The organism is Nocardia pseudovaccinii NBRC 100343 (genome assembly GCF_001613225.1).
Taxonomy (GTDB): Bacteria; Actinomycetota; Actinomycetes; order Mycobacteriales; family Mycobacteriaceae; genus Nocardia; species Nocardia pseudovaccinii.
Genome location: NZ_BDBY01000377.1, coordinates 1 through 41,334, shown reverse-complemented (window position 1 = coordinate 41,334; position 41,334 = coordinate 1). Strand labels below are relative to the sequence as shown.

35 protein-coding genes are annotated in these 41,334 nt (G+C 66.0%); 17 read left to right on the top strand and 18 right to left on the bottom strand.

The genetic code is table 11. The features are described from left to right. Positions 1-686 precede the first annotated feature (686 nt). Positions 687-4,139: a serine/threonine-protein kinase gene (locus NP3_RS41105; protein WP_063047103.1), complete on the bottom strand. Its 3,453-nt coding sequence runs from the start codon at positions 4,137-4,139 to the stop codon at positions 687-689. Positions 4,140-4,379: 240 nt separating this feature from the next. On the opposite strand from NP3_RS41105, the gene NP3_RS41100 reads away from it, so the two are divergent. Continuing rightward, entirely contained in the window at positions 4,380-5,753 is a 1,374-nt protein-coding gene (locus tag NP3_RS41100) for a type I glutamate--ammonia ligase (protein WP_084509604.1), read from the top strand. Position 5,754: 1 nt separating this feature from the next. After that, the gene (locus NP3_RS41095; RefSeq protein ID WP_063047102.1) at positions 5,755-6,810 is read left to right on the top strand and encodes an amidohydrolase family protein; all 1,056 of its coding nucleotides are present in this window, start codon (positions 5,755-5,757) and stop codon (positions 6,808-6,810) included. On the opposite strand, the gene NP3_RS41090 is transcribed toward NP3_RS41095, so the two are convergent. Further along, a complete protein-coding gene (locus NP3_RS41090) occupies positions 6,807-7,547 on the bottom strand; it encodes a DsbA family protein (protein WP_063047101.1) in 741 nt (246 codons plus the stop codon). The two genes, NP3_RS41095 and NP3_RS41090, sit on opposite strands and share 4 nt — an antisense overlap. A gap of 202 nt (positions 7,548-7,749) precedes the next feature. Between NP3_RS41090 and NP3_RS41085 the strand changes: the two genes are divergently transcribed. After that, a complete protein-coding gene (locus NP3_RS41085; RefSeq protein WP_063047100.1) occupies positions 7,750-8,973 on the top strand; it encodes an RtcB family protein in 1,224 nt (407 codons plus the stop codon). 201 nt (positions 8,974-9,174) lie between these two features. Here NP3_RS41085 and NP3_RS51705 read toward each other — a convergent pair whose 3' ends face one another. After that, complete coding sequence (locus tag NP3_RS51705; protein ID WP_157124890.1) at positions 9,175-9,831, bottom strand: LAGLIDADG family homing endonuclease; 657 nt, start codon at positions 9,829-9,831, stop codon at positions 9,175-9,177. Between the two features lie 193 nt (positions 9,832-10,024). Beyond that, positions 10,025-10,507, bottom strand: coding sequence for a hypothetical protein (locus NP3_RS41080; protein ID WP_063047099.1), 483 nt, complete (start codon positions 10,505-10,507; stop codon positions 10,025-10,027). 167 nt (positions 10,508-10,674) lie between these two features. On the opposite strand from NP3_RS41080, the gene NP3_RS41075 reads away from it, so the two are divergent. Further along, entirely contained in the window at positions 10,675-12,849 is a 2,175-nt protein-coding gene (locus NP3_RS41075; protein WP_373864822.1) for a RecQ family ATP-dependent DNA helicase, read from the top strand. Between the two features lie 206 nt (positions 12,850-13,055). Further along, positions 13,056-13,214 (top strand): hypothetical protein, encoded by a 159-nt coding sequence (locus NP3_RS48635; protein ID WP_157124889.1) that lies wholly within the window; start codon positions 13,056-13,058, stop codon positions 13,212-13,214. A gap of 29 nt (positions 13,215-13,243) precedes the next feature. Here the strand turns inward: NP3_RS48635 and NP3_RS41070 are convergent, their stop codons facing one another. From NP3_RS41070 to NP3_RS41055, 4 genes are all read right to left on the bottom strand, one after another. Next, on the bottom strand, positions 13,244-13,453 hold the full coding sequence (locus NP3_RS41070) for a hypothetical protein (RefSeq protein WP_063047098.1): 210 nt from the start codon (positions 13,451-13,453) through the stop codon (positions 13,244-13,246). Positions 13,454-13,516: 63 nt separating this feature from the next. Next, a complete protein-coding gene (locus NP3_RS41065; protein WP_063047097.1) occupies positions 13,517-14,098 on the bottom strand; it encodes a hydrolase in 582 nt (193 codons plus the stop codon). Between the two features lie 43 nt (positions 14,099-14,141). After that, positions 14,142-15,545, bottom strand: coding sequence for an MFS transporter (locus NP3_RS41060; RefSeq protein WP_063047096.1), 1,404 nt, complete (start codon positions 15,543-15,545; stop codon positions 14,142-14,144). Next, on the bottom strand, positions 15,542-15,982 hold the full coding sequence (locus NP3_RS41055) for a MarR family winged helix-turn-helix transcriptional regulator (protein WP_063047095.1): 441 nt from the start codon (positions 15,980-15,982) through the stop codon (positions 15,542-15,544). Before NP3_RS41055 ends, NP3_RS41060 begins: the two co-directional genes overlap by 4 nt. Positions 15,983-16,094: 112 nt before the next feature. Between NP3_RS41055 and ligD the strand changes: the two genes are divergently transcribed. From ligD to NP3_RS41020, 7 genes are all read left to right on the top strand, one after another. After that, positions 16,095-17,051: a non-homologous end-joining DNA ligase gene (gene ligD, locus NP3_RS41050; protein WP_063047094.1), complete on the top strand. Its 957-nt coding sequence runs from the start codon at positions 16,095-16,097 to the stop codon at positions 17,049-17,051. Between the two features lie 122 nt (positions 17,052-17,173). Next, complete coding sequence (locus tag NP3_RS41045) at positions 17,174-18,130, top strand: D-isomer specific 2-hydroxyacid dehydrogenase family protein (protein ID WP_063047109.1); 957 nt, start codon at positions 17,174-17,176, stop codon at positions 18,128-18,130. Positions 18,131-18,334: 204 nt separating this feature from the next. Then, positions 18,335-19,321, top strand: a complete 987-nt coding sequence (locus NP3_RS41040) for an alpha/beta hydrolase (RefSeq protein ID WP_063047093.1) — start codon at positions 18,335-18,337, stop codon at positions 19,319-19,321. A 1-nt stretch (position 19,322) separates the two neighbouring features. Next, the gene (locus NP3_RS41035) at positions 19,323-20,228 is read left to right on the top strand and encodes an SDR family NAD(P)-dependent oxidoreductase (RefSeq protein ID WP_063047092.1); all 906 of its coding nucleotides are present in this window, start codon (positions 19,323-19,325) and stop codon (positions 20,226-20,228) included. A 2-nt stretch (positions 20,229-20,230) separates the two neighbouring features. Then, positions 20,231-21,157, top strand: a complete 927-nt coding sequence (locus NP3_RS41030) for a ferritin-like domain-containing protein (protein ID WP_174566311.1) — start codon at positions 20,231-20,233, stop codon at positions 21,155-21,157. Positions 21,158-21,195: 38 nt separating this feature from the next. Then, positions 21,196-22,719, top strand: a complete 1,524-nt coding sequence (locus NP3_RS41025; RefSeq protein ID WP_063047107.1) for a flavin-containing monooxygenase — start codon at positions 21,196-21,198, stop codon at positions 22,717-22,719. A gap of 102 nt (positions 22,720-22,821) precedes the next feature. Next, complete coding sequence (locus NP3_RS41020) at positions 22,822-23,592, top strand: MerR family transcriptional regulator (RefSeq protein WP_063047106.1); 771 nt, start codon at positions 22,822-22,824, stop codon at positions 23,590-23,592. 300 nt (positions 23,593-23,892) lie between these two features. Here the strand turns inward: NP3_RS41020 and NP3_RS41015 are convergent, their stop codons facing one another. Together NP3_RS41015 and NP3_RS41010 are read right to left on the bottom strand one after the other, a co-directional pair. Continuing rightward, positions 23,893-26,634 carry an ATP-binding protein gene (locus NP3_RS41015; protein ID WP_063047091.1) on the bottom strand — a complete coding sequence of 914 codons (2,742 nt, stop codon included), beginning with the start codon at positions 26,632-26,634 and terminating at the stop codon, positions 23,893-23,895. A gap of 60 nt (positions 26,635-26,694) precedes the next feature. After that, on the bottom strand, positions 26,695-26,988 hold the full coding sequence (locus NP3_RS41010; protein ID WP_063047090.1) for a hypothetical protein: 294 nt from the start codon (positions 26,986-26,988) through the stop codon (positions 26,695-26,697). A gap of 150 nt (positions 26,989-27,138) precedes the next feature. Between NP3_RS41010 and NP3_RS48630 the strand changes: the two genes are divergently transcribed. Both NP3_RS48630 and NP3_RS41005 read left to right on the top strand, forming a co-directional pair. Beyond that, entirely contained in the window at positions 27,139-27,312 is a 174-nt protein-coding gene (locus tag NP3_RS48630; RefSeq protein ID WP_157124888.1) for a hypothetical protein, read from the top strand. Between the two features lie 77 nt (positions 27,313-27,389). Further along, positions 27,390-27,857 (top strand): hypothetical protein, encoded by a 468-nt coding sequence (locus NP3_RS41005; RefSeq protein ID WP_063047089.1) that lies wholly within the window; start codon positions 27,390-27,392, stop codon positions 27,855-27,857. A gap of 21 nt (positions 27,858-27,878) precedes the next feature. Here NP3_RS41005 and NP3_RS41000 read toward each other — a convergent pair whose 3' ends face one another. The 8 genes from NP3_RS41000 to NP3_RS40965 are packed head-to-tail and all read right to left on the bottom strand — an operon-like array spanning position 27,879 to position 38,973. Then, complete coding sequence (locus NP3_RS41000) at positions 27,879-28,817, bottom strand: UbiA prenyltransferase family protein (protein WP_063047088.1); 939 nt, start codon at positions 28,815-28,817, stop codon at positions 27,879-27,881. Next, positions 28,814-29,446, bottom strand: coding sequence for a nitroreductase family protein (locus NP3_RS40995; RefSeq protein ID WP_063047087.1), 633 nt, complete (start codon positions 29,444-29,446; stop codon positions 28,814-28,816). Before NP3_RS40995 ends, NP3_RS41000 begins: the two co-directional genes overlap by 4 nt. Then, positions 29,446-30,432 (bottom strand): ScbA/BarX family gamma-butyrolactone biosynthesis protein, encoded by a 987-nt coding sequence (locus tag NP3_RS40990; RefSeq protein WP_245721323.1) that lies wholly within the window; start codon positions 30,430-30,432, stop codon positions 29,446-29,448. The genes NP3_RS40995 and NP3_RS40990 overlap by 1 nt, the downstream gene beginning before the upstream one ends. Further along, positions 30,429-31,349, bottom strand: coding sequence for a nucleoside-diphosphate kinase (locus NP3_RS40985; RefSeq protein WP_063047085.1), 921 nt, complete (start codon positions 31,347-31,349; stop codon positions 30,429-30,431). Before NP3_RS40985 ends, NP3_RS40990 begins: the two co-directional genes overlap by 4 nt. Then, entirely contained in the window at positions 31,346-32,434 is a 1,089-nt protein-coding gene (locus NP3_RS40980) for an SDR family oxidoreductase (protein WP_063047084.1), read from the bottom strand. The genes NP3_RS40985 and NP3_RS40980 overlap by 4 nt, the downstream gene beginning before the upstream one ends. Next, positions 32,431-32,757: an acyl carrier protein gene (locus NP3_RS40975; protein ID WP_245721322.1), complete on the bottom strand. Its 327-nt coding sequence runs from the start codon at positions 32,755-32,757 to the stop codon at positions 32,431-32,433. Before NP3_RS40975 ends, NP3_RS40980 begins: the two co-directional genes overlap by 4 nt. Beyond that, the gene (locus tag NP3_RS40970) at positions 32,754-36,155 is read right to left on the bottom strand and encodes an AMP-binding protein (protein WP_063047083.1); all 3,402 of its coding nucleotides are present in this window, start codon (positions 36,153-36,155) and stop codon (positions 32,754-32,756) included. Before NP3_RS40970 ends, NP3_RS40975 begins: the two co-directional genes overlap by 4 nt. After that, entirely contained in the window at positions 36,142-38,973 is a 2,832-nt protein-coding gene (locus NP3_RS40965; RefSeq protein WP_063047082.1) for a PEP/pyruvate-binding domain-containing protein, read from the bottom strand. Before NP3_RS40965 ends, NP3_RS40970 begins: the two co-directional genes overlap by 14 nt. Positions 38,974-39,189: 216 nt before the next feature. Here NP3_RS40965 and NP3_RS40960 point away from each other — a divergent pair, with 216 nt between their 5' ends. From NP3_RS40960 to NP3_RS40950, 3 genes are all read left to right on the top strand, one after another. Further along, positions 39,190-39,903 carry an ESX secretion-associated protein EspG gene (locus NP3_RS40960; protein WP_063047081.1) on the top strand — a complete coding sequence of 238 codons (714 nt, stop codon included), beginning with the start codon at positions 39,190-39,192 and terminating at the stop codon, positions 39,901-39,903. A gap of 86 nt (positions 39,904-39,989) precedes the next feature. After that, positions 39,990-40,364, top strand: coding sequence for a hypothetical protein (locus NP3_RS40955; protein WP_063047104.1), 375 nt, complete (start codon positions 39,990-39,992; stop codon positions 40,362-40,364). Between the two features lie 70 nt (positions 40,365-40,434). Then, positions 40,435-41,334: hypothetical protein (locus tag NP3_RS40950; RefSeq protein WP_063047080.1), on the top strand; the 900-nt coding region annotated here is incomplete at its 3' end.

The following is a 41,334-nucleotide window of genomic DNA, read 5'->3' as shown; positions in this document are numbered from 1 at the left end:
TGCCCTGGTCACTGCAGCCACCCGCGCTGCTGGCGGGCCCGGAAGTATTCGTCGTCCTCGTCGTCGACTTTGAATGTCTCCGACATCGGACCTCCCCTCTCTGCCGTGCGCCGGCCGCTCTACACCCGAGCACCTTCACACAAAATTCCTGCTCAGCGCAACTTCGCCGATATCTCGGGCGGCGGCGCGTGGCAACCGTCCCGACTGCGGACGATCTGCGGCACCCCCCGTGCGCGTCTCGGTGCCCGTGAGCCACTCTGATCGTTTAGCGACCCGGGTAGGCTGACCTGCGAAAACGCTTGGGCCACTGTCGTGGTGGTTGCCAGGAGTTCGTCGTCGATGCTGGTTGGGCGATGGTGTCGTGGGTGAGGAGCTGAACCGGCGATCACGCGGGAACGATGAGCGAGATCTGCACCGAGACCGCCGCACCGACTCCGCCCGAGGTGGGCGAAGATTCGGCCAGAAGAGTGGGAATGGTTGCGTCGCAGCCGATTCCGGATGGATCGCCGCTCCGGTTGGTGCTGGTGGCGTAGCGGGCAGAGCGGGAGTCGCTGGGCGCAGGCCGAGTTCAAGATCAGGTGGAATCTGTGCAGGCATCGCACGAGTAACCCCCGCCACCAGTGCCACCTGATCTTGATCCATGCGGCCTGATGCCGGTGGCGGTGCACTGATGTCGCCCTCCGCGCTTATTCGTGACGTGGCCATTCGCTGATTCCGTCGAGCTCGTTCAGGATCTGTCGTAGGAAAGAGCGGGGTGGGCGGTCGGGGGTCTCCGGGGCGGCGAGCAGGGCTTCCACGATCGGAGCGAGCGCGGGGGCGCTGTCCACGGCCACTCGGAGGAGACCGAGTTCGGCGCAGCGGGAAAGCGCCGGAGTCAGGCAGGCGATCGCCTGATCGGTTCGTCCGGCGGCGGAAAGACAACCGCCGTATAGCAATTGAGCTTGTAGAAGAGCGCGGGGGCGAGGTTGGGTACGGATTTCGGCAAGGATCTGTTCGGCGGCGACGACGCAGCGCTCGGCGGCGGCCGGTGACTGTTGGGCGAGTAGGAGACGAATGGCCGAATCGTGGGTGAGTTCGGCGGTGATCGCGAGTGGGTGGTTCGGTTGCCGCTGGTACGCGGGCAGGTGCTCGAGCGTCTGCCGGTCTGCGTCGGTGATCGGCAGACCCAGTCGTACCCGCTCGTTCACAATGCGGGCGCTCAGCCGTGGCAGGGGGATATGCTCCGCGACCATTTGCCCCTCGTCCAACTGTCTTCGTGCGGCATCGAGATCGCCGCGCATTGCCACCAGCCTGGGACCGGTCCCATAGGTGGCGATCAGGAATTCCATGGCGCCAGCCGCGACGCCGGGGCCGAATGCCAGCAGCTCGGCGGCTTCGGCGTATTGCCCTTTCTGGTAGAGCAATTCACCGAGCAGCCCGCTGGCCATCCGGGTCGCGTGGGATTTGCTGCCGGTATTCCGGGCGCGGGTGAGCGCGGAGCGGAAGAGCGCCTCGGCGCCGGCGATGTCGAGTTCTTCGGCGGCGGCTTGGCCCGCGATGCAGGCGCCGTAGACCACGCCTGCTGGGCCGTTGATGCGCGTCCGGTAGGGCTCGGCCCACGCGTGCCATCGGCGGGCGCCAGCGAAGTCGAAGCGATAGTAGGCGGCCGCTTCCGCGGTGGTGGCCGCGACGCTCGCGAAGAACGGTCGTACCGGCCGCTGCAGCCATGCCTCGGCGGCATCCGGGAAATCCTTGAACCGGTCCGTCACAAGGTATTCCGCGGCTCGCGTCACATCGGCCTGGATGCGCAGATCCGCGGTTCCGGGATCGTCCGGTGCGGCGGTTGCCAGTGCCGCGTCCACGCGATCCAGCGCGGTCCGGGTGGCGGCAGGGCGCTGCAGCGAGATGTTGGCCCAGGCCACCGACAGCTGCAGTTGTGGATCGGCAACCGTGATCGCCGCGGGCAGCTTCTTCACCAGGCCCAGGAAGGTGGCCATGCGGGAATCCTCGATGAGCGTGTCGGCGTGTTCTTGCACCAGGAGTTTCGCCCGCTCGGCCGCGCCTGCCGCGAGTGCGTGATCCACGGCTTCGGTGAGCATTTCGTGCTCGGCGAACCAGGTCGACGCGATCAGATGGAGCTGTTCGAGCAAGCCGGGGTGCTGTTGGATCAGTCTGCGGCGCAAGAAGTCCGCGAAGAGCGCATGATAGCGGAACCACCGCAGCTCGTCATCGACGCTGCGCAGGAACAGGTCTCGGCGCCGTACCTCCTCGAGCTGTTCCTGCCCGGACCGCACTCCGGTCAGCGCCTCGGCGAGATCTCCACAGATGGTGTCGGTGACGGCGGTCCGCATGACGAACTCGAGCATCGTCGGTTCGAGCTCGGCGACGACGTTTTCCATCAGGTATTCGCCGATGGCGTAGTGCTGGCCGGTGATCTGGTCCAGGTAGCCACCGGGATCCTCCTTGCCGCGCAGTGACAGTGAGGCGAGTTGCAGAGCCGCCACCCAGCCCTCCGTCGACTCGCGCAGCCGGTCCACGTCGGCGTCGGAAAGGTGCAATCTCTTCGCACCGACCAGGAAAACCGTCGCTTCCCCGGAATCGAAGCGCAGTGCGGTCTCGTCGATTTCCACCAGTTCGTCCTGAACGCTCATGCGCCCCAACGGAAGACCGGTGCGAGTTCGGCTGGTGACGATCAATCGAAGGTAGTCGCCCCCGTTGTCGAGCAGGAACTCCATCGCGGCGAGAGTCGCCGGACTTGTCACCTGGTGCCAATCGTCGATCACGACGGCAACGGGCTCCGCACTGTCGTGGATCTCGTTGATCAGGGCCGTCATCACCTGCTGCGCCGCGGCGGCGGAATGTTCCTCGAGAATCTGGGTCAGCTCGATCGCCAGCGTGGGACGAACCTGGCGAATCGCCTCCACCAAGTGGCTCAGGAACCACACGACATTGTTGTCGTCCTCCGCGATCGCCAACCAGGCCGCCCGGACGCCGTCCACGTCGAGCGCGTGCGCCCACTGTGCGGCCAAGCTGCTCTTGCCGAAACCGGCCGGGCCATGAATGAGGACCAGCCGCCTGGACTGTCCCTCCCGTAAGGTCTCCAGCAACCGCGGGCGATTCACCAGCCTGCGCAGCGTCGTCGGTGGACGGAACCGGGTCTTCGGGGCCGATTGCGGCGGCAATGCGATTGCGGCGGCCGACATTGTCGACGAGATCGGCCGACTGCCCGCGACCGACACGGTTTCGACGGATCCGTCGTGTTCCGGGGCGGCCATCGTGTCCACCGGCAGCCCGCAGGAGAACTGCGCGGTGCGCAACCTTTCACCGAAGTCCCGGGCAGTCGCCGGGCGGACAGCGGGGTCTGCGGCCATCGCGGCTTCCAGGATGGCGCACACCATTGCCGGTACCCCGGCGGATCGCAGGTCGGGGACGGGTTCGGAGGTGATGCGCACGAACTGCGCCACCATCGACTCGCCCGCCTGGCGCTCGAATGCGGCGTGGCCGGTGAGAGCCGTGAACAGCGTCGCGCCCAGCCCATACATATCGGAGAGAACCGTCGGAGGTTCGCCGCGTATCACCTCCGGAGCCGTGTAGGCCGGGGTCCCCGCGACGAGCCCGGCCGCTGTCTCGAACGCGCCACCGACGCGCGCGATACCGAAGTCCGCCAGCTGCGGTTCACCGTAGTCACTGATCAGCACGTTGGCGGGGTTGACGTCGCGATGGATGACACCGCAGGCGTGCGCGGTCGCCAGCGCGCCCGCCAACTTCACGCCCACGGCCAATACCTCCTGCCACGGCAACGGTCCGTCCGCGCGAATCCGCGCGTCGAGCGAGCCTCTGGGGTGGAAGGGCATCACGATGAACGGCCGACCGGTCGGGGTGACGTCGGTCGTCAGCACCTGGACGATGTTCGGGTGGGTCGAGAACTTCCCAAGGGCTCGCTGTTCGCGTAGGAAGCGGGTCCGGTCCTCGTCGTCGACCGTCGATCCGAGAACCTTCACCGCCACGTCCCGATCAAGTGCGGACTCGGTGCACCGGTACACGATTCCGAATGCGCCGCGGCCGATCTCTTGGGCATCGGCGAACCCGGCCGCAGCCAGTTCCGCTGCGATGCCGAAAGTCAGGTCGCGTTGCGTCCCCTCGGCCTTACCGTCGGACACCGACCGCTCACCCGATCACAGGCGCAGACTTCCCGGAAATTCGCGCGTTTGCGGCTGCCCGGCACTCCGACCGCACCGCGAGCGACTCATGTACTCACCTCTCGAGGCGAAAACCAGCTGGTCCCGATAGGTCGATCATAAGCCGCGACGACGCCAGCAGCGTGCCTGCCATCGAACTGGCCGCGATGAGGTGGGCCGAGTCCGTCCCGAAGCGGGCGAGGGCGGATTATCTTGGGACTCATGCCCACCATGCCGGATCGGATACCGGCCGAGGGTGCCCACGATGCGTTGATCGGGCACCTCGAGGCCCATATGGTTGCCCTGACTTTTGTGGACAATGCCGGGATAACCAGGGTGAAGACGGTGCCGAAGGGGCGGTTGGCGCAGGCCGCCAAATTCGGCATCGGGGTGTCGCCCTGTTTCGAAACGTTCACCTTCGATGATCTGATGTCCGTCGGGCGGTATCTCGGCGGACCCGACGGTGATCTGCGGCTGATACCCGATCTGTCGCGATTGACCGAACTCGCCTGTCAGCCGGGGTGGGCCTGGGCGCCCGCCGATAAGTACACCCAGGACGGCACCCGCTTCGTCGCCTGCCAGCGCGCCTTCGCGACCCGGCAGGCGCAGGCGGCGCAGAACGCCGGGCTGCGGATTTCGATGGCCTTCGAGACGGAGTGGTCGGTCGGGCGCGGGGATGTCGAAAACGATTTCGTCCCAGCGGTATTCGGACCCGCCTACAGCTTGATCCGGTTGAGTCAGGTGGGCGAGTACGCCAGTGATCTCGTCGCGGCGCTGGAGCGTCAGGAGGTCGCCGTCGATCAGTTCCATCCGGAGTACGCGCTGTCGCAACTGGAATTGTCGGTCGCACCCAATGATCCGGTCGCCGCCGCGGATGACGCGATCCTGGTGCGGCACACCATCCGGCAGGTGAGCGCGCAATACGGTTGGCGGGCGCTGCTCGCACCGTGTATCGAGCCGAGCGGTGCGGGTTCCGGTGCGCACCTGCATTTTTCGCTGCACGACAACGAAGGACCGCTCTTGGCACAGGGCGAGGGACCGCACGGCATGCGCCCCGCGGGCGAGGCGTTCCTGGCCGGTGTGCTGCGCGAACTGCCCGCATTGGTCGCGATCGGCGCGGGCAATCCGGCGAGTTTCCTGCGGCTGCAACCCTCGCGGTGGGCCGGGGTCTGGCAGTGCTGGGGCCGGGAGACGCGGGAGGCGGCGCTGCGCTTCATCACCGGCGTGCAGGGCACCGAGGAATGGGCAGCCAATGCCGAGATCAAATGTTTCGACGCGACCGGTAATCCGTATCTGATCGTCGGTACGGTCATTGCGGCCGGACTCGCCGGTATCGCCGAAGAATTGCGCCTGCCCGCCGAAATCAGCGGCGATCCAATGGGATTCGATGCCGAACAACTGATGCTGTCGGGTGTGCGACGGTTGCCGACCAGTTCGATGGATGCCGCCGACGCACTCGCCGACTCCAAGGTGCTCGCCGAGGCACTCGGCGTCGAATTGCACGATGCGCTGCTCACCGTGCGCCGCGCAGAGGCCGAACGCTATCGGGATATCAGCCCGGCCAAGGTGATCGAGATGACCCGCTGGCGGTTCTAGCGTGCTCACCGATGGTGTCGCACTGACCGATCACCATTGTCACGGCGTCGTCGCCGCGGATCTGGACCGCCCCGGCTTCGAGCGACTGCTCGGTGAAGGGCAGCGCGGCACCTTCGATTCCGCTATCGGCCTTGCCGTAAGGCGTTGGTGCGCACCGATTCTCGACCTGGAGCCGCATGCCGATCCGGAAAGGTATCTGGCGCGCAGGGCCGAACTCGGCTGGCGTGAAACGACCACCCGACTGCTGCGTGCCTCCGGCACCACGCGATGGTTTCTCGATACCGGATTCGGCGGTGGCCGAGCGGAATTCGCCGCGGTCGCCCCTGGCGAGGTGCGCGAGATCGTCCGGCTCGAACAGATAGCCGAACAGGTGATCGCCGAAGTCAGCATCGCGACAATGCCTTTCGAGGATATCGAAACCACATTGCGCGGTCGGGCCCGAAATGCGGTCGGCCTCAAGACAATCGTGGGCTACCGCTATGGTCTGAACTTTCCCGTCACCGATACCCTGCCATCGACGATCATCCACGAACTGCGCCTCACCGATCCGGCGACGCTCGGCTGGCTGGTCGGACTCGGTGCCCGCATCGGAGCGGAATTCGGCCTGCCACTGCAGTTCCACACCGGATTCGGCGATACGGATCTGCGGCTCCAGCACACCGACCCACTGCTGCTCACCGACTTCCTGCACGCCACCGCGGGCTCCGGATTATCGGTCATGCTGCTGCACTGCTGGCCCTTCCACCGCAACGCCGCCTACCTCGCGCACGCCTTCGACCATGTGCACCTCGACCTCGGCCTGACAATCCCCTACGTGGGACAACGAGCCGCAGCGGTGCTCGGCGAAGCCCTCGAACTCGCGCCGTTCCGGTCGATGCTCTACTCCTCCGACGGCTACGGACTCCCCGAGCTGCACTACCTCGGCGCACGGCTGTGGCGGCGCGGTCTCGGCCGCCTGCTGGACGAATGGATCGCCGACGACGCCATCACCCTCGCTGACGCCGAAGGGCTCGTCATCGCGATCGCCCGCGGAAACGCCGTGCGCACCTATCCCTAGCGTGCGGCGGCGATGGCGGCGTCGAGTCCGTTCGACAGCTGGCTGGAGTCGAGTTTCTTGCCGTTGACGAAAACGGTCGGAGTGGCGTTGACGTCGCCGTTGAGGACCTGTTCGGTCTTGTCACGGAGATAGGTGTCGTATTTGCGATCGGTAATACATTGGGCAACCGACGGGTCGGTGTAGCCCGCGTTCTTCGCGATCTCGACGAGTTTGCTGTCGGGCAGGCCACTGCCGCCCTCGGCGGGCTGCTGTTCGAACATCGCGGCGAACCAGCCCTGATACTTCGAATGGTCTTGTCCGGCAACACAATACGACGCGTTCGCGGCGCGGGAGGAGTACTTGGTGCTGGAGGCGCGGTCCAAGAACGAAATGACGTCGTACTCGATGATCGCCGTGCCGTTCTTGGCGGCGTCTTCGAGCGTCTTGGCATTGCGTTTCTCGAATTGCTTGCATGCGGGGCACTGCAGGTCCGCGACCACGCGAACGACGACCTTCGCATTCGAATCGCCGATGCGGACCGCACCGGTAGCTGTCACGCCCGCCGGGGTCGTCCCGGAACCGGCGCCCGCTGCCGTCGCGACACCCGAAGTGACGTTGCTCTTCTGCACCACAACAACGCCGACCACGCCCACGACGACGAACAGCACCGCGGCGACCGTCACCAGAACGACGACAGCGCGGTTGCTGGACCGGGGCGGTGACGGCGGAACGGCCCATTCCCCCTGAGGGTTGCTCACGGTACCTTCACCATGCTTTCGCTCGCCGAAAAGTTCCGCTCCGCACGATAGCGGTTGCCGAACGCGGCGTGCACGTCCGGTCGCGCGCCGCGACGCCGCACGGCCGATTCCCGCCGCCAGGTTCTCGAATATTGAAGTGCGCACAGCCCTGCGTGAATCTAGCGTTGATAGGGAACAGACCGAACAAGGAAGGACGCTTCCCATGTTTCCCGTCGAGCTGCGCGGTACCAGGGCGCAGACGCTCATGTGGGCCAACGAGCACGAAATCGAGCAGTCCGCGCTGCGGCAGCTGCGGAATATCGCGCAACTGCCATGGGTCCACGGTGTCCGCGTCATGCCCGACGTGCACCTCGGCAAGGGGGCGACCGTCGGCTCTGTGATCGCCATGCGCGATGCCGTGGCGCCCGCGGCCGTCGGGGTGGATATCGGCTGCGGTATGGAGAGCGTGAAGACCGACCTCACCGCGGCCGACCTGCCGGACAATCTGCATTCGCTGCGCTCGCGCATCGAGGCGGCGGTCCCGGTGGGGTTCCAGTCCCATAAGAATGCGGTCGACGTTGCGAAGCTGGGCGCGCAGTTCGCCGCCTCTCATGGCGAGCTGGCCAAGCATGTCCGTGGCTGGGCACGTTTCTGGTCCGAGTTCGGCTCGCTGAATCCGGGCGTGCAGGCACTGGAATCCAAGGCGCACAAGCAGATCGGCTCGCTCGGCTCCGGCAACCACTTCATCGAGGTCTGCCTCGACGAGCACGATTCGGTGTGGATCCTGCTGCACTCCGGTAGCCGCAATATCGGCAAGGAACTCGCCGAACGGCATATGACGGTCGCGCGCGCACTCCCGCACAACCAGGACCTACCCGATCGCGATCTGGCCGTATTCCTTTCCGGCACACCGGAAATGGAAGCCTACCGGCGCGATCTGACCTGGGCGCAGGAATACGCCGCGCGCAACCGCGCGGTCATGCTATCGCTGGTGTGCGGTGCCGTGCGCGCGGAATTCGCCGGGCGCGAGGTGCTTTTCGACGACCCGATCAGCTGTCATCACAATTATGTTGCGGAGGAGGAGATCGACGGTGTGCCGATGCTGGTCACCCGGAAGGGTGCGGTGCGGGCGGGCGCAGGCGATCTGGCATTGATTCCGGGTTCGATGGGCACACGCTCATATGTGGTGCGCGGCAAGGGAAATCCGGCCTCGTTCCAGTCGGCATCACACGGTGCGGGTCGGCGGATGAGCCGGAATGCGGCGAAGAGGCAGTTCACCGTCGCGGATCTGATCGCGCAGACCGAGGGCGTGGAATCGCGCAAGGATGCGGGCGTGGTCGACGAGATCCCGGCCGCGTACAAGGACATCGACGAGGTCATCGCCGCGCAGAGCGATCTGGTCGATATCGTCGCGACGTTGCGTCAGGTGCTGTGCGTGAAGGGGTAAGATGTGGCCGAATTGCGGTGAGTACAACCGCAATTCGGCCCGAGTGAGCTCAGTGATATCCAAGGTGCTGTGTTGCCATATTACGGAGCCGCCACTTGCGGACCGACACGCTGGAAACTGTGCGTCCCAGAATTTCGGCAGCCACTGCTTGCCCATGGCTGAGAACGATCTGGTCGTCGTGAGCTGTCCATGGCGTCCTGGTCACGCCATAACGTCCCGCTTTCTCGATGGCCGGTGCCCATGCAGCGACTTGTCTAGCGGCCGTGTACTTCCGTTCCAAGCCGAGCGCATCCGGCGAATACCAAACCATGCTGCAAGTTTCGCAGCTGCCACGTTTAGAACCATGACATTGGAGACACCGTCCCGCTGATTCGGGCGTGCCGTCCTCGTGACCCCACAGACGGTTTGTATCACGTGGCAAAAGAACTCAGCCGCAGCTGGACTGGCGGTCACGAAGCTTATGAATGGTTCACCCTTGCGAGTGAAGCCGACTGAGCCGTCTCCGTCGAGGAGACCTCGTAGATAGTCAGCAGTGGCAAATGGTGCGACAGGGGGTCGAATTGTTCGGGTCTTTTTGCCTACCGATACGCCCAAGTTGGCAATCGCCCGGCGGACGCCTTGATCGTAGAACCGCAACGTGGCGGTCTGATAGTGATCTTCGAAGTTGGTAGCACGTGTCCGGTGGCCGATCGACGAACTACACGGGAGCACCTCAGCGATACGCGGCAGGACATCCTCGTCTCGAATCGCCAGTTCAAGGGACACTCGCCCCTTACCGTCAAGACTCCCCTCATGGGTTCCATCTGTCTGGAGAAGGCCAATGATGTACGCAACAGCAGGAATCGTAGGGTCCAGCATGGGGCCATCGTGCCATTCCTTTTAGGTATCAAACACCGCTTTCAAGAACCCCCGGTCGCCGATCTGATCGCATAGACCGAGGGGGAGCTGCGTGGGGATGCGGATGTCGTCAATGAAACTCACAGAGTAGAGCGGAAATCGACCCAAACATAGGTGAATTACATTGGCCACCAACGCAATTCGTCCTAACTAATCAGCGCCGCCGCATCGTACCCGCGACGCCCGCACCGAGCAGCAAGACGCCGAGAATGAACGCGTATCCACTCGTCACCCAGGTGATCAGTGCTAACCGCATCTCATCGGACAACATCGGCAGGTCGTCGTGAATGATCCGCCAGGTGTCGTCCGGGAACAGGAAGTACACGAATCCCGGCACCACACCCCACACCAGACCGGCCAGCACTGTTCCGGCCGGTGCATACGCGGCCAGCGCCGCCACGAGGAGCAATAGAAGCGCCCCACCGACGATCTGGAACGTCGATCCCGCCCGATTGGCCGCGGATCCGAGAATGACCCACTGCCGGGTATCGAGCGCCGCATGCGCTGCTAGTCCGATCCCGACCGGGGTCACCACCAGACCGGTCAGTATGCCGAAAACGGTCCGCCCGAATCCACCGGTACTGCGGAATTGAGCACCGGGTGGCGCCCATCCCGGCGGCGGCTCGTAGTTGGTCATGGCTGCCTCCTGCGCGGTCCCACGGTGCGGAGCAATAGTCTCACTCTATTGTCCGTTGCCCAGGGATATTTCGCCGTTTCGGCTGGGTGCCGGTCGCCGGTGCGAATCCACAGGGTGCGCCCCGCGCGGCACGGTCGTCAGGATCGATGTCGGTGGCATCAGGCACGATGGAGCGCATGACCACCGCGGCCGGTACTTCAGCGATCGACCTCACCGCGCCCGATCTGCGGGAACGGGCCGAAGAGCTGCTGCGCGACCTCGCGGGACCGCAGGCGAGATTGCGCGAGGATCAGTGGACGGCGATCGAGGCGCTGATCGTGCAGCGGCGGCGGGCCCTCGTGGTCCAGCGCACCGGCTGGGGTAAGTCGGCGGTGTATTTCATCGCGGCCAAGCTGCTGCGGCGGGCGGGGCGCGGGCCCACCGTGATCGTGTCGCCGCTGCTGGCGCTGATGCGCAACCAGGTCGCTGCCGCCGAGCGGGCGGGTGTGGTCGCGGCGACCATCAACTCCGGCAATGTCACCGAATGGGATGAGATCCACGATCGGGTGGCGGCGGGCGAGGTGGATGTGCTGCTGGTCAGCCCGGAAAGACTGAACAATCCGGACTTCCGCGACCAGGTATTGCCCAAGCTGGCCGCCGACGCCGGACTGGTCGTGATCGATGAGGCGCACTGCGTCTCGGACTGGGGGCACGATTTCCGGCCCGACTACCGCCGCATCCGCACCCTGATCGCCGATCTCGGCTCCGATGTGCCGGTGCTGGCCACCACCGCGACCGCCAACGATCGGGTGGTCACCGATGTCGCCACCCAGATCGGCACCGACGCTGCGTCTACCCACCCCGCCGACTCCGTCGGCTTGCCACCCCCGTTGGTCCTGCGGGGAACCTTGGATCGCGAATCGCTGCACATGTCGGTGGTGCGTTTCGACGACGCCGTCGAGCGCACCGCATGGCTCAGCGGACACCTCGGCGAGCTGGCAGGCTCCGGCATCGTCTACACCCTCACGGTCGCCGCCGCGCACGACCTCGCCGACGTGCTGAATTCGCACGGACACAATGTCGCCGCCTACACCGGGCAGACCGATACCGCCGAACGCGAGGCACTGGAGGCGGCACTGCTGAACAACGAGGTGAAGGCGCTCATCGCCACCTCGGCGCTGGGCATGGGCTTCGACAAACCCGACCTGGGTTTCGTGGTGCACGTCGGTGCGCCGTCCTCCCCCATCGCCTACTACCAGCAGGTGGGTCGTGCCGGTCGTGGCACCGATCGCGCCGAGGTGGTGCTGCTGCCCGGCCCGGAGGATGCCAGGATCTGGAGTTACTTTGCCTCCGTTGCCTTTCCACGCGAACACATCGTGCGCTCGGTACTCGACGCACTGGATTTCGACCGGGCCATGTCGACCGTCGCGCTCGAGCCCATGGTCGAGCTGAATCGCTCGCGCCTGGAAATGGTGCTCAAGGTGCTCGATGTGGACGGCGCGGTGCGGCGGGTCCGCGGTGGCTGGATCGCCACCGGGCAGCCGTGGGTCTACGACACCGAACGCTACGAACGTCTCGCCGCGGCCCGTGAGGTCGAACAGCAGGCGATGATCGACTATCAGCGCACCACCGGCTGCCGGATGCAATTCCTGCGCCGCCAACTCGACGATCCCGGCCTGCCCGCACTCGAGGCCGACGCGCCCGGGTGCGGGCGCTGCGACAACTGCACCGGGACTCGCCTCGATACCACCATCGATTCCTCGGCCATCGCCGCGACCCGCGCCCGGCTGGACCGTCCCGGCCTCGATCTCGCCCCGCGTAAGCAGTGGCCGACCGGGATGGCGAAACTCGGTATTCCGTTGTCCGGCAAGATCACCAACGGCGCGGAGACCGGACGTGCGCTGGGTCGGCTCACCGATCTCGGCTGGGGTCAGCGCCTGCGCGCCCTGCTGGACGCGCCCGACGATCCGGTTCCGGATGCGGTCTTCGACGCCTGTATCGCAGTGCTGCGCGAATGGGATTGGACGACGCGACCGATCGCGGTCATGGCCCTCGAATCGCACCGCTATCCGGTACTCACCGCCACCCTCGCCGCCCGCCTCGCCGAGGTCGGTCGTCTGCGTGACCTCGGCACCTTGCAATTGCGTCCGGACCGGCCGCCGGTGTCCGCGGCGAACTCGGCACATCGGGTGGCCGGATTGTTCGACTCCTGGCTGATCCCGGACCTGAGTTCGGTGGACGGTCCGATCCTGCTCGTCGACGCACTCTCCGATACCGGATGGACGCTGACCGTGGCCGCCTATGCGCTGCGCAACGCGGGAGCACCGGCAGTGCTGCCGTTCACACTCGCCACGCAAACCTAGACTCACGTCCGCGAGCCCGATGTTTGCCGCGCTGGGATGTCGACAGCACCGGATTACCGGCGTAGGTGATCATCGCGGATCTGCCCCACGCATTCGGTCGCCGCGGATCCTGGCGAAGCCGCAGCGGTCCGCCACCACAACTAACAATGTGGCAAATATTTGGCTAACTAATGTTCCGGACCAGAATTATCGGTCACGATATGCCCATGTACTCGAACCTGCCCGCAAAACGGCTGTTAGAAGAGGTCAAAGCGCGGTACGGCTCCGCCGAGGCATTCTTCGAATCCTTGGACAAACAGCACATCGACCCGATGGCCGATACTACCGAGCTACCACCCATGCCGGAACTGCGCAGGCCCGATTGATCCCGCGATCGGTCATTACCGGACACGCCCTACTGGCGCGCGTCCGGTAGTCGAAGCGTCGGCGGATCCGGCTCGATCCGCACAGTGTCGCTCAGGCGGGTATCCGGGGGTATCGGCCTGCGCGGCTCCCGGACGCCCGCGGCACCGCCACCGGCCTCACCTGGCCCCTGATCACCACCGGCGGGCACCGCGCCCCGGCCGAACAGTCGACGAATCGCTCGCATCAGCTTGGTCATCATCTCGCCAGTGTGCGCCCCTTCGACTCGGATGGCATCGGTGTTCACAACCGGCGAAGCCGCGGGTCAGCGGGTCGCGGCGAGTAGTTCGACGATCTCGGCGGTGCTGCCGGTTTCGCCGAGGCGCGGGAAGATCTTGCTGATGCTGTGCTGGTGGGCCTCGGCGTCCGAGTCGGTCATGGCGTCGACGGCCAGGGTGACGTGGTAGCCGTGTTCGTGCGCGGCGCGGGCGGTGGATTCGACGCCGATGCTGGTGGCGATTCCGGCCAGCACGATCTGGGTGATGCCGCGGCGACGCAGTTGCAGATCGAGGTCGGTGCCGTAGAACGCGCCCCAGTTGCGCTTGGTGACATGGATATCCTCCGGATGGCCGGTGAGCTCGTCCACGATCCGGTCCCAACCCTCGGGCGGATTTCCGCCCGGATACGGAAATTCATTGCGCCCCTTCACCTGATCGGCACCATCGAGCGCGAACGAGACGCGGACGAGCACGACCGGCAGGCCGTGCTCCCGGAACGCGTGGGCGAGTGCGGCGGAATTCTCGATGACCGCGGCAGCCGAATGCGGTTTGCGCGGTGCGGCGACAATGCCTTGCTGAAGGTCGATGACGACCAGGGCGGTGCGCTCGTCGAGTGTGGTGACCGGCATGAATTACCCTTTCTGAGCTGAATTATCTTGGGACATAACGAGTTCAAGCGGAGTCGCGTCCCACCCGCGCGAGCGAGCGGTCGGCGAGCGTGACGATGACCAGCAGCACCGAGACGACGAGCAGCAACAGTGCGAGCTCGTGCACTCCAGCACTGTCCGCGGCGTGCGGGAATACCGCCGCATTCGCCGCCGCCGCGATCAGCGCACCGAGATACGTTCCGGTGCGCAATAATCCGGCCGACGACGCCATCCGCGCCGGATCGGCCTGGTGGTACAGGGCGTTCTGATTGGCAAGCCCGTTCAGTCCCTGCGGCAGGCCGCTCAGCACACCGACCACCACGAGCAGCCAGAACCCGGTGTGCGGATCGAGTAACAGCAGGCACGCGCACGCCGCGACTTGCAGCAGACCACCGGCGACGAGTTTGCCGCGCACCTGGTGACGCCGCCCGGTGATCGCGGTAATCGCGATGGCGCTCAACGACATCGGCAAAAGCACCAGTCCGGCCACGGACGCACTCAGCGACCGTCCCTCCTCCAGCCATTGCGTAAAGCCGTACAGGAAGGCATAAGCCGTGACGAAGGCGAGCACCTGACGGCCATAGGTGGCCAGCAACGGCGCATTGCCGCCGAGCATTCGCAGATCGATGAACGGCTGGGCCGCGCGCAGCTCCCGCAGCACGAATCCGATACCGACCACACCGGCGAGCACGAGCAGATACCAGTGCGCGACAGCCGGTTTCATCAGAAACAGCATCGCACCGACAAGCGTTCCCGCGAACAACACCATTCCGGTGATATCCACGCCACCGCCCTGCCGTGCCCGCACGCTCGCGGGCAACTCGGCCAATTCGGGCAAACTCATCCGCCCGAGCACCAGAGAGGCCAGCGACAACGGCACATTGACGCTGAAGATCAGATGCCAACCGCCGATACCGATCAGCGCCCCACCCAGCGTCGGCCCGACCACCGCCATCACCTGATTGGCGATCGACAACATGGCGAGCACCCCGGCCGGGCTCTGCGACCCGGTGCGCTCGGATTCGCTGCGCAACAAGAACATCGAGGCCGGATATGCCGCGGAGGTGCCGAAGCCGAGCAGCACTCTGGACAGGATCAGGACACCTAGCCCAGGTGCGAAGGCACCGAGTACGCCCGCGATACCGACCAAAGCCGTGCCGAGCAGATAGAGCGTGCGCGGTCCGTATCGGTCGACGAGCCGCCCGACCACCGGCTGCCCGACCGCGGTGGCCAGATACAGCGCCGACACCAGCCAGATGGTTTCCGACGGCGGCGCGCCGAACGCCTTGCCGATCGGCACCAGCGCCACCGCCAGCATCGAGGAGTTGATCGGATTCAGAATCGAGCCGAGAAGCATCGGCGCGATCAGCCTGCGATCGAATCCCCTTACCTCAGTAAATGATTCGGAGTGCTCCTCGATCGCCGTCATGATTGCGCCACATCGTCGAGCAGTGCCAGTGCCTCGAGGATGGTGCGTCGCTGCGCCTCCGTGTACCGCTCGTGCAGTGTGCGCGCCAACCACTCCTGACGCACCCGCCGGTCGCCCTTCAATCGCTCACGGCCCGCGTCGGTCAGCGACAGCAATTGCCTGCGCCCGTCCGTGGGATCCGGACGACGCTCCACGAATCCGTAGCGATCCAGCGCCGCTACGGTCATCGCCATCGACTGCGGCCGCACCCGTTCGGCCGCCGCCAGATCACTGGTGGATGCCGCACCGTCTCGGTCCAAGCGACTCAGTACCGCCGCCTGCGAGGGGGTGAGGTCGTCATCGGCGGCCAGTTCGCGCAGGCGCCGCCGCAGCCTGCCGACGACCACCCGCACCTCACTGGCGGCTCGGACGGCCGATTCGGAGATCTTCTCGTCCATGCCATCGACCCTAATTTATCCAGTCTCAACTGTACAGTTTCAACTAAACAGTTTGAGCTGTATATCACGCGGATGCGGGCGGCGGACCCACCGAGCCGTTATCGTCGGACAGGTGGCCAGCAAGTCCGCGTCGCCCGCTGTCGAACTCGATGTCGGCGACCGCACCGTCCGCATCTCCAACCCGGACCGGATCTACTTCCCGGAGTCCGGCGCGACCAAGCTCGACCTGGTGCAGTACTACCTGAGCGTCGGCGACGGCATCGTCCGCGCGCTGCGGGACAGGCCGTGCATGCTGCACCGGTTCCCCAAGGGGCTCGCGGGTGACAAGGTGCATCAGAAGCGGCTGCCCGCTGGCGCGCCGGACTGGATTCCCGCGGTGCGCGTCTTCTTTCCGCGCTACAGCCGACATGCGGACGAACTCTGCGTGGACAAGCTGGCCGATGTCATCTGGGCGGTGCAGATGTCCACGGTCGAGTTCCACCCGTGGAACTCGCGCCGCGAGGACACCGAGCGTCCCGACGAATGGCGCATCGACCTGGACCCGATGCCGGATTGCCCGTGGTCGCGGGTGCAGCGAGTCGCGGGCGTCGCGCAGGAAGTGCTCGACGAGCTGGGCGCGGTCGGCTGGCCGAAAACCTCCGGGGGCAAGGGCATGCACATCTATGTGCGCATCGCGCCGGAGTGGGGTTTCACCGAAGTTCGCCGGGCGGCATTGGCCTTCGCACACGAGGTCGAGCGCCGCGCACCCGACGATGTGACCACAACCTGGTGGCGCAAGGACCGCGATCCGAAACTGCTGTTCGTCGACTACAACCAGAACGCCCGCGACCACACCATCGCCGCCGCCTATTCGGTGCGCGGCGTCCCGGAGGCGACGGTCTCGACCCCTGTCCGCTGGGACGAGATACCCGACGTCGACCCGCGCGACTTCACCATGAAGACGGTCCCCACCCGCTTCGCCGAATTCGGCGATCTGCACGAGGGCATCGACGAAGCGGTGTTCCGCATCGACCAACTGCTGGAGTGGGCCGAACGCGACAATCTGGACGTCGACCTCGACGAGGACTGACCGCCGAACGATCGTCACACGGGGTGGCGGCTGGAACCGGACAAAGGGCACCGGTGCTACGGTTCGCTTCGGAGACAGCCGCGGGCGCCGTGCCAGTGGTTTTGCCGGGACAGGAGGTCGTCATGAGCGCCGCGGAGGTTCCGGTTCCGGTCGCGATCGGCCCGTCGACGCCCGCGCCGACGTTGCTGCGCAAGGCCGTGGTCGAGGGCGGCGCGACCGTCGCGGATCTGCCGCAGGCTCGCGCCTTGATCTGGGCGGGTGGGCCAGGTGAGTTCCCGGACGAGTTGCCGCCGTCGGTCGAATGGGTGCAGTTGCCCGCGGCCGGTGTCGAGGACTGGTTCACCGCGGGCATTCTCGCTCGGCATCCGGAGGTTCGATTCACCTCCGCCGCAGGCGCTTTCGCCGCGAGCGTGGCCGAGCACGCACTGATGCTGCTGCTCGCCGGGGTGCGTTATCTGCCGGAGCACCTGCGGGCGGGAAGTTGGCGACAGTACGATTTCTTCCCGCATGTCGGCACACTGCACGGCAAGACGGTGACCATTGTCGGTGCGGGCGGGATCGGGCGCGCCCTGATTCCCATGCTCGTCCCGCTCGGCGCGCACATCATCGCCGTCAATCGTTCGGGCCGCCCGGTGACCGGACCCGGCATCCCGGACACCGTCGAGACCCTTCCGGCCGAACATCTCGCCCGGATCTGGCCGCGCACCGATCACGTGGTTATCGCCGCCCCCGCGACGCCCGAGACGAAACACCTGGTCGGAGCCGAGGAACTGGCCCGGCTGAAGCCGTCTTCCTGGGTGATCAATGTGGCGCGCGGCAGCCTCATCGATACCGACGCACTGGTGGCCGCACTGGCCTCCGGTGCGATCGGCGGCGCCGGTCTCGATGTCACCGATCCCGAACCGCTGCCGGATGGCCACCCGCTCTGGGTGCTGCCGAATGCCATTGTCACACCACATGATTCGAATCCACCGCAGCTGCGGCTCGCGGCTTTCGCGGACCATGTCGGGGCGAATGTGCAGCGCTTCACCACTGGGCGCGACCTGCTCGCTCCGATCGATATCAAACGGGGTTACTGACCCACCCCGGACCCAGGTCGGTGTCATTCAGCTATGAGCACTGGTGATCCACCGCGGTAAGCGGCGGCCTCCAGCACCCTGTCGCGAGCACTGAACGGGCAGCCTCGGATTCGATCGAGGCCCGGCTCAGAATGTCCGCGCCATAAACAGCCTTTTTTGAATGTGCCATTGACAACTGGCACATTTATGCCTGACGCTTAGGTCATGACAAGGTCAACGAGGACCTCGGTCCCCGGCGTTCCGACGGTGCCGTCGGCACGGTCCAGACTCGCTGCCGCGGCATGCGAGATCGGGCTGCGGCCGCTGAACAACGCGGTACCCATGAACGCACCGGGAGTGTGGTTCGCACGCAAGCTGATCGCGACGATCATGGCCACGGCGGGTCCGACGCCACGTGGCATATCCGTCGTCCAGGTCCGGTCCGGCACCGTCCGCGGCGAATGGGTCCGCGCACCCGGCGTGGATTTCGGACAGCGCGCCATCTACTACATTCACGGCAGCGGCTACGTCCTCTGCTCGGCCCGCACCCACCGCGGCTTGGCCGCGCAACTGTCCAGGAAGACCGGACTGCCGGTCTTCCTCACCGACTACCGGCTCGCGCCGGAGCATCGGTTTCCGGCCGCCGCCGATGATGTCGAGGCCGGATACCGCTGGCTGCTCGACCGCGGTTTCGCCGCACAAGACCTGGTGATCGCCTGCGATTCCGCGGGTGGGCATCTGGCGCTGGATCTACTGATCGAGAACGACCGCCACGCCCGCCCACAACCCGCCGCCGTCGCGATGTTCTCCCCGCTGATCGATCTCACCCTCGGTTTGGCCGCCGAACAGGAACGGCGGCAACGGGATCCGGTCATCTCGGCCCGCGCGGCCGGTCGGCTCCCCCACGTCTACACCCGCGACCTGCCCGCCGACGCACCGCGCCTGCGGCTACGAATTCCGCCGGGTATGGCCATGCCGCCGCTGCTGATCCAGGCGGGCGGCGCCGAAATGCTCTGCGCCGACGCCCGACACCTGCACGCGATGGTGCGCGATGCGGGCGGCGATTGCGCACTCGAGATCTGGCCGGGCCAGGTGCATGTCTTCCAGGCGCTGCCGCTGCTGGTGCCGGAGGCGGACAAGGCATTGGATCGGGCCGCTGAATTCCTCTGTACCGCACTGATTTCCCAGACCGTCACGAAGAAGGTGAGCTGAGATGTTCGGACTGGAAAGGCTCATTCCGATCGGTATCCGACCGCGGCGCAGCCACGGCGCCCGCGCGGTGGTGACCGGTGCGGGCAGCGGTATCGGCCGGGCCTTCGCACTCGAAATCGCCGTACGCGGTGGACAGGTGATCTGCGCCGATATCGATGAATCCCGCGCCGACGAGACCGTCGCCCTCATCGAGCGCAACCATCCGGGTGCCGCGCATGCGTTCCGCTGCGATGTTTCGCGCCGCGAGGAGGTGGAAGTGCTTGCGCGCTTCGCCGAATCGCTGTTCGAACGCCCGGTCACGCTGGTGGTCAACAATGCCGGTGTCGGCATCGGCGGAAAGCCGGTCGGCGAAATCGGTTTCGACGACTGGGAGTGGGCACTCGGCATCAACCTGTGGGGTGTGGTGCACGGATGCGAGATCTTCGCACCGCAACTGCGCGCCGCCCGCCGCGGCGGCATCATCAATGTCGCCTCCGCGGCTGCCTTCGCCGCCGCACCATCGATGGCGGTCTACAACGCGTCCAAGGCCGCGGTGCTTTCGCTTTCGGAGACCATGGCCGCCGAGATGAGCGGCACCGGAGTCGCGGTCACCGTGCTGTGCCCGACCTTCGTCAAGACGAATGTGGCTCGCGACGGCCGCATTACACCGCAATCGGCCCGATTGGCCGACACCCTCATGCGCCTGACCGGCTTCTCCCCCGACAGCGTCGCGCGCACCACCCTCGATGCCCACGACCGCGGCCAGCTGTATGTGCTGCCGCAACTGGACGCGCACCTCATCTGGCTGCTCAAGCGCTACTTCCCCGCCCAGTACACCTATGCCCTCGGACTCCTGGATCGGCTACTGCCACAGGAGGACTCGACCACGACGGACCGGACCTCGGTCTCCGATAAGACGGGAGTCTGATCATGGCCAACGTCATGGACTTCGACGACATGCTCCGTAAGATCAAGGATCGCCAATGGGCGCTGGCCGATATCGACTGGGATGCCCCCGGCGCGGAAACGATTTCGCCCGAACTGCACGTCAAACTCAAGCCGTTCATGGCCGATCTGATGTGGATCGAGAATGTCGGTGCGCGCGGTTTCGCCGCCATGGCGAAGAAGGCGCCGACCGAAACGCTGCGCGAGATCTACCGCTACTTCCACGCCGAGGAGCAGAAGCACGCCAATGCCGAACTCGCGCTGATGCGGCGCTGGGGCATGCTCGACGGCGATGAGATTCCGCAGCCGAATGTGAATGTCAAGCTGGTCATCGACTTCCTGGACCAGTACTCCGACGATATGTCGCTGTCGTTCCTTGGCACGGTGATTCCGATGCTGGAGGTGGCGCTGGACGGTGCGCTGATCAAGTTCATCATGGACGAGATCGAGGATCCGATCTGCCAGGAGGCCTTCAAGAAGATCAATGCCGACGAATCCCGGCATCTGGCTGTGGATTTCGCGGTGATGGATCTGCTCGGTCACGCACAGATGCGCAAGCTGCTCATCGATCTTGTGGGCGGGTGGGCCAAGCCGACGTTCATCATCGGCGTGCTGAGCTATGTGCCGCTGCTGAACAAGATGCGCGACAACATCGTCGAGATGGGCGTCGACGAGGAGAAGTTGTATGCGGCGCTGAAGCGCTACGCGAATGTCGGCGAGCGCAGTGAGTTCGCGCGCAGGCTGCCGATGTATCAGATCGTGAAGATGCACGGCGGCTGGGTGATCAACCGCGGCCATCCCTATCACCTGCTGGCCGACGCACTGGTCAAGATCACCGCCCGGGTGCCGAAGCGGCTGCTGCGCCCGCAGCCGACCTGGTCCAAGGAACTCACCTACGAGCCTGCGGCATGACGAAGGACGAGATGAACACAGCATTGCGCAGCGATTCGATGAGGGGCGGCGGTCGGGCGACAGGTGGGCCTACCTTGGATGTCGCCATTATCGGCGGCGGATTCGCCGGAATCGGCGCCGCGATTCGCCTGAAGCAAAAGGGAATCGGCGATTTCGCGATCCTCGAACGCGGCACCGCGATCGGTGGGACCTGGCGCGACAACACCTATCCCGGCGCGGCGTGCGATATTCCGTCGCGGCTGTATTCCTACAGTTTCGCGCCGAACCCGGATTGGTCGCACACCTACTCCGGCAGCAGCGAAATCCTCGGCTATATCGAGTCGATGGCCGCGAAGTTCGGACTGCACAAGCACTTCCGCTTCGGCCTCAATGTCACCGGAATCGTGTTCGACGAGGACGCCGGGGTCTGGCACATCACGATCGAGGACCGCGCGGAGACCGTCCGCGCCAGAGCGGTGGTGTTGGCCTCCGGGCCGCTGGCAAATGCGAGTCTGCCGAATATTCCCGGCATCGAGGACTACCGGGGGCACAAGATCCACAGTGCCCGTTGGGATCACGACTACGACTTCACCGGGAAGAAGGTGGCGGTCGTCGGCACCGGAGCCAGTGCGGTGCAGCTCATTCCGGAGCTGGTGGAGCGGGCGGCCTCGGTCAAGGTGTTCCAGCGGACGCCGGGATGGGTGCTGCCCCGAGTCAATCGGCGCACCACCCCCTTGACCAAACAGCTTTACCGGCGGGTGCCCGCGGCCGAATCCCTCTCGCGTCTGGCCTGGTTCTACGGGCATGAATCCGTCGCGCTCGGCGTGGTGTGGAATACCCCGCTGACCAGGGTCGTCGAATTGGTCGGGCGAGCCCAGCTGCGCAGACAGGTGAAGGATCCGTGGCTGCGCCGCCAGCTCACCCCGGACTTCCGCGCCGGATGCAAGCGGCTGCTGATGACCGACGACTACTATCCGGCCCTGCAACGCGACAACTGCAAGCTGGTCACCTGGCCGATCGCACGCATCGCCGAACACGGCATCCGCACTGCGGAAGGTGTTGAGCATCAAGCCGATTGCATTGTCTTCGCCACCGGATTCGATGTCTCCAAGACCGGCACACCCATCCCGGTCGTCGGCCGGGACGGGCGGGTCCTCGCCGAGGAGTGGCACCACGGCGCGTATGCGTACAAGAGCATCGCGGTTTCCGGGTACCCGAATCTGTTCTTCACCTTCGGGCCGAATTCGGGGCCGGGACACAATTCGGCGCTGGTGTACATGGAGGCCCAGATCGACTATCTGGTGAGCGCGATCGGCACCATTCTGGACCGGGATCTGCGCATGCTCGATGTGCGCAAGGACCGGCAGGACCGCTACAACGCGGCGATCCAGCGGCGCCTGGGCAGCACCACATGGAACTCCGGCTGCCGCAGTTGGTATCTCACCGAGGACGGGTTCAATGCGACCATGTATCCGGGTTTCGCCACCCAGTACGTGGGCCAGCTGCGGACGGTGAACCTCGACGACTATCACGTCGTACCCGCCGCGGACACAGCGAAGAACCGGATCGCGGCGGTTTCCTAGGTGACGGGCACCGGTGGTCGCAACGCTAGACTCGGTCGGTTCGAAGACCGCGTTCCGGCCGCCGGTGCAGGCGTGCCCTAGTCGCTATGGGAGGTGATATCGGTGCCGGAGTACCGGATCGATGATCTCGCCCGCGCCGCGGGCACCACGAGCCGGAATGTGCGCGCCTACCAGGAGCGCGGATTGCTACCGCCCCCGGTCGGCAAGGACGGGCGCGCCAGCATCTACGACGATTCGCATCTGGAGCGACTGCGACTCATCGACGCGCTGCTGCAGCGCGGCTTCACCACCGCCCATATCGCCGATTTCATCACCAGCTGGGAGACCGGCAAGGACCTCACCGAGGTGCTCGGCCTGCAGCACGCGGTGACGGCCCCCTGGGCGAAGGACGAAACCTTCGAAGTACCCCGCGAACTGATCGGGACCATTCTCGGCACCGATACCGACGAGCTCGTCGACCGGCTCGCAGAGATGAAGCTGGTGCGGATCGAGGGCGATACCGTCGCCTTCACCGATACCGCACTGCTCACCTCGTTCGCCGAACTACACGAATACGGCCTGGAACTGCGCACGCTGATCGAGATCTACGCCAAGGTCGCCGACCGCATCGATGACATCACCCACATCATGATCACGGCCGCCAAACAGCACATCGTCGACGAGCACGGGCCCGGCTGGCTGCCCGAGACCAGCAGCGAAATCGCCGACACCACAACGATGCTCAACAAAATGCGCGAACTGGCGGTCGCCTCGGTGCACGCCACCCTGGTCCGGTCGCTCGATGTCACGCTGCGCCGCGAGTTGGGCGATTACCTCGCCACCGCCGCGGAGCGCGAACGCGGACGTACCGGTTCATTGCCCGACGCGCCTTGACCGCCAGCGAAATTCGCTGGGGTGCGCGTTGGTTTCGGGGATTCACGCCGCCGATTGTCCGAGCTCGGGCCGACCGAGCGTTTCGGCTCGACAGGCTCGGTGCTCGGGGCACAGATAGACAAATCCGGGCCGGATGAATGCCGGGTCCAGTCGCTGTGCGAACGTCAAGTTTTCGCGACGCCAGCAATCGCCGCATACCACTGTGTTCATGTGGCACCTCATTCCGCTCACGGGACGTGTGACGAAGGATTCCCAATTCCGGCGAAATCAACGCCATGTGAGCCCATGGCAACACAACCGTTACTTTGGACCCGGGTTCCTGCTCGCCCAGGCCGCGATCTGGCTGCGGTTGGTGAATCCGAGCTTGGTCAGGATGTGTTGGACGTGGTTCTGCGCGGTGCGCTCGGATAACACCAGTGCGGTCGCGATTTCGCGGTTGCTTTTACCGGCGGCGACGAGAGCGGCGACTTCGCGTTCCCGTGGGGAGAGCGTCGCGCGGTTCAGCGGTGTCGCGGCGAGGCCGCGCAGGCGCTGCACCCAGGGGGCCATACCGTAGGACTCCGCAAGTGGCAGTGCGGATTTGGCCATGGTTACGCCGTCCTCGGTGGCGCCGCGGCGGATCAGGAGGTCGGCCAGTTCACAATCGGCCTCCACGGCGAAGCAGCGGGCGCCGATCTCGCGACAGATCTTGCGCGCGGTGCCGAGATCCTGCTCGGCGGTCGCCGAGTCGCCGATGGCTGCCGCGAATTTGCCGAGCCACAGGGTGACCGGGCCTAGGTAGTGTCCGTTGCCGCCTCCGCCGACCGCATGACCATCGCGATACGGGGCGAGGCGCTGCGCGAAGTAGCGGATGTCCTGGTCCAGACCGAGAGCCAGTGCGACGGAACCGCCGACTACCAGTGCGTTGAGCACGAAGTACGGCGGGATCACCCACTCTTCGGGCGGACCGAGCCCGCGATACAGCGGTTCGGCCTCTGCGGTGCGACCGTCTTCGACCAGTGGAAATGCCGTGCCCAGCCGGGCGAAGATCTCGTTGCGGACCTCGCCGCGCATGGACAACGGCGGTAATTCGAAGCTGATATCGAGGTGACCGCGGTGATGGCCGATGGTGCCCACCAGCGCCCGGTACGCGCCATAACCCGCCGGATGACCGATCGATTCGGCCAGTTCGCGCGCCTGCCCGCCGAGCCGCAGCGCCTCGTCCAGATCCCCGTGGCCCTGCGCCAAGGCCGCCTCGGCCACCAGCAGATTCCAGCGGGCCATCGGCCCGCCGGTATGCCGCACACACCAGCGCAGCCGCGACAGCTCACTGCCGATCGCCGCGAGTTCGCCACGCTCCCACTGCGAGTCGATGGCCCATAGCCTGCCCCACAGCTCGATCGATGGGCTGCGCAGGCTCAGTCCGGCATCCGTCATGCGGGCGGCCAATTCGGCCCGCTCCACGCGGTGTTCCGGTGCGGCGCAGGCGAGTTGACGGGCACGCAAGGCGGCGACCACGGCCTCCGGATCGCCGCATGCGTCGGCGAGCTGCAGTGCGGCCACGCTCGTCTCGTCGACGTTGTCGAGCAGACCCAAATAGACCGAAGCCTCCGTCGAGCGCGCGAGCAGCCGCGTCCGGAGCAGATCCGGCAGGCCATCGAATTCCAGTGCTTCCGTGCACCATTCACGAATGTCGCGATCCCAGACACGATCGCCGACCGGTTCGAGTACGAGTGCGCACTCCGCGATCAGGGTGGCATCGCCGACGCGACGGCCGATGGTCAGCGCGGCAACGCTATCCGCGCGGGCCGCACCGAGATCGCCCGCCCGTAGCCTTGCCGTGGCCCTGGCCAGCAGCAATCTGCCGCGATCTGCGGCGTCCGATCCGGCGGCATGGTCGAGCGCCAGACCGTAGAGCCGCACGGCCTCCTCGAACGCCAATTCCCGCAATGCCGCATCGCCCGCGCGGCGCGCCCAGTGCACCGCGGGACCGTGTTCGCCGGTCACCGCCGCACCCGCCCAATGCCGCGCCAGTGCCGCCGAATGGTGTTCCAGCGCATCGGGATACAGTTCCTCGATGGCCTGTGCCGCCCTGGCGTGCAGGATCACCCGCTGCTGCAGCAACAGACTTTCCTGCAGTGCGGCACGCACCAGCGCATGCCCGAAACGCACCGCACCCGGCTGCGCACCAACCACCAGCAATCCCGCCGCGACGGCCTCGTCCACCGCGGTCAGACACTCCAGCGCGGGCCTGCCGATCAACCGCGACGCCACCGCGATCGGAAACTCCTCGCCGAGAATCGAGGATGACCGCAGCAACTCCTGGGTGCGCGGCGCGAGCGGCACCAGTCGGCCGCGGACCACCTCACGCAGGGTCGCAGGCAGTTGCAGCGCACCCGTCTCCTGTAGCGATCGCCCGAGTTCGCGCAGGTAGAACGGATTTCCAGCGGTCATCGTGTAGGCGTCGAAGGTGATCTGATCCGGCACGGCCCGTCCGGCCTCGGCCTGTAGGCACTGTGCCGAACTCTCCGGCGACAGACCGGTCAGGCCGAGTGTCCTGGTCACCGGCTCCCGCAGCAGATCCGGTTTGATCGCGCGCCAGCCGGTCGCGGCATCGGATACCGTGTCACGTTCGGTGGCGCACACCAGGATTCGCTTACCGCGCAGATTCCGGATCAGATGCAGCAGCGCCTGCAGCGACGGTTCATCGGCCCAGTGGATGTCATCGATGACGAACAGGGCCGCGGTGCTATCGAGACGATCGGCGAAGCTTTCGAACAGCGCGGTGCGCTCGACCGGTGCGACGTCGACGGCCGGTAGATCGGCAAGGGCCTGCCGCCAGAGCCAGAACGGCGGTGCGTCGGGCAGTTCCAGCGCCCGGGTCCACAGCGTGCGCACACCCCGCGCCTGCGCGCGCTCGGCCAGTTCGGACACCAAACGGGTCTTGCCGATACCCGCCTCGCCGGAACACACGACCAACTGCGGATTTCCGTTCACCGCAGCGTCGAGCCAGCGGAGCAGATCGGCAAGTTCGTCTCCCCGCCCGATCAGCTCGGTCGACACGCGCCACCTCCGAGACGTTGACATTACCCGCGCGGTGGTGCGCGCGAGCAGGCATCGCGACTACGATCGTTCGGTCAGGCCGTCGGTGCTCACATCGCCTTCGAAGGCGTGGATGCTCGCATCCGGACCCGGACGCACCCCCGCGCGCTCGAATGCCGGGAACAGCCGTTCGGCCGCATATCGGTCGGCGGCGGCCGCCGATTCCCAGACATCGACGATGTGCAGTGCCCCGTCGGACACTCCGACGATGTGCAGCAATTGTCCCGTGACCGGCGCATCGCCGAGTTCGGCCACGACCGCCTGGTATTCCGGCAAGCCCACTCCGGGCGTGCGGGTGATGTTGATGTACGGCATCGTTTCTCCTACCTCGCGCCACCGCCGGGTGCGGTGGTTGCGGCGAGATTACGAAGGAACCGGCAGACCCGACGTCCGCCGAACTACTCATTACAGCTACTCATTCGCGCAGGTAGCCTCGTAGGTAGCACAATTCGGGAGGGCTCGATCATGACGTCGGAAAGTTTCGAGAGCGAAGTCGCGGACCCGCGCGCCCGGTGGCGGCACCTGCCGAAGGAGCCTGACCGGTACGTCGAAGAGACCCCGGTCGAGCCGACATATTCGTCCTACACGCTGCCCGCGGTCGACCCCACCCAGGATTTCATCCGGCTCTATGGCGGCTGAGGCCTTTCAGATCTTGCGATAGGGCGAGCCTGTGTCGAGACTGGACCGGTCGAAGTTTCGCGAGTGCAGGAGCCAACATGGCCGTCACAGCTGTTCGTCGTATCTCGTCCGGGTTCGCGGTTATCACCGCAGTCGTTGCGTTGGGAGGCGGTTCGTTGCTGGCGTCCGGCGCCGCCGTCGGCGCACCGGGGGATGTCACCACCACGGTGACGCTACCGGGGCAGGCGGCCACCGGATGTACGGCGCAGGTGAAGGCAACGGTGGCAGGGAGTTCCGCGCTCGGGCTCGGGAATTACATTCCGCCGGTGGAGTTCTGGGATGACGGAACGTTCCTCGGGAGTGTCACGCCGACGGTGAACAAGGCGACTCCGTCGAATGGTGTTTCGCTGACCGCCCAGGTCGATTGGAAGCCAGCCACGACCGGCAATCACACGGTGCGGGCGAAGTATGTGGGCGGCAACTACACGCCGGAGTCGGTGGGCTCGGTTGTGGTGCGGGTCGGGACGGGCATCGATCTCGGGTCGGCGTGCTTGCCGATCGGCTGAAATCGGCTGCGGTCGTCGGATTTACGTCAGGGTGATCGCCTGCACGATCAGCACTGTGTACATCGTCAGGATGAACAGGACAGCCGGGAGCACCGGATAGTCCGGCTTGCCGCCGCGCACGAACTTCACTGCTCCCCAGATGGGAAGCAGTAAGAGTGCCAACGGAATCCAGGCGACCACCGCTTGCGCTGATGTATGCGTCCATGGTTGGACGAGGGCGATGTCGGTGACGGCGGCGATGGCGGCACACAGCAGTCCGAATGCGGTGCTGCCGGTTGCGCCGAGGGCATTGGAGTAGAAGTGCTCCTCGGTGCGTGGCGTGCGAGATGTCTTGCGGGCGAATTCGAATTGCAAGAACGCGCCCGCGAAGATCAGGGCCACGGCCGCGGTCTTCCAGGTGGCGCGAACCTCACCGGTGTCGGCGGCAGAGAGGACGACGTAGGCGGTGACCAGGAGTTGAACCGGATAGGTGACGGCCAGATTCGCCAGAATATCGGTTCGAATGGTCGCCGACAGGCGCTCGAGACCCCACAGCGCCAGGCCGTAGGCGAGGACGGCGGCGATCATGAGCGCGGAGACTACCGAGAGCGTCGCGCTGGCGGCGGTCGCACCGATGGCGATGACGGCCATGGCGGCACGGAGTTCGGTGGCGGAGATCGCACCGGTGACCAACGGGCGGTCCGGGTTGTGCACGCGGTCGTAGTCGAGGTCCTTCTGCTCGTCTACCATGCGCAGATACAGCAGGACGAACGCGACGACGACGATGCGCAGAACCGTGGACCCGGTCGGATGCCAGGCCGAATCCGGTTGTGACACAAGGGCCGCGATGCCCTCCAACGCGAGCACCCAGAGCACGCCGTACAGGACATAGTGCGGTTTGTACATAACCGCGGTGAAGCGGCCGATGCGGACCACGGAATCGAGGAACCCAGGGGACGACGTGCGAGCGACCTCGCTCATGCCTCGTTCCACCGATCCCACATGGTCACCTCCGCGGCGGGAGTGCGCCGCAGGCTCGGCCCCCGAGTGCCGGGCAGCAGATGCGCGACCGGCAGCATGGCGACCTGGGTGACCTGCTCGAACGGAATACCGAGCAGGTCGGCGATGTCTCGCTCATAGGCCAGATGTGCGGTCGTCATGGTGGAGCCGAGCCCACGTTCGTGCAGCGCGAGCATGAAGTTCCAGACCGCCGGGTAGATCGAGCCGTAGAAACTGGCCAGCAACAGCGGCGACGCGTCCGCGGGCGGGCGACCGAGGGAGCATACGATGACCAGCGCGGGCACCTCGTGCAGATGCGCCGCGAGATGCTGCCCGGAGGCCAGGTCACCGAGTTGGTCCGGACGGGGTGTACGCGCGGAAAGGTAAGCGGCGAAACCCTTTCGGTAGTACTCGGCGATCTGCTGTTTGGTCTCCTCATCCTGAACGACCAGGAAGCGCCACGGCTGGCGATTGGTGCCGCTCGGCGCGTGCACCGCGATATCCAGACAGTCCAGCAGGTCCTGGCGCGCGACCGGACGGGTCGGGTCGAGGCGGCGGCGGAAGGCGCGGGTGGTGGTCAGCAGGTCGGTGCCCGAGAACGCCTCGCCCATCAGACTCCTTCGGTATCGGCCTCGGAAACCAGTGCGTCCTCGGCGAATTCGAGATCGATCTGGGCGGCCACGGCATCGGCCTGCAGGATCTCGCAGTGGATGACGGTATTGCCCGCCCCTTGATCGGTGATCTCCGCGCTGCATTCCGCAGGCAGGTCCAGCTCCACGAATCGGTCGAAAGTGCTTGCCACACATTCGAGTTGGGGCAGGTCGCGCACGACCATCGACAATGCGGTCTGACGGCAGGCCTCGATGAGCAGACTGCCGGGCACATGGTCGAGCTGGTGGTCGAACAGGAACGGATGGCCGAGATCGGGCACCAGCCGCGCCCGTGCGACCGCGCCGTCGCGCACCGGCGCGCCGATCACCACATTGCGCCAGTTCTCCCGGCCCACCGCGGCGGGTGCGGCGCGTTCGGTCAGTGCCGAGGCACCGCGAAACTCGCCGAGCCCCAGGCTGTCCCGGAATCCGCTGCGCAGCCCCGACCACTGTCGCCCGGTCACCCAGGAGAAGGATCCGTCGACAGTCAGCATCTGCGCGCCGTCGGATTCGATCTCGAGCACCATATCGAGCCCCTGCAGCACGCCACCGCGCTGATGACGTTGCGGAACACGCACGTGCATCACCAGGTCGGCGGGCGCGGTGCGCACCTCCCAGGCGGCGGTGTCGGATCCGGTGCCATTGAAAGTGCGTACCACGAATGCCATTTCGTTCGGCACTCCGTAGAACTTGTGCGTCAATGCGATGGCGGCCTGCCGGGCCGCCTCCATGACCACCAGCGGATCATGGCGTACCGCGAGCGATCCGGCGTGATCGCCGTAATACGCATGCATTCTTGGTAATTGGGCTCCAGCGACGAAGGTGTGCTCGCCCACGGCGTCCAATGAGGTGACGAACACCTCCGAGACCGCGCATCGGTGTGCGAGTTCCCGGGAGATCGTGCGGGTATGGCTCGCCGTCTGTACAGCGGCCGCGTCTGTGGTCACGTTCGACCCTCCAACCATTCTTCGGCGGACACCGGCCGCAACGTCTGCGACGCGGTGCCGGTCCGCATGGGAAGTACATAGGATCCGAGTACGATCGCCGACCACGGATCGAGCTCCCGGCCATCGGCCCAGGCCTGGTACAGCAACTGCGCGCAGTCCGCATCCGAGGCAGGATCGAAGCCGGATGGGGCCGTCCTACCGCCCCGTGCCGAATCGTGTAGCACCCGGTCGAGCGCGTCCGCCCGATCGAAGCTGCGCGCGGGTGTGCGCGCATACAGTTCCTCGGCGATCGCCGCCGCGTCCGCCGCGCGGTCCGTGCCGGTGCAGGCTTGTGCGATCACCGCTGCCCGGCTCCATTCGTCCAGGTAGATGGCGAGTTCCCGCAGTACGTCGGCGGGATCGTCGGGCGAATGCACCAGGTTCAGCAAGTAGTTGTGACGGCCGAGCAAATACCGCAGCTCACCGGGGCGGCGCTTGCGCGGATCGGTGGCGCCCTTCGCCTCGGTCAGCCGCACCGGTACGGGCAGCTCACCGTCGGGCGCGTGCACGACGAGTACGAGCACATCCGAGATGGCGACCAGCAGATCGGCCAGGCGGCGGCGTTCGGGAGAGGCGATATTCCAAGCGAAGTACCACAGCGCACGGGCCAGATGCCGGTCGACCGGGACACGGAAGGCACTGACGACCCGAAAACCGTTGTCGGCCAGCCAATTCAATGTCGGGTCGACGGAACGCGCGACAATCGCGTCCGGCTTGAGCAGCAGCAGGGAATGCTCCCTGGCGAATTCGGCCGCGTCGATGCCGAGTCGATCGAGCTGGTCGACCGATTCCTGCACGTAGGTGTCGCAGACGTAGGCGTCGACCTTCTGCGGCGACGGCGTCAGCGGGCTCAGCAATTCCCGCAGCGACTCACTCATGAGGCCGCTCCGTCGAAGTCGCTGGCCAGGATGTCCGCTATCGAGGGCAGCGGCATGCCGAGGTATCCCGATTCCAGGCAGTAGTCCAGCAATACCCGCAGATACTCCTTGCCGCTCGCCGGAGACGGCTTCCCCAGCAGCACGTCGGCGCGGGTGGTGTCGAATACCAGCCGCCGCCGGAAATAGCTCGTGTAGAGCGAACCGATGCGGCGGTAGTACTCGCGCTCGATCGGCTCGAGATCGTCCTCGGCGAAGGTCGCCTCCGGCACGAAGGTGGCGACCTCGAAGGACGGATATTCGGCGAGCACATCGGAGACCTCGCGCAGCGAGAGGGTGTCGCGGCCGAGGGCGTGCAGCGTGCGATGCTGTGCGGAGTCGAAATCCAGTACGGTCGCGGCGATTACATCGGCGACATGGTCGACCGGCGCCAGCGAGAGCGTCGCGTCGTAGCGGCCGGGCAGCGAGCGTAGCTTGCCCTCGACCATGAGTTTCACGACGGTGTAGAGGTTCTTGTACTCCCGGATCGTCCCGGTATCGCTCGCTCCGGTCACGATGCCGGGGCGCACGATGGCCCACGGCAGGCCCTGCTCCCCGGCCGCCCGCACCAGCTTCTCGGCGCGAAACTTGCTGTCCTCATAGCCATTTCCGAAGGTTTGACCGGCGCCGAGTTCGTCCTCGGTGATGGTGCCGCCCCGCATTCCGCAGACGTAAGCGGTGCTGACGTGCACGAGCGGCACCTCCCACTCGCGTGCGAGCGCAATGGCATTCGCGGTGCCGACCACATTGAGTTCCTCGTAGTCAGCCGCCGATGCGTCGAATGCCGTTGTGGCCGCGCAGTGCACGATGATGCCGACCCGCTCGGCCAGATCCTCGGTATCGCGCACGGACAGGCCCAATCCGGGCAACCGCACGTCACCCGCGACGGCGGTACCGGCCTCGATCAGGGTCCCGTCATTGCGCACGATGGTCGAATTGCTGTGCAGCACAGCGGCAACCGGTTGGCTCGCGGCCGCGAGCCTGGCGACGACCTCGGCACCGACCAGTCCGGCCGCACCGGTCACCAGTACGGTATCGCCGGAGTTCACAGTGGTACCTCGGCAGCGGCCAAACTGCCAGAGACCAGGGCGATCACGGCATCGACCCGGCGCACACCCACCAGTTGCTCGGGTCGGTAGCGCGGCAGTTCGAACGCACGCTCGAGGACGACGGTGAGTTCCATCAGGCGCAGTGAATCGAAGCCGAGATCCTCCACGAGGCGGTGCTCATCGGACAATTCCGCGGGCGGCTCCGGGGCCATCGTCAGGACAATCCGGCGCACCTTGTCGGCAGTCGTAGTGCCAGCCACCGCGGGCCCACCCGTCACCCGGCCACCATCCCTCATCGGATCGCTGCGCGATGCCGCCCTCATAGCTCTCCTTCCCGCAGATGCGGTTGTTGGCCACCGGAGGCCAGCAGATCGCGGGCCTCGTCCAGGGGCAGGTCGGTATTCAGATACCCGGCGATGCGCAGCCAGTCGTAACCGATCGCCAGCGTGCGCCGCCACTGCTCACGTGAATCGAAGGAGGCCGGGAATCCCGTTGTCGTCTCCGCCCCCGCCGCGACCCATCGGACCAGGGTGACGAAGTCGTCCAGCACCGCGAGACCCGCGAGAGTATCTCCGCCCGTTCCGATTATCTCCGAGAAACGGACCCGTCGTGCCGATTCCAGCTGCGTCAGTAGATCGTCACGACGCAGGGCGTGGTTCGGCAACAGCCGCCGCAGAGTCTGCGCGGGCGCTACATCGGCGGGCAGCGAATGAATCCCGAATGCGGACAACAGGACACGGACCGCCATGGCGATGAGCCGGTGTGCCGCGATATCGGCGACCGCACCCTGGGAGTTCTTGACCGCACCGGCCAGGTCCTCTCTGGCGTTCTCCAGCACGACGTTGGACCACACCAGATTCAGCGCGCATTCGGTGAATCTGGTTGCGGGCAGGGGCGACAATGTCGCGATCACATCGTCGCGGGTGGCACCGGTCAGACCGAGGGCAGGCGCGGCCGCGTGGGGAACCGGGGTGTACGGCTTGACCGGCTTGCACATGGCCAGCGCGGGTTCGATGAGTTCACCTCCGCGCCACTGCAATCCGACCAGACCGAGTCCGAGGAACTCGAGCAGATCCTCGGCGATGTCATGTTCGGCACGGCCGAGGACATCGCGCAATGAATGCCGGAACACCACCGAACGCCAGGCACGGGCCGCAGTGTCGGACAGTGCGAAGACGTCGCGATCGTCCCGGATCACGTGGATGTGCCCGCCGATCGTCCAGGTGGTGACTCCTGGACGGCGTGCGAACAGGATCTGGTGCGGATCATCGGCGATCTCGGGCACGCCGAGCCGCGCCGCCAGCTGCCAAACCTGTTCCCACGCGAGGTGTTCGGTCGGCTCGACGAGGTCGTTGTAGCGGTCGATGAGCGCGTCGGTTCCGATGCGGTCGAGTTGATGCGGCAGCCACTTGGTTTCCAGGTAGCTTTCGCCCTTGCGGGCAGCCCAGCCCTTCATCGCCTGGAGCAGTCCGTCGCGTGCCCAGTCGGCGGCTTCGGCCTCGGCGTGCAGGGCCCGCAGCGCGACCGCGTATCGCAGCGCCTGCGTCGCGCGCCGAGTCCACCAGTCGGCCGCAAGCGCGATAAATCTCGAATGCGGTAGCAGTGCACGCAATTCCGTGACGTTCGGCGCCCCGGGCCGGACCACGGTCGCACGCAGGAATCGCTGACACCGGTTGAGCAGATCCTCGTCGATCTTGTCCGAACCACTCGCCACCAGCTCCAGCTGATTGCGCAGCTGCGTCTCGGACCGCGTCCGCACCTCAACGCGCCGACCATCGATGAACAACACGGTCGGCAGTGTCGGCAACTCCTCGTCACCGGGGGCGACAACCAGGAAGTCGATATCGGATCCGGCATTGCCGAATCCCTCCGCCAGCGAACCTTCGAACAGGACCGTCGAATCAGGCGGTACCGCAACACTTTCCAATGTCCGATCGAGCAACTGTCGCACGCGTTCGGCAGGCAGCGCGGGCTCGGGCACGGCGTCGTCGGTAGCCGGGCTGTCCGTGCGCGATGCCGATTCGGTAGTGCCGTCTACCGCGTGCACCACCGCGCCCGCCAACGCGCCGTCCGCGAACAACTGCCACATATGCCGACGCCGCGGTTTACCGCTCGAGGTGCGGCGGATGATGCCGCGCGGGCCGGTCACGATGTGCACCGTCTGCGCGGGACCGAGTTCACCGCGAATAATCCTGCGTGCCTCGGCAATCCAGTCTCCGGGTGCCGATTCAGCGAACAGCGCGATGCCTTGGGCACCGGCCTCGGTGATCGCGACGGCGGCGAGTTTGCCCTTGGTGATTCCGGTTTCCTGAGCCACCCGGGATTCGATGTCCTCCATGAACACCGACCGGCCGCGTACCTTGAGGCTCGACCCCATCCGGCCGAGGACGAAAACCTCTCCGTTGTGCAGGAATCCGGCATCACCGGTGAACAGCACCCGCTCGACGATTCGCGTCGACGAACCGGCGCTCGGTTCGCCGGAGTAACCCAGCGCGACCGAATCCCCGACGACGATCATCTCACCGAGGGTGCCGTCGGGCAGTTCCCGGCCGTCTTCGTCGACCACTCGCACGGTCGATTCGGGCGTCGAGTAGCCGAGTCCGGTGATCCACCCGGAGCCCTCGACACGGTGGGTGTCGTCGAGCAATTCCTCGGCCAGGATCGTAATGGGTTGGCCGAAGCGAAGATTCGGATTGTCCAGCCGCAGTGCGGTGACGGGCCGGTTGCGCGCGGAGGAGGTCACCATCAGCGTGGCCTCGGCCAGACCATAGGCGAGGGTGTAGGCGTCGGTCGAAAAGCCTTGTCGGCCAGCCAGACCCGCGAAGGACTGGAGGTCGGCCACCTCGACCGGCTCCGATCCGACGGCCAGCGTGCGCCAGCCGGACAGATCCAGATCCGCGATCTCCTCCGGTGCGACGCGATGCGCCACATAACCGAGCGCGAACGACGGTGACGGAGTGTGCTGTGCGTGCGACATGGCGCGCAGCCAGCGCGCCGGATCGCGGACGAACTGGTCCGGGCGCATCAGATACAGCTCGCCCTGATTGGTCACGGTGGTGAGAAACGCGCCGACCAGGCCCATGTCGTGATAGAGCGGCAGCCAGGAGACCATGGATTCGCCGTGGCGCCAGTCGATCAGCGTCGAGATCATCGCGATGTTGTTGGCCAGGTTGTGCCAGCTGACCCTTACCCCGCGCGGCGTACCGGTGGACCCTGAGGTGAATTGCAGCAGCGCGCATTCATCGGGCTCGCCGAATTCGCGCTCCATCGGCGCGGGACCCGGATTCGCGGCATCGATCACCAGCGGCTCGTCCGCGCGGCCCGCCGCCTCCGCAGCTTTGCGCACCAACTGCTCGAACTCGGTCGAGGTCACCACCAATCGCGGCCGGGCCTGCTCCAGAATGGCCGCGATATGAGCGATGATCTGGTCGAGGTCACCGAACATCGGCGGCGCGACCGGGGTGAAGACCCCACCGCAGGCCCACACTGCGTAAAATGCGGCGGCACAGTGGAATCCGGTCGGCATGATCACGCACGCGCCATCGCCGCTGCCCATACCGTGTTCGCGCATACGCGCCGCGATCGACCAGCTCAGTTCCGCGAGATCGTGATAGCTGCGGTACTCCCAGCCGTCGGCCTCGTCGGCCAGGTGGATCCCGGCGTCGCGCGCCGGATCGGCCAGCCAATTGCGCACTGCGGCAACGTCTTTATCCGGCTTCATCCCGCAGCTCTCCTCCCGACAGCACGGTAACGGTACCGTTCGTGCCGTCGACCCGTATTCCCATACCAGAACGTATCTTCTTGGTCAGGTCCTTGACCTGGACCACCGTCGGAACTCCCAACTCCCGTGCCACGATCGCGACATGGGTGAGGGGACTGCCGCGCTCGATCACCAGCGCCGACGCCGAGGGCAGCGCGGCCACCCAACCCGGATCGGTGCGGTATGCCACCAGGATGCCGCCCGCCACGTCGCGTGGCTCGTCGACGACCACCGCGGCGCCCTCGACGATTCCGGATGCCGACGGCGTGCCGGGCAGGACCGTGCCGACAGTCGCGGCCGGGGTGTCGGTAACCGGTACCCAGCCCTGGCACGCGAGCTCCGCGCGCCCGAAGGTCGGCCCCGAGGTGACGAAGCGGGCCGGGGCGACCAGCTCGGCGTCCCTGGCGCGCTGGGCTTTCCGTGCGGCGACCAGATCGCGCAGGCCGCCGCTGGTGGCTGCTTGCGGGTCGCTGGGAACGGTGCCGCTTGCGGCTGCTTGCAGGTCGCTCGAAACGGTGCCGCTGGTGGCTACTTGCGGGTCGCTCGAAACGGCACTGCCGTCGTAGCAGCCGCGCAACTCGTGGACGGTCAGGGCGAAGACATCGTCGAATTCGTCGATGACACCGCGCGCGACCAGATCTCGGCCCATTACCCGGATCATCCGCTTGACCATGCCGAAGGCCCGGGTGCGGCAGAACCGCAGCCGCTCCCGATGCGCGGCGCACCGATTCACCTTGCCGCGCAGGCGTTCATAGATCCGCCGCCGGAAGCCGCGCAGATTGGCGTCCAGGTACTCGTCGGCCTCCGCACCGCGGCTGTGCTGTGCCGCCTCCCCGACGCGGCCGATCGCGCTGCGCAGCATGACGAAAAGGCTCGCGGGTTCTTCGCGCAGATCCGGGGTTTCCAGCTTCAGTTCGTCCAGGCTGCGGTAACCGTAGCGATCGATGTAGTCCTCGATCCGGTCGCGGAATTCGCTGCGGTCACGCACGGCGTCGTAAATCTGTTCCGGTGCGGTCGAATTGATCAACGACACCAGTTCGGGATCCTGGCGAACGAACTGCGCGAGTTCGGTCATGGCGCGGGCCGGTTCGGCGGATTCGACATCCGCGCCGGGGCCGACGACGGCGTACAGGAACCACTCCGGCGCCTTCGGCAGCAGCAGTTTGGTCAGCAGATACATCAGACCGGTGCAGGTCAACAGGATTGCGTCCAGCACCATCAGCGGACCCCAGCGCTCGACCAGGTCCCGGTCGACCTTGCGATAAGCCGCGTAGGCCTGTTCGCCGGTCAGCGTCGAGTAGTCGAGTGCGTCGTATTCGTCGTAGACGCGGTAGAAGTCGGTCATGAAGCGCTCGACCATCTCGTCGATACCGAACAGCCGCCGCACATAGGTCACCGTGGTGATCGCCCGCGACCGCAGCCGGGCCAGTGGCGTGCGGAAGGTGAACGGGCGCAAGGTCTTCGCGATCTCATCGGGCAGCGGTTCGTCGACGCCGAGCGCGGCCTCCAGCACCTTCCGGTTCAACGGATATCCGGGTGCGATGCCGACCATCCGGTACCAGTGCAGCAGGTTGTAATAGACCCGGCCGTGAAAGTAGCCGAGTAGCACCGGAGTCCAGCGATCGGTCTGGCGCAGTTGCGCGTCGGGCACCCGCAGCGACTTGGCGTAGCCGTGGTAGACGCGGCCGTAGATGTCGGCGGCGGTCGTGTAGGTCAGTGGGGAGGTGATGCCGCTGAAGCTCTCGATGATGTTGGAGTTGTCCCAGATTCGCTCGTCGCCGTCGGCGAGCACCTCACCGGCGCCGCGCAGTACCGCACCGCGCACCGGGCCGTCGGTCACCGCCGTGGTGATCGGCCGCGACTGCAGGAACCAGAGGCCGTCGGCATCGATGGCCCACTCGATGTCCTGTGGCGCACCGAAGTCGGCCTCCAGCTTGCGTCCCCACTCCACCAATTCGGCCAGTTCGGCGTCGGCGAGCACCGCGCTCTGGCGGCGCTGCGGCTCGACCTCGAGCGTCGTACAGCCCTGCTCCCCCGCAGGTGTATAGCGTCGATCCTTGTCCCCCACAGTCGTTTCCAGCACCTTGCCGGAAGATTTGTCGACCACGACCGAATCCGCGTCCACCGCACCCGACACCAACCCCTCGCCGAGCCCGTACACCGCACTGACGACCAATTCGTCTGCGGCGCCGCTGATCGGGTTTGCGGTGAACATCACTCCGCTGGACCGCGCATCGATAAGACGTTGCAGGACAACGGCTATGGCGTCGGCGCGCGGCTGTCCGTGCGCGAAGGCATAGCGGATGGACCGTTCCGAGAATGCCGAAGCCCAGCAGTCACGCACGCGCGCCGCGACCGCGTCGACACCGTTGACATTGAGGAACGAATCGAACTGGCCCGCATAGGACTGGCCGGGACCGTCCTCGACGACCGCCGACGATCGAACCGCGACCGCGCCCGCCCCCAGGCGGCCGTAGGCATCGGCGATCAGTTCGAGTACCGGCTGCGGCAGTCGCGCATCGACGATCGCGGCGCGTAGTTCCGCACCGGCGGCCAGCGCCGAATCCAGATCGTCCGATGATGTGACATTCAACACAATAGTCGCCAAATCGGCGTCCGCATCGGTCTCGATAAGGAACCGGTTGAAGACGTCGGTGCCGAGCACCGCCCAGTCCGGGACCCGGAAGCCACCATTGTGCAAGGTGTACAACCCACGCGCTTTACCCCCGCCTAGCGCGGCAAATGTCGCCGAGTCGGTCCACGGTCCGAGTACCTGCAAGACTTTTCTCCCATCACCCCCGTTCACCGCACCGGAGCAGGCGCTCCGGCACAACAAGGCAGCGCAAACCGAAGGGGCTGTCTGGATATATCCGAGATTTGCTTTCGACGTTAGCCCGCAAACCTTGGGTACTGCTTGGTAAAGACTTGGTTCGAACGCCCAGAGGCACCAGTAAGCTTCGCGATGACGTTCATGGGTTGTAAGGAGTGATTCGGCGTGGGTTGGACCTTCACCCCGGACGAGTTCGCCCATGTCTGGCGCGAGACCGAAGTGGACCGTCACCCGTATCCGCTGCGCATTCTCGAGACCCCGAGAACCGAGACCGAGGCCGACAAATTGCGCGCACAACTGGAGGAGCGACTACCGCCGCGCAGCGATCCGGATCTATCGGCGTGCCTGCGGATCATGGCCGCACCGCAGACCAGGATCGTGGCGATCGGCGGCGGGCACGGTCCCGGCACCGAGATCCGTTTGCTGGCCTGTGCGATCTACGACCGCGCCGTCCTCGCCATCCAGGAACCCGGCGCCGGACCGGATTTCGGTGGGCGCGTACGACTTTCGATCGGACTCAGTGCCAAGCTCGGCGCGCGGATCGCCGCATTGCTGCCCGCGGTCCCGGCCGGACACGAACCGGCGCGGGCAGCCTCCGCCGATGCGATCCGCGACGACGAGACCGTGGTCGTAGCGCAGCGAGCGGTGCCCTCGATCCGGCGGCTGCTGCTCAAGCCGCATACCGCCGAGGGACATATCCGGATCGAGGGGCGGCTGGACCACCCGTCGCCGCAGCCGCCGATCCACTACACCTGGATCGACGTCAAGGGCGACGGCCGCTATCTGATCAAGGCGGGCGATACCGTGCACATCGTGCCCGCCTCGGCCGACCAACTCGCTACGCAGCTGCAGAAACGTATTCCCGTGCAGGCCCGATAAGCCGCCACCGGCCGGAACTATTTCATCCGGAGGCATGGCTAACGGTTAGTCTGAGGCGGACCGACCGATCCCCGGGGGTGTGGTTCATGACGATCGAGAGCAGCCGAGCCGATATTGCCCGCTTCAAACAGGAGGCACAGGCGGGCACCGTCAAGTTCGATCCGGACGCGGCGCGACGCTGCGCCGAAATGTACGACAATCAAGCCGACCGACTCATCTATCTACGCCAACGCCTCGAATCGGCGGGCGAACTGGACGGCTTCGGTGGATTCATCTCCGCACAGCAATTGGAGGCTGGATTCGCGCACAAGGCCCGCGACGCCGCCACCCTGCTAGACCACTACATCGAAGCCGCCTACCGCATGAAAGAGGCGTTCCTGATCAGCGGCGGGCTGTTCGAGGAGGCCGATGCCGCGAACGCCGCGGCGCTGCGTGCGATCGAAACGCGGGTGCCGCGATGAGTGGTGCTGCCGCACAAGGCGGCTGTCGCGCGGGTCAGGATGCAGGGACAAACGTCTGCGAGGCGCGGCGATGAGCGGTAATGATCCCGATTACATCAGCTCGATGGAGCATTTCGAGTCGATGAAGCATGAGGAGATCTACGCCAAGACCCAGCAGATCGACGCCGCGCAGATCCTCAACGCATCGGTCACGTGGCTGGAAGTCGCAGGGACGCTGGCCAGTTCGTTTCCGCTGACCAGGGCGGGTTCGGATCGGGTAATGAATTCGATGGCATGGGAGGGCGCGGCCGCCGAAGCCGCCTATGCGAGTGCCCGCAGCTACGCCGACTCGGTCGATGAACTCGCCGCGATCATGGGACAGGTCGGCACCCGCCTCGGCGCGGTGGCCACGGCCGCCGAAGCCGTGAAGATCGCCGTTGTGCCACCGGGCAATTCGGGCCCGATCGGCACCATAGCCCGGCTGCTCGAAGCCGCCCATGTGATCAATGCGCAAATGGCGGAAGAGGCGCTGCGCCAAGAAGCCGTCCTCGCCATAAACATGATCTACAAACCCGCCTACCAAATGGCAGGCACCGCCGTCCCCGCCCTCCCCACACCCCCCGCCTTACCCGGCACACCAGGCGCGACACCGTCGGCACCCAAGCCCGGCATACAGGCCCCCCAAACCTCACCCTCTACCCCGGAATACCAAGCGCCACAACCGACCCCGGCACCCAGCACCCCGGAACCTGCGCCCTCCACTCCGGAATCCCGAGCACCACAACCAACTCCGGACTCAACGACACCAGCACCGACATCTCCGGCCCCCGGAACCCCGGATACCCAGGCACCGCAACCCACCCCGGCTCCGCCCAGCACCCCGGATTCCCAGGTGCCACAGCCCACTCCGGCCCCTGCCCCAACGCCGGAGCCATCAACCCAACAAGCACCCCCTCCGGCCCCACCCCAACAGGCCCCGCCCCCAACGCAG

Excerpts from the sequence above, each read along its gene's own strand:
- NP3_RS41100 (WP_084509604.1), top strand. The coding sequence starts at position 4,380 with ATGCCCACCATGCCGGATCGGATACCGGCCGAGGGTGCCCACGATGCG.
- NP3_RS41085 (WP_063047100.1), top strand. The coding sequence starts at position 7,750 with ATGTTTCCCGTCGAGCTGCGCGGTACCAGGGCGCAGACGCTCATGTGG.
- NP3_RS51705 (WP_157124890.1), bottom strand. The coding sequence starts at position 9,831 with ATGCTGGACCCTACGATTCCTGCTGTTGCGTACATCATTGGCCTTCTC.
- NP3_RS41080 (WP_063047099.1), bottom strand. The coding sequence starts at position 10,507 with ATGACCAACTACGAGCCGCCGCCGGGATGGGCGCCACCCGGTGCTCAA.
- NP3_RS41075 (WP_373864822.1), top strand. The coding sequence starts at position 10,675 with ATGGAGCGCATGACCACCGCGGCCGGTACTTCAGCGATCGACCTCACC.
- NP3_RS48635 (WP_157124889.1), top strand. The coding sequence starts at position 13,056 with ATGTACTCGAACCTGCCCGCAAAACGGCTGTTAGAAGAGGTCAAAGCG.
- NP3_RS41070 (WP_063047098.1), bottom strand. The coding sequence starts at position 13,453 with ATGATGACCAAGCTGATGCGAGCGATTCGTCGACTGTTCGGCCGGGGC.
- NP3_RS41065 (WP_063047097.1), bottom strand. The coding sequence starts at position 14,098 with ATGCCGGTCACCACACTCGACGAGCGCACCGCCCTGGTCGTCATCGAC.
- NP3_RS41060 (WP_063047096.1), bottom strand. The coding sequence starts at position 15,545 with ATGACGGCGATCGAGGAGCACTCCGAATCATTTACTGAGGTAAGGGGA.
- NP3_RS41055 (WP_063047095.1), bottom strand. The coding sequence starts at position 15,982 with ATGGACGAGAAGATCTCCGAATCGGCCGTCCGAGCCGCCAGTGAGGTG.
- NP3_RS41045 (WP_063047109.1), top strand. The coding sequence starts at position 17,174 with ATGAGCGCCGCGGAGGTTCCGGTTCCGGTCGCGATCGGCCCGTCGACG.
- NP3_RS41040 (WP_063047093.1), top strand. The coding sequence starts at position 18,335 with ATGACAAGGTCAACGAGGACCTCGGTCCCCGGCGTTCCGACGGTGCCG.
- NP3_RS41035 (WP_063047092.1), top strand. The coding sequence starts at position 19,323 with ATGTTCGGACTGGAAAGGCTCATTCCGATCGGTATCCGACCGCGGCGC.
- NP3_RS41030 (WP_174566311.1), top strand. The coding sequence starts at position 20,231 with ATGGCCAACGTCATGGACTTCGACGACATGCTCCGTAAGATCAAGGAT.
- NP3_RS41025 (WP_063047107.1), top strand. The coding sequence starts at position 21,196 with ATGAGGGGCGGCGGTCGGGCGACAGGTGGGCCTACCTTGGATGTCGCC.
- NP3_RS41010 (WP_063047090.1), bottom strand. The coding sequence starts at position 26,988 with ATGCCGTACATCAACATCACCCGCACGCCCGGAGTGGGCTTGCCGGAA.
- NP3_RS48630 (WP_157124888.1), top strand. The coding sequence starts at position 27,139 with ATGACGTCGGAAAGTTTCGAGAGCGAAGTCGCGGACCCGCGCGCCCGG.
- NP3_RS41005 (WP_063047089.1), top strand. The coding sequence starts at position 27,390 with ATGGCCGTCACAGCTGTTCGTCGTATCTCGTCCGGGTTCGCGGTTATC.
- NP3_RS41000 (WP_063047088.1), bottom strand. The coding sequence starts at position 28,817 with ATGAGCGAGGTCGCTCGCACGTCGTCCCCTGGGTTCCTCGATTCCGTG.
- NP3_RS40995 (WP_063047087.1), bottom strand. The coding sequence starts at position 29,446 with ATGGGCGAGGCGTTCTCGGGCACCGACCTGCTGACCACCACCCGCGCC.
- NP3_RS40985 (WP_063047085.1), bottom strand. The coding sequence starts at position 31,349 with ATGAGTGAGTCGCTGCGGGAATTGCTGAGCCCGCTGACGCCGTCGCCG.
- NP3_RS40975 (WP_245721322.1), bottom strand. The coding sequence starts at position 32,757 with ATGAGGGCGGCATCGCGCAGCGATCCGATGAGGGATGGTGGCCGGGTG.
- NP3_RS40970 (WP_063047083.1), bottom strand. The coding sequence starts at position 36,155 with ATGAAGCCGGATAAAGACGTTGCCGCAGTGCGCAATTGGCTGGCCGAT.
- NP3_RS40955 (WP_063047104.1), top strand. The coding sequence starts at position 39,990 with ATGACGATCGAGAGCAGCCGAGCCGATATTGCCCGCTTCAAACAGGAG.